Consider the following 55268-nt stretch of genomic DNA (forward strand, 5'->3'; position numbering starts at 1 on the left):
CGTCGGTGCCGGCACCGGGTCGGGTCGCGTCGTCCGCCGCCTGCGTCACGCCGTCATGGTGTCACCGCACGGCACCGCGCCCGGCCCCGGCCCCCGCCGCCGTGGCGCGGGGGCCGGGGCCGGGCGGGCCCGCGGTGTGGGGTGAGCCTCCTCTCGGAGTCGGCCCGGCCTACTGGAAGTTCACGTCCGAGCAGGCGTAGAACGCGTTGCCGGTGTCCGCGACCGTCCACACGGAGAAGATCATGTGGCGGCCGGACTTGCCGGGCAGGCGCCCGGTGTGGCTCTCCTCGGCGGCGGGCTGACGCCCGTCCATCGGCACGACCAGGAACGGGTCGAGTTCCAGCGCCGACCGGGTCAGCGGCTGGGACGGGTCCCAGCCGTCCTTGGTCACGTAGTACCGGTAGTCGGTGGTGGAGTGCATCGCGGTGTTCGTCCAGGTGAAGGTGAAGTCCTGCCCGGACGGCACGTTGCTGGTCGGCCAGTCGCCGCCGCGCGGGTCGTCGAGTTCGGAGAAGCGGCCGTTGCCGCCGGCGCAGAGGGTGCCGTCGCTCGGGCCGCCCTGCGGGAAGCCCTTCGGCCCTTCGACGCTCTGCGGCTCCCACTGGATGGCGCCGCAGCCGCTGACCGCGCCGTCGGCGCAGAACGCCTGACGGCTGGTGGGGCTGGAGGAGTACCCGTGGGCCTGGGCGCTGCCGCCGGTGGCGAGAACGGTGATCGCGGCCATGCCGATCGCCGCGGACGTCGTGCTGATCCTTCGTCGCATGCCTGCTCCATCGGTGTGGGGGGTGTGGGGGTGTGTGGGGAACGGGAGTCGTGCGCTTCTGGTCCAGACCAATTGCGAAACTAGCGCTACCACTTCGGCATGTCCAGACCAATTACAGAACCCGCGCCGACCCGGCTCAGCCGCCGCCCGCCCGACACGTCCGGCCGGGCCCGCGTTCCGCGAAGCAGGCGGCGCGGAGGAATATCGTGAAGCCGGACGAAACGTCACCTATCGCCCCGGACGTGACAGATGAGGTACCGCCCGAGCCGCAGGACCCGCCGCCTCGCCCTGGGCCTGGCGGCGGCGTGTGTGCTCGCCGGGCTCAACGGGCCGGTGCTGTACGACATCGCCGCCGACGCCTACCACGACCACCGCATCCGCCGGCCCGGCTACCTCGCGGAGAACGGCCGCTGGCAGACCGTCGCCGTGCCCGAGCGGTACCGCGTCAACACCATCCACGCCGCGCTGCTGCACACCGGAAAGGTGCTGCTCGTCGCCGGCTCCGGCAACGACGCGCGGATGTTCGACGCCGGCACGTTCCGCACCGTGCTGTGGGACCCGGAGACCGGCACCTTCCGGAACATCCCCACCCCCGCCGACCTGTTCTGCTCCGGACACGCACAACTCCCCGACGGTCACCTCCTCGTGGCCGGCGGCACCCGGCGGTACGAGACCCTCGAAGGGGACGTGGAGAAGGCCGGCGGTCTGATGATCGTCTACAACGAGAACCCCGACCGGGCGAAGACCCTTACCGAGGGCACCCTCTTCACCGGCCGCCGCAACGGGAAGACCTTCGCCGCCCAGGACAACCTGCTCGTCCCCCGCGCCGACAAGACCGTCGACCCCGACACCGGCGGGGTGACCGTCACCCCGGGCAGCGCCCGGGTCTACGTCGAGGCCCCGAAGAAGGGCCGCGCACACGCCACCGGCGCCCAGGACCAGTACCGCGTGCACGGCCTGCGCGGTGCGGAGCGGCGGAACGTCTACGGCATCGCGCAGAAGCTGTCCTTCGACAAGAAGGACTTCCAGGGCATCGACACCGCCTACGAGTTCGACCCGGTCGCCGAGCGGTACATCCCGGTCGACCCGATGGGCGAGGCCCGCTGGTACCCCACCCTCACCACGCTCGCGGACGGCCGCGTGCTGGCGGTGTCCGGCCTGGACGAGATCGGGCAGGTCGTCCCCGGCAGGAACGAGGTCTACGATCCGCGCACCCGGAGCTGGGAGTACCTGCCCGACGCGCGGTTCCTGCCCACCTACCCGGCGCTCTTCCTCGCCGGGGACGGCCGGGTCTTCTACACCGGCTCCAACGCCGGCTACGGGCCGGCCGACCGGGGCCGCACCCCCGGCGTGTGGAACCTGGAGACCGACGCGTTCACCGAAGTGCCCGGCCTCAGCCGGCCCGACGTGCTGGAGACGTCGATGTCCGTCCTGCTGCCGCCGGCGCAGCAGCAGCGGTACATGGTGCTCGGCGGCGGCGGAGTCGGCGAGAGCGCGGAGTCCACGGCACGCACCGCGCTCGTCGACCTCGACGCGCCCCGGCCGCGCTTCACCGACGGCCCCGACCTGTACGCCGAGGTGCGCTATCCCACCGGCGTCGTGCTGCCCGACGACACCGTCCTGATCGCCGGCGGTTCCGGCGGCTACCGCGCCCGGGGCACCGGCGACGTCCTCGCCGCCGCGCTCTACCACCCCGGCCGGCGCACGTTCGAGCAGGTCGCCGACCCGCTCGTGGGCCGCAACTACCACTCCGGCGGACTGCTGCTGCCCGACGGGCGGGTGATGACGTTCGGCTCCGACCCGTTGTTCGCCGACGCCGACGAGACCCGTCCCGGCGACTTCGAGCAGCGCATCGGCGTCTACGAACCGCCCTACCTGCACCAGGGCGGCGACCGGCCGGCGCTGCACGACACCCGGCGCGGCAGGGAGACCGTCGCCCTCGGCGACAGCGTGACCTACCGCACCGGGGACGCCCGCTCCCTCGCGCGGATGCGGCTGATCCGCCCCGGCTCCGCCACGCACGTCACGAACGTCGAACAGCGGTCGGTCGCCCTGGAGTTCGCGCTCACGGCCGACGGAGTGCGCGTCACGCTGCCGGAGGAACCGTGGCTGGTGCCGCCCGGCTGGTACATGGTGGTCGCGGTGGACGACCGCGGCGTCCCGTCGGAGGCGGTGTGGCTGCGGGTGCCGGCCGACCCGGACGCCCCGTCACCCGCCACGACCCGGCGGGCGCCGCCGCCCGACCCGGGGTACTGACCCTCCACCCCTGCGCGGCCGCACGGTCACGGGCGGTCGGCGCGGGCCCGGCGGGCCAGCGCGAGCGCGTACCGGGGGAACCACTCCCCCGCCTCCGGCGCCCCGCCGCAGCTTCCGTCCGACTCGCCGGGGCGCTTGATCCACAGGTAGGCGTCCACCCGCTCGTGTCCGGTGCGGGTGGTCGGCGGCGTGCCGAGCGCCCGCCCCGGGGGGTTGCACCACGCGGCCTCGCCCGTCCCGTCTGCCGGGCCGTTGCCGTTCCGGCTGGTGTCGACGACGAAGTGCGCCCCGCCGAGCTTCCGGGACAGCTCCCGGCCGTAGGCGACACTCGCGGCGGTGGTCCGGAAGTTGGCGACGTTCAGTGCGAAGCCGTCCGCCGCGCCGACGCCGGCCTTCCGCAGCGGCTCCACCAGCGCGCCGGGTTCGCGGACCCAGCCGGCGTTGCCGGCGTCCAGGTAGACGTCGGTGTCGGCGAGCGCGGCCAGCGACGTCACCGCCTCGTGCAGCAGCCGGTACCGCTCGTCGTGGAAACGGTGCGGGGTGCAGCCCTCCTGGAGCAGGTGCGGGAGCGCGTCCGGCTCCACGATCACGGTGGCCGGCCGCCCGCCGATACCACGCACCACCCCCGCCAGCCACTCCCGGTAGGCGGCGGCGTCGCGGGCGCCGCCGCGCGAGTACTGGCCGCAGTCCCGGTGCGGGATGTTGTACAGGACGAGCACCGCACGCCGCCCCGCCGCGCCGGCGGCCACGGTGTAGGTACGCGCCTGCTCCTCGGCCTCGGCGCGCTCGGCGCCGAGCCACTCGGCCACTGGGCGGTCCGCGATCCGTTCGATCAGCTCCGCGTCACGGTGCCGCCCGGCGGCGCGGTAGGCGGCGGCCTGCCGTTCGGCCGGGCCCTCCGGGTTGTTCCAGAACGGCGCCCCGTCGCCGTGGCCGCCCGCGCCGTCCGTCGCCGCCCGGGAAGGCCCGCCCCCGGTACCGGCGCAGCCGCCGAGCACCGCCGCCGCGACGAGCACGGCCACGACCCGCACTCCGGCGAGCACTCCGGCGACGCGCACCGCGGTGGCACGTGGAGCCGTCCGCCCCCGCCGCTCAGGCCGTCGCATGCGTGCCCGTCAGGTAGGCGGACACCACGACGTTGGAGGTGTAGGCGCGCTCCTGCCGGTCGTAGGTGCCGCCACAGGTGAGCAGCCGCAGCTCCGCACGGCCCTTCTCCCGCTGCCCGTAGGCGCGTTCGGCCTCGAAGCCCTCGCCCTGGACCACCTCCGCCGACTCGACGGTGAATTCGGCCACCCGGCCGTTCTCGCCGGTCACCCGCACCTCGGTGCCGCGTCCGACCGTGCTCAGCGCGTAGAACACCGCTCGGCGGGTGTCGGTGTCGACGTGGCCGACGACCAGGGCGACGCCCTCCTCGCCGGGCTTCGGGCCCTCCCGGTACCAGCCGACCGCGCCCGCGCGCGCGTACGGCGGGGCGGCGACGCCGCCGCGGTCGTCCAGTCCGGTGGGTTCGATGCGGGCCCGGATGTCGAGCGAGGGGATCTCCAGGCGCACCGGGCGGCCGACCTCGTCAAGCGGCGCGTGCGCGGCGGGCAGCGGCTCGCCGCCGCCGAACTGCCGCCCGGCCGCGGAGACGTCGCCGTGCGCCGGGCCGTCGAGCCCCCCGTCGGTGGCGGCCCTCCCCCAGATCCACAGGCCGAGGAGGAGCAGCGCCCAGATCGTGCCGGTGGTCAGCCGCCCCCGGCCGGAGGGCCGCCCGTCCTCCGGCGCCTGCGGCTGTCCCGCGCCGTCCGCCGTCACCGCGGGTTCACCCGCCCGGGTGGGCGCGAGCGCGGCGCCGGCGTACCGCCCAGGTCACGGCACCCGCGACGGCGGCGCCCCCGGCCAGGGCGAGACCGGCCCGCTCGGCGGTGTCCGTCGCCGCGCCCGCGTGGTCGCCGGCCGTCCCGCCGCCGCCCGCGCGCACGGGAGCGACGGGCGACGCGTACGGGTCGTCCGGCTCGTACGGCCCGCCCTCCTCGGACTCCCACGGCGGCCGGTCGTGGCCGCCGGGGTCCCGGCCCGCGTGCGGCTCGTTCCTCGGGCGGCCGTCCTCGTACCCGGCACCGGCCTCCTCGCCCTCGTCGCCCTGGCCGCCGTCGCGGCCCTGGCCGCCGTCGCCGCCCGCCGGGACGACCTTGAACGAGCCCTCGCCCCGCTTCTCGTCCTCCCCGCACACCACGGTGAGCCCGTACGTCCCCAGCTCCGCGTCCATGCTGATCACCGCGTAGCCGTGGAAGGCGGCGCCGTCCTCGGTGCGTTGCAGGTCGACGTCCGCCTCGAAGGCGACGGACGTGGCGAACGCGGTGCGCTCCACCTCGCAGAAGTCCGTCCGCAGCTCGACCTGGCTGCCGGGCTCGGCGTGCCGGGGCGTCACCTCGACGGGCCCGCCGGCGCCCGGCTCCGCAGGCGCGGCGGCAGCCGCCGGGGCGGCGAGCGTGCAGGCCGCGACCGCCGCCACCGCGCCCGCGGTGACCGAGGCGGCCCGCGCGGCGGCGGAGAGTGAGCGTCCGCGGGCGCGGGCGGGCGGAGCGGGTGAGCGGTGCATGGGGAACCTCCGGGTCGCTGCCTCGAAGATCACCCGCTCCGGCGCGGCCCGCATCCCGGGAGCGCCGGTGCTACGCCGCGCGGGTGGCGCACGGCCGTCCGGTCGGGCGCCCGGTCCGGACGGACCGTCAGACGCGCTGGACGAGGTCCGCGATGGAGTCGACCACGGTGGACGGCCGGTACGGGAAGAGGTCCACCTCGTGCGGCCGGGTGACACCGGTGAGCACCAGGAACGTCTCCAGGCCGGCCTCCATGCCGGCCCGCACGTCGGTGTCCATCCGGTCGCCGATCATCGCCGTCGTCTCCGAGTGCGCGCCGATGGCGTTCAGCCCGGCGCGCATCATCAGCGGGTTCGGCTTCCCGACGAAGTAGGGCTCGCGTCCGGTCGCCTTGGTGATCAGTGCGGCGACCGCGCCCGTCGCGGGCAGCGCGCCCTCCATGGAGGGCCCGGTCTCGTCGGGGTTGGTGGCGATGAACCGTGCGCCGTCGTTGATCAGCCGGATCGCCTTGGTCAGCGCCTCGAAGGAGTAGGTGCGGGTCTCGCCCAGCACGACGTAGTCCGGGGCGTGGTCGGTGAGGACGTAGCCGATGTCGTGCATCGCCGTCGTCAGACCGGCCTCGCCGATGACGTACGCGGTGCCGCCCGGCCGCTGGTCGTCCAGGAACTGGGCGGTCGCCAGGGCGGACGTCCAGATGTTCTCGATCGGCACCTCCAGGCCGATCCGCGACAGCCGGGCGTGCAGGTCGCGCGGCGTGTACATCGAGTTGTTCGTCAGCACGAGGAAGGGGCGTTCGGACTCCTTCAGACGCTTGACGAACGCGTCGGCGCCGGGCACCGGCACGCCCTCGTGCATCAGCACACCGTCCATGTCGGTGAGCCAGGACTCGATCGGCTTGCGCTCTGCCACGTTGACGGCTCCCTGCTGGTGGGTTCGGTCCGTGCGCCGGTTTCACCCTACCGGGGCATACGCCTGCGCCCCCGGCCCCGGGGCCCGGACCTGCACGTGGAGCCTGCGGGGACCGTTGGGAGACTGGCCCCATGAACGCATCGCTCCGCGTCGGCCTGCTCGGCTACGGCCTCGCCGGCTCCGCCTTCCACGCCCCGCTGATCGCCGTCACCGACGGTCTCGTCCTCGACACCGTGGTCACCGCGAACCCCGAGCGCCAGGCGCAGGTGGCCCGCGACCGGGGCGCGGGCGTCCGTACCGTCGCCACCGCCGACGAGCTGTTCGCCCGGGCCGACGCGCTCGACCTGATCGTCGTCGCCTCCCCGAACAGGACGCACGTGCCGCTGGCCGAACGTGCCCTGCGGGCCGGGCTGCCCGTCGTCGTCGACAAGCCGCTGGCGGCGACGGCGGCCGAGGCCGAGCACCTCGCCGCGCTCGCGGAGGAGCGCGGGCTGCTGTTGTCCCCGTTCCAGAACCGCCGCTGGGACAACGACTTCCGCACCGTGCGGGCGCTGGTCGCCGAGGGCGCGCTCGGCGAGGTGCTGCGCTTCGAGTCACGCTTCGAGCGGTGGCGGCCGCAGCTCAAGGGCGGCTGGCGCGAGTCGGGCGACCCCGGCGAGGTCGGCGGCCTGCTGTACGACCTCGGCAGCCACCTCGTCGACCAGGCCCTGGCGCTCCTCGGGCCCGTCGCGTCGGTGTATGCGGAATCCGACGTCCGGCGGGCCGGGGCGGAGGCGGACGACGACGTGTTCGTGGCGCTGACCCACCGGAACGGGGTGCGCTCGCACCTGTGGATGAGCGCGACCGCAGCACAACTCGGGCCGCGTTTCCGGGTTCTGGGGACGAAGGCGGCCTACGTGAAGCACGGCCTCGACCCGCAGGAGGCGGCCCTGCGGGAGGGCGCCCTGCCCGAGCCCGGCACACCGTGGGGAGTGGAACCGGAAGCGGCGTGGGGAACCCTGGGGCACCTGGACGCGGCGGAACGGGTACCGAGCGAGGCCGGCGACTACCCCGCGTACTACGCCGGGGTGGCGGCGGCACTCCGCGACGGCGGGCCGGCGCCGGTCACGGCCCGCGAGGCCGCGGAGGCGCTGCGTGTGCTGGAGGCCGCACGCACCTCGGCCCGGGAGGGCCGGACCGTCGCCCTCGCCGCCGGGGTGTGAGAGTCCCCCGCCGCCGCGGCGTGACCGTTCACGCCGGGGGTGAGGCCCCGGCGGGAACGGGACCTCAGGCCGCGGTGAGGACCTGGCGCTGGCGGCCGAGGCCGTCGATCTCGAGGTCGACCACGTGGCCGGGCCTCAGATACGGCTTGGGCTCGGGCCGGCCCATCGCCACGCCCGCCGGGGTGCCGGTCAGGACGACGTCGCCGGGCCGCAGCACCATGAAGCCGCTGAGGTAGCGGAGGACCTCCGCCACGGGGAAGATCTGGTCGGCCGTCGTCCCGTCCTGCATCAGCCGGCCGTCGACGCGCAGCCGCAGGCCGAGCGCCTGCGGGTCGGGGACCTCGTCGGGAGTGACCAGCCAGGGGCCCAGCGGGCTGAACGTCTCGCAGTTCTTGCCCTTGTCCCAGGTGCCGCCGCGCTCCAGCTGCCACTCGCGCTCGGACACGTCGTGGGCCACGGCGTATCCGCCGACGCATGCGCGCGCCTGCGCGTCGGTCTCCAGGTACCGCGCGGTCCGGCCGACGACGACGGCGAGTTCGACCTCCCAGTCGGTCCTCGTGCTGCCCCGCGGCACCAGGACCGGGTCGTCGGGGCCGACGACGGTGTCCGCCGCCTTGAGGAAGACGATCGGCTCCGCCGGGACCGCGGCGCCCGTCTCCCGCGCGTGATCGTGGTAGTTGAGGCCGATGCACACGACCTTGCCGACCCGGCCCACCGGCGGGCCGATCCGCAGCCCGCCGGGGTCGAGGCGGGGCAGGCCGCCGCCGTCGACGGCCGCCCGTACCCGGGCGAGGGCCGCGTCGTCGGCGAGCAGCGCGCCGTCGACGTCGGGCGTCACCGCGGCGAGGTCCCGCAGCACCCCGTCGGCGTCCAGGGCGGCCGGGCGCTCCGCGCCCGGCGGTCCGACACGCAGCAGCTTCATGGTCGTCTCCCGTGGTCGTGGCGCGCCCCGCAGCGGGCTGGGCACGCGGGCGATCACGGTGGGGACGGCCACCGCACAGCGTGTTGGACGATCCTCCAAGGAGGGGTGCACGCGGCGCAACCCGCGTCCCACCCAGTGGGACGCGGGCCCGGAAGCGGGACGCGGAGGCCGCACCGCCGGGGGCGTCGTGCTCAGGCGCCCGCCGCGTGCGCGACGGTGTGGATCACCAGCCCGGCCAGCGCACCCACCACCGTGCCGTTGATGCGGATGAACTGCAGATCCCGGCCGATGTGCGCCTCGATCTTGCGGGAGGTGTGCTCCGCGTCCCAGCCGGCGATGGTCTCGCTGATCAGCGAGGTGATCTCGTCGCGGTAGGTGGTGACGACGTGCGCCGCCGCGCCCTCCACCCAGGAGTCGACCTTGCCCTGGAGCCGGTCGTCCTCCGCCATCCGCCGGCCCAGCGACAGCAGCGACGCCCGGGCCCGCATGCGCAGTTCGCTGCGCTCGTCCTCGGCCGCGGCCACGATCATCGCCCGCACCGAGGACCACGCCGAGGCGATCAGGTCCTGCACCTCCGACCGCCCCAGCACGTCGCGCTTGAGCCGCTCGACGCGCTCCCGCGTCTCCTCGTCGGTGCGCAGGTCCCGGGCGAAATCGGTGAGGAAGCGGTCGAGCGCACCGCGCGCCGGGTGCCCGGGCATGTCCCGCATCTCGGTGACGAAGCGCAGCAGCTCCTTGTAGACGCGCTCGCCGACCTTGCGGTCCACGAAGCGGGGCGTCCAGCCGGGCGCGCCGCCGCTGACCGCCTCCATCACCGAGTCGCTGTGCCGCTCCAGCCAGTCCCGGGCCCGCACGCACACCAGGTCCACCACGCGGCGGTGACCGCCGTCGGCGACGACCTTCTCCAGCAGCCGGCCCAGGCCGGGCGCGATCTCCTGCGCCTCCGCCCGCCGCGTGATGGCCTCGCCGACGACGGCCTGCACGTCGTCGTCGCGCAGCACCGTGAGCGCGCCGCGCAGGGCGGTGGCCAGTTCGGCCGTCACCCGGTCCGCGTGCGCCGGCACGGCGAGCCAGCCGCCGAGCCGGCTGCCGATGCCCACGGAACGCAGCCGGGCCCGCACGACCTCCTCGGAGAGGAAGTTCTCCCCGACGAAGTCGCCCAGACTCCGGCCGAGTTGGTCCTTCTTGGTGGGGATGATCGCGGTGTGCGGGATGGGAAGACCCATCGGGCGTTTGAAGAGGGCGGTGACGGCGAACCAGTCGGCGAGCGCACCGACCATGCCGGCCTCGGCGGCCGCCGCGACATAGCCCGTCCAGGCGCCGGCGCCGGACTCGCCCGCCCACGTGGCGAGGGCGAAGACGACGGCCATGGCGGCCAGCGCCCCGGTGGCGATCAGCTTCATCCGGCGCACGCCGCGCTGCCGCTCCTCGTCGGCGGCCGTGAACGCCCCCGGACCCCGTGTGAGTGCTCTCACACCGGACCGTTCCGCGGTGGCGATTCCACCGCGTTCCGACTGGTCCATCCGCTCCACCCGCTCCGCTGGCCTCGGCACATTCTCTCCTCGCGTTCCCCACCCGCCCTACGTGGGGAACGCCCCAGGGGTTCCCCGCGTCTGACGATTCGAGTCCACACGGGTCACCGTGGGATCATGAGAGACCCGACCGCCGGAGCCCGCTCCGACAGCCCGAGGAGACACACCGCGCATGACCAGAAACCTGGGTTATGCCCTGCTGGCAGCACTCGCCGCCCTCGTGGTCCTGGTGTCCACGGCTGTCTTCGTCGGCTTCGGCAAGGCGTCCGGACGGGACGAGGGCGCGGACGGCCCGCAGTCCGGCGCCGGCGGCGCCCGGCCCGCCTCCTCCGGCAGCTGGATCGGCACCTGGGCCGCCGCCCCCGCCGCGGCCGAGCCCGGCACCCGCAACGCCTTCGCCGACATGTCGGTCCGCAACGTCGTGCACACCTCCGTGGGCGGCACCCGCGCCCGCATCCACCTCTCCAACCTCTTCGGCGAGACGCCGCTGACCTTCACCCGGGCCGGCCTCGCCCTCGCCGCCGCGCCCAGCAGCCCCACCGCGAAGGCCGGCAGCCTGCGCCGGCTCACCTTCGACGGCCGCCCCTCGGTGACCATCCCGCCCGGTGAGAAGGCCGTCAGCGACGCCGTACGGCTGAACGTGCCGGCCGCGGGCGACCTGCTGATCACCACCTACACGCCCCAGGCGTCCGGCCCCGTGACCTTCCACAACCACGCGCGACAGACCAGCTACGCCGGGCCGGGCGACCTGACCCGGTCCGTCGCCGGCACCGACTTCACGCAGCAGAGCCCGTACTGGCGGTGGGTGACGGCCGTCGACGTGTGGACCACGGAGGCCGACGGCGCGGTCGCGGTGCTCGGCGACTCGATCACCGACGGCATCACCTCGTCCACCGGCGCCAACCACCGCTGGACCGACTTCCTCGCCGAACGGCTGCGCACCGAGCCCGACGCCCCCCGGTACAGCGTCCTCAACGCGGGCATCAGCGGGAACCGGGTGCTGATCGACGGCCTCGACTACTCTCCGAACAACGGCCCCTCCGCCCTGAACCGCCTCCACCGGGACGCGCTCTCCCGGACCGGCGTCGAAGTCCTCGTCGTCGAACTGGGCCTGAACGACATCCTCAAGCACCCGCAGCAGCTCGACCCCGCCCGCATCGTCGCCGGCCTCCAGGAGATCACCCGGAGAGCCCACGCGCGGGACGTCAGGGTCGTGGGCGGCACCCTCACCCCGTCCGGCGGGCACCGCGGCTACGAGCCACGGGAGGAGGCCGTGCGGCAGGCCGTCAACGACCGCATCCGGTCCGGTGACGTCTTCGACGCCGTGATCGACTTCGACGCGGCGCTGCGCGACCCGGCCGCACCGCAGCGGCTGCGCGGCATCTACGACTCCGGCGACCACCTGCACCCGTCCGACAACGGCTACCGCGCGATGGCCCACACGGTGGAACTCGGGCAGCTCGCCGGCGACCCCAACCCGGCCCGCCTCTGAGCATCCCGGCGCCTCCCTTCCGGGCCGCCTCCCGTCCCCTCCGGCGCCGCCGCGCCCCTACGCACGCCCCGCGTACATCGCGGCGATGACCGACTCGATGTCCGGCTCCCGCACCGACAGGTCGACCAGCGGATAGTGGGCCGCCACCGCGGCCACGACCGGCGCCGCACTCGCCGACGCCGGGAACGCCAGCCACTGCCGCGGCCCCTCCGTCCGCACCGTCCGCGCCCCCGGCACCCCGCTGATCGGCGGCAGCTCCCGCTCGAGGTCCACCACCAGCGTCCGCTCGCTCTCCCCCACCTCGTGCAGCCCGCCCAGCGCCCCGTCGTACATCATCCGTCCGTGATCGATCACCATCACCCGCTCGCAGAGCTGCTCGATGTCGGTGAGGTCGTGCGTGGTGAGCAGCACCGTGGTACCGCGCTCGGCGTTCAGGTCGCGCAGGAAGCCGCGGACCCGGGCCTTGCTGACGACGTCCAGCCCGATCGTCGGCTCGTCCAGGTAGAGCACCTCCGGGTCGTGCAGCAGCGCCGCCGCGATGTCCCCGCGCATCCGCTGCCCCAGCGAGAGCTGACGCACCGGCACGTCCAGCAGGTCGGCGAGACCGAGCAGCTCCACGCACCGGTCGAGGTTCACGCGGAAGCGGTCCGCCGGCACCCGGTACATGCGCCTCACCAGCGCGTACGAGTCGCGCAGCGGCAGGTCCCACCACAGGGTCGTGCGCTGGCCGAACACCACCCCGATGCGCCGCGCGAGCCGCGTCCGCTCACGCGCGGGGTCGAGACCGGCGACCCGCAGCCGCCCGCCGCCGGGCGTCAGGATGCCGGTCAGCATCTTGATCGTCGTCGACTTCCCCGCCCCGTTCGGGCCGATGTAGCCCACGACCTGGCCGCGCGGTACCGAGAAGGTGATGCCGTCGACCGCCCGCACCTCGCTGGTCTCCCGACGCAGCCGGCGCCCGGTGCGCCGCCGCACCCGGAACACCTTCTCCAGCCCCTCCACCTCGATGCACGCGTCCATCCGTCCCGGCTCCCTCTCAGCTTCCCGTACTCACATAGCCCCGCAGCCCGGCCCGCCACACCAGCCCCGCCACCGCAACGGACACCAGCGCCACCGCGGGCGAGGCGAAGTCCGCCCACCACGGCAGTCCCAGGAGGTCGCCCCGGCCCAGCACGTACAGCGCCGGAACCCAGTTCACGAACGCCAGCGGCACCACGAACGTCGCCCCCCGCACCAGCTCCCGTCCGAACACCGTCGGCGGGTACTGAAGCATCGTCTGACCGCCGTAGGTGAAGGCGTTCTGCACCTCCGACGCGTCCCGCGCCCAGAACTGGAACGCGCCGCCGACCGCGAACACCGCGGCGAAGATCAGCGCACCGCTCACCACCATCACCGGCACCATCAGCACCCGCCCCGGCGTCCACGCCGCCTCCAGGTGCCACAGCGCCCAGCCCAGCAGCAGCCCCGCCTGGATCAGCCGGCCCACCCGGTGCAGCGCGAACCGGTCCGCGGCGACCTGCGCCGAGACCGGCACCGGACGCACCAGCAGCACGTCCACCGTCCCGTCCCGCACCCGGCCGCCCACCCGCCCGAACGACCCGGCCAGCAGGTCCGCCAGCCCGAACGACGCGCTGGACGCGCCGTACAGGAACGCCACCTCCGGCAGCGAGAAGCCGCCCAGTTCCTCGATGTGCGTGAACATGATCACGATCGCGACGAAGTCCAGCGACGTCATCGCGATCCCGCCGAGCGTCATCATCAGGAACGACGCGCGGTAGGCCAGCGCCGAACGCACCCACATCCGCACGATGAAGCCGTACGCCCGCAGACCCCACAGAGTCCGCGCGAGCATCCCGTCAGCCACCCTGGACCACCACCTTCCGGGTGGCGACCGCCTGGAGCGCACGCCCCAGCGCCAGCACCACCAGCGCCCACCCGGCCTGGAACGCCAGCGCCGACACCACCGCGGCCGCCCCCCGGTACTGCTCCAGCAGCACGTCCGCCGGCACCTGGAGCATCGCCGCCCACGGCAGTGTCCGCACCGCCTCGCCGAACGCGCCCGGGAAGACCGTCAGCGGCAGCAGCATCCCCGAGAAGAACGTGTTCAGCAGCGTGGACAGGGTGTTCAGGCCGGTGCCCTCCATCACCCAGAACGTGGCCAGCGCCAGCAGATAGCGCAACCCGAACCCCACCACCACCGCCAACCACGTCGACACCAGGAACAGCACCCAGGTCACCGGCGACGACGGCAGCGCCAACTCGAACGCCAGCGCCCCCACCGCCACCGGCACCACCCCGCGGCCGACCAGCTGGAACGCCGCCCGCCCCAGATCCGCCGCAAGCCACCACAACTGCAGATCCACCGGCCGGTACAGGTCCACGGCCACGTCGCCGCTGCGGATACGGGCCTGGAGGTCCTCCAGCGCACCACCGCCCAACAGGGCCACCGCCGCCAGCAGGGCCTGCCCGGTCCACACGAAGGTCAGCGCCTCCGCCTGGTCGTACCCGCCCAGCCGCGGCCGCTCCGACCACAGCGCCAGATAGGTGTAGGCGAGGACGAAACCGAAGACCGTGTTGGTGAACACACCCGCCGCCGTGGCGACCCGATAGGTGGCGTAGCGCCGGAACGAGCCCGCCGTCACCGTGAAATAGACCCCGCCGCGATGCATCCTTCCCGGCCCCTCCCCCGTCTGTATCTACAGCGGCTCCACAGCCGCCGCCCGGCACGCAGGCGCGGACGACCCCCGCGGCAGCGGGCCGGGGAGCCGGAACGAAGCGAATCCGCCAGCCTACGGGCGGGCGCCGCCCCGGGCGAAGGGTTTTCCGCCCCACCCCCGGGTACGCCGTACGCCATGCGGCGGCACGCCACGCCGCTGCGGCGCGTGGCCGGTCACCGGAGGCCGGTGCGGAGGATGCGACAGTGGATCCGGACGTCTATCCGAACGCCCGGACGTGGACGGGGAGTGCCTGCAGACGATGAGTGACGAGCCGAACCGGGACACCGGGCCGTACGCGGCGGACGGCGACTGGACGCCCGGCGAGGAACCGGGCGGGGAGCCGGACGCCGAGCACGACGGCTCCCGGCGCACCGGGGCGCGCCGGCTGATCCCCACCTGGCGCATGGTGGTCGGCGCGGTGCTGACCGTGATCCTGCTGATCTCCGGCGGCATGGTCGCCGGCTACCTGCTCGTCGACATCCCCGAGCCCAACCCGCACGCCGTCTCGCAGTCCAACGTCTACCTGTACTCCGACGGCAGCCGCATCGCCGTCGACGGCGAATACAACCGGGAGAGCGTCCCCCTCGACGAGATCTCCCGCGGCGCGCAGCGCGCCATGCTGTCCGCCGAGGACCGCAACTTCTACAGCGAGCCCGCCGTCAACCTCAAGGCGATGTCGCGTGCGGCGTGGAACATGATGACCGGCGGCTCGACGCAGTCCGGTTCCACGATCACCCAGCAGTACGTGAAGAACTACTACCTGACGCAGGAACAGACCGTCACCCGCAAGGTGAAGGAGTTCTTCATCGCGATCAAGCTGGACAACGAGGTCAGCAAGGACGAGATCCTCCAGGGCTACCTCAACACCAGCTACTTCGGCCGCAACGCCTACGGCATCCAGTCGGCCGCCCAGGCCTACTACGGCAAGGACGCCGACGCCCTCACCGTCGCCGAGGGCGCCTACCTCGCCGCCCTGGTCAACGCCCCCAGCGCCTACGACGTCAAGGCCCACCCGGAGAACACCGACCGTGCCAAGGCCCGCTGGAAGTACGTGCTGCGCGGCATGGTCGAGGAGGGCTGGCTGAGCAAGCAGAAGCGCAAGGCCATGGAGTTCCCCGAGCCGGACCCGGTCAAGCCGTCGACCAGCCTCTCGGGTCAGCGCGGCTACCTCGTCAACGCGGTCAACGACCACCTGATCGACAGCGGCATCATCACGGCGGGCCGGCTGCGGTCCGGCGGCTTCACCATCCGCACCACCATCGACCGCGAGAAGCAGGACGCCCTGGTCGACGCCGTCGACGCCGAGCTCGTCTCCCGCCTCGACGAGGAGAACCGCAAGGTCGACACCTACGTCCGCACCGGCGGCACCTCCATCGACCCGCAGACCGGCGAGGTCGTCGCCATGTACGGCGGCGAGAACTTCGTCGAGCAGTACACCAACACCGCGACCGCCCGCGAGTACCAGGTGGGCTCCACGTTCAAGCCGTTCGTCTTCACCTCCGCGCTCGACCACGACTCCACCACCCAGGACGGGCAGCCCATCAGCGCCCGCACCGTCTACGACGGCACCAGCGGGCGTCCGGCCGAGGTCGACGGCCGGCCCACGGACTTCGCCCCCGAGAACGAGGACCAGGTCGACTACGGCCCGGTCACCGTCTCCGAGGCCATGGACAAGTCGATCAACGCCGTCTTCGCGCAGATGGGCATCGACGTGGGCGTCGAGAACGTCCGGGAGACCGCCACCGCGCTGGGCATCCCCGACAGCGTCATCGACCCCAAGGTCGGCGCATCGATCTCGCTGGGCGTCTCCCCCGCCTCCACCGTCGACATGGCCGAGGCGTACGCCGCCCTCGCCAACCACGGCATGCACCGCGACGCCACCCTGGTGACCAAGGTGACCCGCGGCGCGGAGACCGTCGACCTGCCGGAGCGGAAGGAGAAGCGGGTCGTCCCGCGCGACGCCGCCGACACCACCACCGCCGTCCTGGAGAGCGTCGTCGAGGGCGGCACCGCCACCGCCGCCCAGTCGGCCGGACGCCCCGCCGCCGGCAAGACCGGCACCGCCGAGGAGGACAAGGCCGCCTGGTTCGCCGGCTACACCCCCGAACTCGCCACCGTGATCAGCGTCGTCGGCAAGAACCCCGAGACCGGCGCGCAGGAACCGATGTACGAGGCTCTCGGACTGCCCCGCATCAACGGCGGCGGCCCGCCCGCCGAGATCTGGGGCGCCTACACCGCCGCCGCCCTCGAAGGCGAGCCGGTGAAGGACTTCGACCTCGACACCCGCGGCCCGGTGCTGCCCACCGCGCCTCCCAGCGAGGACACCGACCCCAGCGAACCGCCCGCCACCGATGTGCCCACCGAGGAGCCCCCCACCCAGCCCACGGACCCCGGCATCCCCACCCCGCCCACCGGGACCCCGGACCCCACCGGCGGCCCGTCCATCCCGCCGGACCCGACCACGGGCGGCACGGACGGCGGCACCACCGACGGCGGCACGACGGACGGGGGCACCACCGACGGCGGCACGACCGACGGCGGCACCACGGGCGGCCCCGGCGGCGAAGCCTGGGGCGGCACCTCCAGCGGCTACGGCGGAAGCCAGAGCACCGGCGAAGTGGGCGCCGGAGAGGACGGCGGCGGCTGACCGGCCGCCGCACCGCTCCGGCGCACGCCCGTTTGCTAGCCTCGGGAACACCCCGACGAGACGCGCCGTACCGGGCGGCCGGGCCCCACGGGAGCCGGCCGAGGCAAAGACGACGCACCCCCGCACACGTACACGGAGGTGCCGTCATGGCCTGGATCCTGCTCACCGTCGCCGGCCTGCTCGAAATCGCCTGGGCGATCGGGCTCACCTACACCGAGGGCTTCACCCGGCTCTGGCCCAGCGTCCTCACCGTCGCCGGCTTCGCCGCCAGCATGGTGCTGCTCGCCCAGGCCGCCCGCACGCTGCCCATCGGCACCGCCTACGGCATCTGGGTCGGCATCGGCGCCGCCGGAGCCGCCGTCATCGGCATGCTGGTGCTGCACGAGCCCGTCACGGCGGCGCGGATCTTCTTCATCTGCCTGCTGCTCGTCGCCGTCGTAGGCCTCAAGGCGACCTCGGGCCACTGACCGCTCCGGCGGCCGGCCGCCCTCCGGTGCGGTCCGGGCAGGACCGCACCGGCACAGGACCGCACCGGGCAACCTCGCAGCGGGGTCGATACAGACCCTGAACAGGCAGAACGCGTTGCCCCCGGGTCGGCGAGGAGGTGCAGGCTTGCTTCGTCGGTCCGACCGACGTCGGCACGGCGCGCGCCGAGCGCCTGGGCACCCGCGGCGGAACGTCCTCGCACGCCGTACCGGGCGCGACGAGCCGGTGCACGCCCCGGGCGCCGGGCACACCCGGCCGGGCGGAGCGAAGAGGCCTGAGCCGGGCTACAGGTACAGGCCGGTGGAGTCCTCGGACCCCTGCAGCCGCTCGGCGGCCACCGCGTGCAGGTCGCGCTCGCGCATCAGCACGTACGCCACCCCGCGCACCTCGACCTCGGCCCGGTCCTCCGGGTCGTAGAGCACCCGGTCACCGGGCTCCACCGTCCGCACGTTCTGCCCCACCGCGACGACCTCGGCCCAGTTCAGCCGACGGCCCACCGCGGCCGTGGCGGGAATGACGATGCCGCCCGACGAACGGCGCTCGCCCTCCGGGATGTCGGTGCGTACCAGCACCCGGTCGTGCAGCATCCGGATCGGAAGCTTGTCGGGGTGCTGTGGGGTCTCGGAACTCACGCCCCCGACCGTATCCCAACCGCCCGCCCGCCTCCGTACCGGACCGACCGCCCGTCCGCCCGCGGGCCGGACGCCGGGCCCACCCGGCGGGCCCGCCCGCCGGACCCGTCGGAGTCAGCGGCGGCGACGGCGCAGCGACAGGACCATCAGGCCGCCGACCACGGCCACCGCCACCACGGCCACCGGCACCACGCGCTCCAGCCGCGGCGCCCCCTCCTCGTCCGTCATCGACGCGCGCGCACCCGACACCTTCGCGTTCACCGCCACGTACGCCCGCCCGGCCGTCCGGTCCACCGTCGCGGCGACCTTGGACTTCGCCCCCGCCATGATCGTCTTCGGGTGCACCCGCATCGCGATCTCGTCCAGCGCCGCGGCGAGCTCCTCCCGCCGCCGAACGATGTCCGCCTCGATGTCCGCAGGGGTCCTGGCATCCGACACCGCGTCGCCTCCGTCACTCGTCCCGTCGTGGCCCGGCCGCCTCCGGCAGCCGGTTCCGGTACTGGTTACCGGACAGTCTTTCAGCTCCGCCCCCGCCCCGCCCCACGGCACCCCGCGCCCGCCTGCCCTGGTTAGGCTCGACCCAGCAGACAGGCCCGCCCCACCAGCCCCGAGGAGCACAGATGAGCGAGCGGCTCACACCCGGCGACCCCGCCCCCGCCTTCACCCTGCCCGATGCCGACGGCAACGAGGTCTCCCTCGCCGCCTACGCCGGACGCAAGGTCATCGTCTACTTCTACCCCGCCGCGCTCACCCCGGGATGCACCAAGCAGGCCTGCGACTTCACCGACAACCTGGAAGTCCTCGCCGGCGCCGGCTACGACGTCGTCGGCGTCTCCCCCGACAAGCCGGAGAAGCTCGCGAAATTCCGCGAGAAGGAGGACCTGAAGGTCACCCTCGTCGGCGACCCGGCCAAGGAGACCCTCGAGGCCTACGGCGCCTTCGGCGAGAAGAAGCTCTACGGCAAGACCGTCACCGGCGTCATCCGCTCCACCGTCGTCGTCGACGAGAACGGCACCGTCGAACGCGCCCTCTACAACGTCAAGGCGACCGGCCACGTCGCCAAGCTCCTCAAGGACCTCGGCATCTGACGCCCCGCCACGGCCCCGGGGCGCCCCGCCGATATGCCGGATGAAGATCCCGCAAGCGGGTACAAAGGGCGCCATGGACCGAGGCCGAGAGGACCGCGCACCCGACCTGGCCGCGCTGAAGCGGCACCGCTCGCTGTTCCGCGCCATCGACCGCCGACGTGAACCGCGCGTGCGACGCAGCGACGTGACCGTCACCGACGAGCGCGTCGTCAAACGCGCGGTCAAGGCCGCCGCCCTCGGCAACGCCATGGAGTGGTTCGACTTCGGCATCTACGCCTACCTCGCGGTCACCCTCGGCAAAGTGTTCTACTCCGGCGCGGGCGAGGGCGTCCAGACCCTCGCCTCCTTCGGCACCTTCGCCGTGTCCTTCCTGGTACGGCCGCTCGGCGGCACCTTCTTCGGGCCGCTGGGCGACCGCATCGGGCGGAAGAAGGTCCTCGCCCTCACCATGATGCTGATGGCCGCAGGCACCTTCGCCATCGGCCTCATCCCCAGCTACGCCACCATCGGCGTGTGGGCACCGGTCCTGCTCATCGTCTGCCGCCTCGTACAGGGCTTCTCCACCGGCGGCGAGTACGGCGGCGCCGCCACCTTCATCGCCGAATACGCGCCCGACAAACGACGCGGCTTCTTCGGCAGCTTCCTCGAACTCGGCACCCTCGCGGGCTACACCGGCGCCGCCGGAATCGTCCTGCTGCTCACCTTCTGGCTGGGCCCCGACGGCATGCGCGACTGGGGCTGGCGCATCCCGTTCCTCATCGGCGGCCCCCTCGGCATCGTCGGTCTCTACCTCCGGATCAAGCTGGACGAGACCCCGGCGTTCAGGAAGCTGGAGTCCGAGAAGGCCACCGAACACGCGGGGGCGGCACCGAACGGCAGCGGCCCGGCGCTCTCCGAGGACGTTCCGCAGAAGGAACTCAAGAGCATCTTCGTCGACCACTGGCGCACCATGGTCCAGTGCGTCAGCCTGGTCGCCGCGTACAACGTCGCGCACTACATGCTGCTCACCTACATGCCGACGTACATGAAGGAAGTCCTCGACCGGCCACAGTCGTTGGAGCTCATCGCCACCATCGTCACCATGGCGCTGATGATGACGGTCATCTTCCGCATCGGCCGCCGCAGCGACCGGGTGGGCCGAAAACCCCTCCTGATGGCCGGCATGATCGGCTTCCTCGTCCTCACCGTGCCCGCCTTCGCGCTCTTCCAGCAGGGCAGCAACTGGGCCATCTTCGCGGGACTGTTCCTCCTCGGCGGATGCCTGGTGTGCCTGCTCGGCACCATGTCCGCCACGCTCCCGGCCCTCTTCAGCACCGACGTCCGCTACGGCTCCCTCGCCATCGGCTACAACCTGTCCGCCTCCCTCTTCGGCGGCACCACCCCGGTCGTCATGGAGGCCCTGGTGGACGGCACGGGCAACGCGCTCTCCCCCGCGATCTACACCACCCTCTTCGCCGTGATCGGCATCGTCTCCGTCGCCACGCTCAAGGAGACCGCCCGCAAACCCCTGGAGGGCTCGCCGCCCTCCGTCTCCACCGACGAGGAGGCCCGCGCCCTCACCCGCGAAGGCGTCCGCACCCCTGCCTTCTGACGACCGTGCCGGGGTCTCCGGGCCACCACGGCGGAGCAGCGCCCTCCCAGGTGTGACCCACTCCCGCACCCTCGTCCGCTCCCGGTGTGGGCGGGACGACCGAGCGGCGGCCGAGGGGCGGGAGTAGGCGGCCCGGGCGGGCGGGACCGCCCGGGAGTCCGCAGGGACGTCGTCACGCGAGGGCCGCTGAGGCACCGGCGAGACGACCGAGCCCGACCGCGGAGAGCAGGCCGTTGCCGGAGGAGTAGCCGCGGGCGCCCTCGCGCCCGGAGAGGCCGCCCGTCACGCCACCGACCGCGTACAGGCCCCGGACCGGGCGACCGTTCTCGCGCACGACCTGCGCGTGCCGGCCGACGTCCACACCCCCCTGGGTATGGAACAGCGCGGGCACAGAACGCACGCAGCAGTACGGCTCCCGCAACGGCCCCATCGGGAAGTCCGAACGTCCGGTGACGTCCGCACCGCCCGACTCTGCGGCCTGCCGCTGCCCCGCCACCGCCTTCTCGACGGCCTCGGGAGAGCAGCCGATGACGCGGGCGATCCCCTCGGCGCCGTCCGCCTCCTTGACCCCGCCGAAGGCGACCAGATCGGCGAACTCCGGTTCGTTGCCCGCCACGAAGTCCCGGATGCGGGTGTCGAAGACCACCCAGCTCTGCTCGGTCCTCCGGGCCACCTCGGCGGCGAACCCGGAGTAGCCGACGCTCTCGTCGCCGATACGGCTGCCGTCCGGCGCCAGCAGGAAGCCGCCCTTCTCCACGGTCGTCCAACTGACGATCGAGCCGTGCGGATACGCGACGGCCGCATAGCCCTGGTAGGCCCCCATGTTGAGCAACCGGGCGCCCAGCGCCTCCGCCCACTCCACGGCCTCGCCGGTCGATCCTTCGGCCCCGAGGTACCGCGTGGCGGCGGCCTCTGGCAGCCACCGTTCGATCATCTTCTTGTTGTTGCCGAAACCGTTGGCGGCCAGCACGACGGCACCCGCGCGCAGCACATGGTCGCCGCTGCGTTCCCCGGACACCCGGACACCCGTCACCGCATCGTCCTCGGTGAGCAGTCCGGCGACCGGGTTGCCGGCGACGACCTCGACACCGAGCCGCCCGGCGGCGGCGACCAGGTCGCGCACCAGCGAGGCGCCGCGCCTGTCCGGCGGAGCATGCAGCCGCGGCACGCTGTGCCCGACGTGCCGGTAGTCGGTGATGAGACGCAGGTCGACGCCGTGCTCCTCGACCAGCCACTCCACGAGACCGGCGGACTCCCCTGCCAGCAACCGGACCAGGTGCTCCGCGTCGTGTGCGCCGCTCTGCCGCAACAGGTCCGCGGCCATCCGCTCCGGGACGTCCTCGACACCCGCCGCCCGTTGGTAGCGGGTACCGGCCGCCGGAATGGACCCGGTCGACACGTAGGTGTTCCCGCCCGGCCGGTCCAGCTTCTCCAGCAGTGCGACCGACGCCCCGGCCTCGGCAGCCGCGATCGCCGCGGTGAGCCCGCCGCCACCGGCACCCACGACCACGACGTCGACGTCCCGTCCCTCCCCCGGGGAGGTCATCGCGTCCGCCTCGCCGCACGCAGCTCCGTCAACCGCGGCACCAGCTCCGCGGTGGTGGAGACGTCGGCGTACTTCTGGGCCATGTCGAAGAGGTTCGCCTCGTGCACCACGGGAGAGCGGTCGTAGACGGCGTCGCTGGGAACCGCAACGTGGAAGTTCAGCGAGAACGCGTCCGTCACGCTGGCCCGCACGCACCCGGACGTCGTGCACCCGGTGACGACCAGGGTGTCCACCCCCGCCTCGATCAGATAACTCGTCAACGGGGTGCCGAAGAAGGCGCTCGGGTGCCTCTTCGGCACCAGCACGTCTCCGTCGGCCGGGGCGACCTCGGCGACGAAGTCGTATCCCCTCGCGGGGACGTGCATGATGCCGGGAACCTTGGCGCCGAGCCGTCCCGCATCGAAGTCCTTCTTCGGCGCCACGTGCGGGTAGAGCACCGGCCAGTGGTTCTCACGGAAGGCGCCCAGCAACGCGACGATGTTCCCGACAGCGGCCCAGCCCGTCTCGCCACAGCTCGTGGGGAACTCCTTCACGGCCTCCTCGAACGGCTGCGGAGTCGTACCGACCGTGCGGTACTGCACGTCGATGACGAGCAGGGCCGGACGGGAGCCCAGCCCGGTGGGCCGGCCGAATCCGGCCGACTCGTATCGGCGCAGGGTGGTGTCATCGATCACGCCGGCACCGCCGTTCGTCCACGGCGCGGGCGCTGCACCCGGCTGCGCGGTGGGGTCCGTCATGCCGTCTCCTCCCTCCCGGCCGCGGCCAGCGCGGTCGCTCCGCTGCGTTCTCGGTGCAGGTAGACGCCTCGCGGGTCGTCGCCGAGCAAGCCGTCACGGACGGCGAAGCGCCCGCGCACCAGCGTGTGCAGGACCCGCACATCGGTGGTATGGCCCTCCCACGGCGTGTACGCCGCGGCGGAATACTGCCGATCCGCCGCGATGACGTTCTCTCCGTCAAGATCGACCACCGCCAGGTCCGCGTCCGACCCCACCCGGATGACGCCCTTCCTCGGGTAGAGCCCGAAGAGCTTCGCCGCTCGCGTGCTCGTGGCGTGGACCAGCCGCTCCAGCGGCACGCCGCGGCGCAGCCCCTCCCCCAGAGTGAGCGGCAGCATCACTCCGGTGCCGGGGAACCCCGCGGAGGCCGACCAGATGTCCTTCTCCTTGAACGAGCGGTGCCGCGCGTTGTGGTCGCTGCCGACGGTGTCGACGCTGCCGTCGGCCAGCCCCGCCCACAGCGCCTCCCGGTCCGACGACGGCCGCAGCGGGGGGTTGACCTTCCCGTAGACACCGCATGCGGAAGCGGTCGTGAGCGTCAGGTAGTGCGTGCAGGTCTCCACGTACAGATGCGGATAGGCCGTGCGCTGCATGCGCATCACGTCGAGCCCGGCGGCGCTGGAAGTGTGCACCGCGTATGCCGACGCGCCCGTGGCGGCGGCCAGATAAGCGACACGCTGCTCCGCCTCCGCTTCCACGAGCGGGGGCCGCGTCTGGTGCCAGGCGTGCAGCGGCCCTTGAGACTCGTCCGGCTGATCCTTGCGCAGCCGCCACACGATCTCGATGTTCTCGGGATGGGGATTGACCATGGCTCCGGCGTCCGCGGTCGTGCCGAGCAGGTCGTACATGAACCCGTCGTCGTTGCCCGGCATGCCCAGGTAGGCGCCCTCGTCGCCGCGGAAGTTCATGAAGAACTTGAAGCTGGACACCCCCAGCTCCCGCACGTAGTCGGGCACGGCACGCACATGCTCGTCCGTACCCAGCACGAAGTGGAACCCGAAGTCGGTGTGCGCACCCGACTCCATCGCCGCCCTCGCCGCGTGGTGCACCTGGTCGTAGGGGTCCGCACTCATCAGGTACACGAGCATCGACGTGACGCCGCCCGCGACTGCCGACGCCGTCTCCCGTTCCGCGTCCTCGCGGTCGCGCGGGACGCGGATGTCCTTGCCGAGGTGCACATGGGGATCGATGGCACCGGGGAGCACCGTCGCACCTTTCAGTTCCACCGTCTCGGCGGCGTCCGCAGGGGCCGCCGGGTCGACGATGCCGGCGATGCGTCCGTCACCGACCAGCACGTCCGCCGTCGTGAGACCAGCGCCGTGCAGGAAGACGCGACCACCGTGCAGCCGCAGGTCGTAGGCGTTCATGAGGCAGCCTCCTCGGTGCCGTCGTCCGGGGCGTACAGCTTGTCGAGCACGTCGAAGTGCGGCTTCCGCACCAGACTCTGCCGCTCCTCCCAACTGATCATGAGTCCGGCCGCGTCGCGGGTGTCACCGTGCCGCGCCAGGTGCTCCAGCACGGTGCGCATGCCGAGGACGGCACCACGCATCGCCGTGTTGGCGTAGAGGGCCACGGAGTAGCCCAGGTCGTCGAGCTCCTCCCGGGAGAGGACCGGCGTAAGACCCCCCTCGACCATGTTGGCGACGTGCCGGCCGGGGACCTCACGGACGATCCGCGCCATCTCCTCCCGCGTGGTGGGCGCCTCCACGAACAGCACGTCCGCGCCGGCCTCTGCGAACGCGGCGGCACGCTCGCACGCCGCACCGATCCCCTTCACCGCGAGCGCGTCGGTACGGGCGACGACCACCAGGTCGTCGTCGACCCGCGCGTCCACGGCGGCCCGGATCTTCCCTGTCATCTCGCCGGTGGAGACGATCTCCTTCCCCGAGAAGTGACCGCACTTCTTCGGACTCGCCTGGTCCTCGATCTGGATCGCGGCGGCCCCCGCACGCTCCAGCATCCGCACGGTGCGCCCGACGTTCATCGCGTTGCCGAATCCCGTGTCGGCATCCACGACCAAGGGGAGCGTCGTGGCGTCCGACATCGCCGCCACCTGGCCGGCCAGCTCCGGCAGGGTGAGCAGACCGAGGTCGGGAAGGGCGAGTTGGGTGTTGGCGACCCCGGCCCCGGAGACGTACACGGCCTCGAAACCCGCCTCCTCCACCACACGGGCGGTGAGAGCGTTGGGCGCCCCGGGCAGCACCAGCGGACCCGAGCCCCGGTCGAGCAGCTGCCGCAACATGGTGGTCGTACGCATGAATCCTCGTCACTCCGTTTCCGGAACGATGGCGGTGAACTCGGCGGCGGTCCGCGCAGTGACGTCGGCGGCCTCCCCCTCGCCGCCCGGCAGGCCCAGTGCCGCGATGGCGCTTTCCAGCGAACGGTCCAGGTGGCGCGACATCAGGGCCGTCGCGTCCTCGACCGCACGCCGCCGCAGCACGTCCACGAGGGCGCTGTGCTCGGCGACGGCCTCGCGCGCACGCCGCGGCCGCTTACCCGACATGGACCGAGCCAGGGAGAGCTGCCGGTGCACCTCGACGGCACTGCGCATCAGCGCACGGTTGTCGGCGAGGAGCACCAGCCGCAGATGGAAGTCCAGCTCCTTCGGATACGCCTTGCCCGCCGACTCCTCGATGCGGTCCTCGGTGTCGCCGAGCATCGCGTCCAGCTCGTCCAACTCCCCGTCGTCGGCGCGGGCGCAGGCCAGGCGCACCGAGTGCAGCTCCAACGCACAGCGCAGCTCGTACAGTTCGACGATCTCCCGCCGGGAGAACGTCCGCACGAACGCGCCACGATGACTCACCACGGTGAGCAGCCCCTCGCCCGTCAGCCGCTGGATCGCCTCACGCAACGGACCACGGCTGATGCCGAGCGACGAGGCGAGGCCGACCTCGTTGAGCCGCTCGCCCGGCCTGAGGGCCCCTTCGAGGATCATGTCGCGCAGGACGGACTCGGTCGCCTGCGAGAACGTGTTCCTCGGCAGCAGCCGGCTGTGGGCGGACTCGGTCATGGACTCTCCTCAGACGTCGCGTAGGGCGGTGCCGGCGCTCTCCTTGAGGGCGAGGGCCGCGCACAGGGTGATGACCGCCGTACCGATCACGAACCATGCCGGAGCCAGCGCCGAACCCGACGCGTCGACCAGCCACGTGCAGACATACGGTGCGGTGCCACCGGCGGTGGCGCTTCCGATGTTGAACCCCAGCGCGATACCGGTGTACCGGACGCGGGTGGGGAACAACTCGGCGAAAGTGGAGAACGCGGCACCCATCAGCGCGGAGTCGATGAGACCCAGCACGATGTGCGACGCGACTGCGGCACCGGTGCTCACCTCGAAGAGCATGAACCCGGGGAAGGACAGCACGATCGCGGCCACCGAGGCGCCGACGAACACCGGTTTGCGGCCCACCCGGTCGGTGAGCGCTCCGAACAGCGGCATGCAGGCCGTGGAGACCGCCAGCGTCGCGACGGTCGACCAGAAGGCGACGCCGGAGGAGATGCCGAGCACCTCCTGGAAGTGGATGTTCACGTACACGTAGAACACGTAGTACGCGGAGAACAGCAGCACCGAGAGACCGACGCAGACGGCCAGAGCCCTGCGATGGGCCCGCAGCGTCTCCAGGAACGGCGCGGACGCCTTCTCCGCCTTCTGCTCGACCTGCTGGAACGAGGGCGACTCGTGCAAGCGGGCCCGGATGACCAGCCCGACGACCCCCAGTGGCAGTGCCACGAGGAAGGGGATGCGCCAGCCCCAGTCCGCCATCGCGTCCTCGCCGAGCGTCGTGTTGAGAAGCGACACGCACAGCGCGGCGCACAGCGAGCCGGCGAGCGCGCCCGTCTGGGTCGTCGAGCAGTACAGACCCCGCCGGTGGTTCGGCGAGTACTCCGCCACGAACGAGGCGGCGCCGCCCAGTTCACCACCCGCCGCGATGCCCTGCAGGCATCGGGCCAGCACCAGCAGCGCGGTCGCACCCACGCCGATGGCGGCGTACGTGGGCAGCACGCCGATGAGGCCCGACGCCACGGCCATCAACAGCACCGTGGCCGCGAGCGCGTTCTTCCGGCCGTACCGGTCGCCGAGGTGCCCGAAGAGCACCCCGCCGACAGGCCGGAGGGCGAAGGCGACGGCGAAGGTCGCGAGCGTGGCGAGCAGCCCGGCGGTCTCGTCGCCGCTCACGAAGAAGTGGGTCGCCAGGATCGTGGCCACGTAGCCGTACACGCCGAAGTCGAAGTACTCGACGATCGAGCCGACGGCGCCTGCGGCGACGACGCGCGGGGGGACGGACCGGGTGTCCTGGAGGGAATCGACGGATGCGGCCACGGGGGGCCTCCTTGCACGAGCCGCGCCGCGGTCATCGACCGACGGCCACGTAAGCCTGCAGTTTCCACGCATCCCGCCTGCGCGTTCTCTCACCCTCGGCCCGCACTCTGCGAACTGTCAACAGTTTGCAGCCGCCGAACACGCCCCGCATCCGCCCGCTCACCACCCGCCGCAGAGGCCTGCCAGAACCCGTCGCCCCCGTGTCCCGCCCCCGCCCGTCTCGTTCGTCCGCACGAAAAGCCGCATGCAGGGAAGGGGGATCCGGTGGTCGTCGTCTACTCGGAGGAGCGACTCGCGGACGCCGTCGCGCAGTCGACCACGTTGCGGGAGGTCGCCGCGAGGTTGGGGGCACGTCCTGCGTCGGGGACGCTGTCCCACCTCCGACGCCGGATCAGGGACGCCGGACTCGACGTGCGCCACTTCCCCGGGCTGAGCCGCACGCGGTTCGAAGTGCCGTTCACTCGGGAGGAACTGGCCACGGCCGCGGCCGCGTCGACCAGCGTGCGAGGTGTCGCACGCGCTCTGGGGCTGCCCGACGACGGCCGGAAGCGCAACGCCTTGCAGCGTGCGCTGGAGGATCAGGAGATCGACACACGGCACTTCCGCCATCGCCGGATGCACCTGTGCGATGCGGCGCTGACCGAAGCCGTGACGCGTTCGAGAAGCTACGCCGACGTATTGCGTCACCTCGGGCTTCCCGTCGACACCACGCACCGTCGGCGCGTGCAGCGCCGGGTTCGACACCTGGATTTGGACACCGGGCACTTCGTCAGACGGACCGTACCGGGACCGCGGCCGGCAGTGAGACGCACCGTGGCCGACACGGTCCTGCGACGCCTCCCCGACACGGCGCCGAGGATGAACCGGGAGCGGATCAAGCGGGCACTGGACGAGGTGGGCGAGCCGTACCGCTGCACGGGCTGCGGCAACGACGGTGAATGGCGAGGTTCCGCCATGACGCTGCAGATCGACCACATCGACGGCGACTGGCGGAACAACAACCGCGAGAACCTTCGCTACCTGTGCCCCAACTGCCACGCGATCACGAGTACCTGGTGCCGGAAGAAGGGCCGCGCTCGCCTCGCGGTGTGACTCGGCCGCGGCAGTCGTTCGTTACGATGCATGCAGGGGGCGGCCGTGGCGTAACTGGCAGCCGCGCTGGGTTTAGGTCCCAGTGGGAGAGATCCCGTGGGGGTTCGAGTCCCCCCGGCCGCACCGCGCAGCGGGAGGCCCGGCGTCAGGCGCCGGGCCTCCCGCACGTTCAGCCCAGGGCCTCGCGGATGTGGGGGGCGAGGGCGCGGAAGGCGCGGCCGCGGTGGCTGACGGCGTTCTTCTCTGCGGGGGTGAGCTCGGCGCAGGTGCGTGTCTCGCCGTCGGGCTGGAGGATCGGGTCGTAGCCGAATCCGCCGGTGCCGGCGGGGGCGTGGCGGAGAGTGCCGGGGAGGCGGCCCTCGACGACGTGTTCGGTGCCGTCGGGGAGGGCGAGGGCGGCGGCGCAGGCGAAGTGGGCGCCGCGGTGGGCGTCGTCGATGTCGACGATCTGGGACAGCAGCAGGGCCAGGTTGGCCTGGTCGTCGCCGTGCCGGCCGGACCAGCGGGCGGAGAAGATGCCGGGGGCGCCGCCGAGGACGTCGACGCAGAGGCCGGAGTCGTCGGCGACGGCGGGGAGGCCGGTGGCGGAGGCCAGGGCGTGCGCCTTGAGCAGGGCGTTCTCGGCGAAGGTGACGCCGGTCTCCTTGACGTCGGGGATGTCGGGGTAGGCGTCGGCGCCGAGGAGTTCGAGGCCGGGGCCGAGTCCGGCGTCGGTGAGGATGGCGCGGAGTTCGGTGACCTTGTGGGCGTTGCGGGTGGCGAGGATCAGCCGCTGTTCACTGCTCATGCGGCGATTATCCCCGCCACCCGCGGTGCCGTGGTGGGGGTGGCCCGGGCGGGCCGGGGGTCACGCGGGCGAGCAGACCTCGGTGAGCTTGCTCGCGGCGTCGTTGACGGCGCTCATGTCGGGGGCGCGGCCTTCGTTGACGGCGGTGCGGGCGTCTTCGACGGCGGTGTTGAGGTCGCCGACGGCGCCCTTGACGTCGGCGCTGTCGGTGGACTTCTCGATCTCGTCGAGGTTCTTCTCGATGCTGTCGAGGGCTTCCTTGGCCTGTGTGGGGTCTTCGCCCACGGAGGAGGCGGCGTTCTGGAGGTCTTCGACGCTCTCGGCGACGGTGACGGCCGTGTTGGCGCAGTCGAGCGCCTTGTCGATGGCGCCGCAGCCCACGGCGAGCGTGGCGGTGGCGGCCACGACGACGGCGGTGACGGCGGTGGACAGAGTGCGACGCACTGGGTTCCCTCCCGAGAGCTTGGACGGGCCGCACGGATCGACCCGTACGGCCCGTACCTTCTCAGACGCGTAAAGCGCTCGCAAAGTTCCGTCCCTGCGGGCGGCCTTGCGGGCGAGCGGTGCCGCCGTGGGTTCAGTCGGCGGCGAGGGCCTGGCGCTGGCCGCCGTCGAGCTGGGCGCAGCCCTTGACCGCGAGGTCGAGGAGGGCGTCGAGTTCGGTGCGGGCGAAGGGGACGCCCTCGGCGGTGCCCTGGACCTCGACGAAACGGCCGTCGTCGGTGCAGACGACGTTCATGTCGGTCTCGGCGCGGACGTCCTCCTCGTAGCAGAGGTCGAGCATGGGGGTGCCGTCGATGATGCCGACACTGACGGCGGAGACGGCTCCGGTGAGGGGCTGGGCCTTGGAGCGGATGAGTTTCCTGCCCTGGGCCCAGGTGACGGCGTCGGCGAGGGCGACGTAGGCGCCGGTGATGGCGGCGGTGCGGGTGCCGCCGTCGGCCTGGAGCACGTCGCAGTCGAGCACGATGGTGTTCTCGCCGAGGGCCTTGAAGTCGACGACGGCGCGCAGGGAGCGGCCGATGAGGCGGGAGATCTCGTGGGTGCGTCCGCCGATGCGGCCGCGGACGGCTTCGCGGTCGCCGCGGGTGTTGGTGGAGCGGGGCAGCATGGAGTACTCCGAGGTCACCCATCCCTCGCCGGTGCCCTTCCGCCAGCGCGGGACGCCTTCGGTGAGGCTGGCGGTGCAGAGCACGCGGGTGTCGCCGAAGGAGACGAGGACGGAGCCTTCGGCGTGCTTGCTCCAGCCGCGTTCGAGGGTGACGGGGCGCAGCTGGTCGGGTGTCCTCCCGTCGATGCGGGTGACGTCGTTGTCAGACATGGGGGCGAGCCTAGTCGCATGGGTGCGGGGCCCGGACGGCGGCTGCGGGGCGGCGGGGCCCGCACGGCCGCGGGCGGGGGCCCGTACGCGGGGCGGCGCGCGGGGCGGCGCTCACATGAGGTCTTCGATCTCCTCGGCGATCGGGTCGGCGTCGAGGCCGAGCACGATCTGGATCATGGTCCCCATGCGGACGACGTCGCTGGCCCCGGCGCTCTTCAGTGCGGCGACGTCGACGAGTGCGGCGTCGCCGACCTCGGTGCGCAGGCGGGTCACGCAGCCCTCGACGACTTCGATGTTCTCGATGCCGCCGAGTCCGGCGACGATCCTCTCGGCCTTGCCGGCCATGGCGTCCTCCTCTGCCGTGGTCCGAGAGTACGCCGGGGGCGGTCAGATCTCGTGGACGGCGCCGGCGCGGGCCAGCTCGACGGGGCCGGGGAAGGCGGCCTTGGCGTCGCGCAGGTTGGCCTGGGGGTCGGTCCACGGGGGGACGTGGGTGAGGAGCAGCTTCCGGGCCTTGGCGCGTTCGGCGCACTGGCCTGCCTGGAGGCCGTTGAGGTGGAGCTCGGGGATGTCCTCCTTGCCGTGGGTGAAGGAGGCTTCGCAGAGGAAGAGGTCGGCGCCGGCGGCGAGTGCGTCGATCTCGTTGCACGGGCCGGTGTCACCCGAATAGGTGAGTACGCGGCCGGTGTCGCGGTGCGTGATGCGGAAGCCGTAGGCCTCGACGGGGTGGCGTACGAGGGCGGTGCGCACGGTGAAGGGGCCGGTCTCGAAGGTGCCGCCGGGGGTGAGGGTGCGGAAGTCGAAGACCTCGCTCATGGAGGAGTCGGTGGGGGTGTCGGCGTAGGCCGTGGTCAGCCGGCGTTCGGTGCCGTCGGGCCCCCAGACCGGGAGGGGGGCGCAGCGGCCGCCCTCGTACCGGTAGTAGCGGGCGACGAAGTAGCCGCACATGTCGATGCAGTGGTCGGCGTGCAGGTGGCTGAGGGCGATGGCGTCGAGGTCGTAGAGGCCGCAGTGCCGCTGGAGTTCGCCGAGGGCGCCGTTGCCCATGTCGAGGAGCAGCCGGAAGCCGTCGGCTTCGAGGAGGTAGCTCGAGCAGGCCGATTCCGCGGAGGGGAAGGACCCCGAGCAGCCGACGACTGTGAGCTTCATGGAGCGGGAACCTCCGTGGGCGGCCGATCTTCTGCTCCCCACGCGTGGTGGTCGCGACCGCCGCGTCAGTGAGGAGGTGGTTTTCCGAGCGTAAGGCGCGCCGGGCCCGGTGACTCCTCGGGACGTGCGTGTGTGGGCGGAATCACCAGCGCGGGGTAGGTGTGACCACGGAGGGAGAGTGATGACGGTTGAGCACGGGATGGTGGCTGGTGTTGGGGATGGTCGTGGTGTTCGCGCTGGTCGCGGCCTATGTGGACGGGACGGGCCGGTTGCGGAGGCGGCGCCGCGGCGCGGCGCGCTCCCGGCGCGACGCGTCGCGCCGGGAGCCGCCGCCGGAGGAGGGCTGAGCGGTCAGGCCCAGAGCTGGCCGTGGAGGGTGTCGACGGCCGCGTCCGTGGATGCGGCGGTGTAGACGCCGGTGGACAGGTACTTCCAGCCGCCGTCGGCGACGATGAAGACGATGTCGGCGTTCTCGCCGGCCTGGACGGCCTTGCGGCCGACGCCGAGGGCGGCGTGCAGGGCGGCGCCGGTGGAGACGCCGGCGAAGATGCCCTCCTGGGAGAGCAGCTCGCGGGTGCGGGCGACGGCGTCCTCGGAGCCGACGGAGAACCGCGAGGTGAGGACGGAGGCGTCGTACAGCTCGGGGACGAAGCCCTCGTCGAGGTTGCGGAGGCCGTAGACGAGGTCGTCGTAGCGGGGTTCGGCGGCGATGATCCGGATGTCGGGCCGCTGTTCGCGCAGGTAGCGGCCGGCGCCCATGAGGGTGCCGGTGGTGCCGAGGCCGGCGACGAAGTGGGTGACGGACGGGAGGTCGGCGAGGATCTCCGGCCCGGTGCCGGCGTAGTGCGCGCCGGCGTTGTCGGGGTTGCCGTACTGGTAGAGCATCACCCAGTCCGGGTGTTCCGCGGCGATCTCCTTGGCGACGCGGACGGCGGTGTTGGAGCCGCCGGCGGCGGGTGAGGAGATGATCTCGGCGCCCCACATGGCGAGCAGCTGGCGGCGTTCCTCGCTGGTGTTCTCGGGCATGACGCAGACGATGCGGTAGCCCTTGAGCTTCGCGGCCATGGCGAGGGAGATGCCGGTGTTGCCGGAGGTGGGTTCGAGGATGGTGCGGCCGGGGGTGAGCCGGCCGTCCTTCTCGGCCTGTTCGATCATGTGGAGCGCCGGGCGGTCCTTGATCGAGCCGGTGGGGTTGCGGTCCTCCAGCTTGGCCCAGATCCGCACGTCGGGGGACGGGGACAGCCGCGGCAGCCGTACGAGGGGGGTGTTCCCGACGGCTGCCAGCGGCGAGTCGTAGCGCATCAGCGTGCGCCGCCGGCGACGGCGGGCAGGATGGTGACGTTGTCGCCGTCGGTGAGCGTGGTGGTGATGCCGTCGAGGAAGCGGACGTCCTCGTCGTTGAGGTAGACGTTGACGAAGCGGCGGAGTTCGCCGCCGTCGACGAGGCGGCCCTGGATGCCCGCGTGGCGCGACTCGAGGTCGGTGAAGAGCTCACCCAGCGTGGCGCCCTCTCCGGTCACGGTCTTCTCGCCGTCGGTGTAGGTGCGCAGGATGGTCGGGATACGGACCTCGATGGCCATGAATGCTCCTGGTGAGGAAGGAAGGGGGCAGGCTGTGGCGTGCGTGGTGCGTGCGTGCGGGTCGTGCGGACCGTACGGCGGGCGCGTCGGCGCGGGCACCGTCCCGGGTGGGGCACGGTGTGCCGCGGGCGCGGGCTCAGCGCGAACAGATGGCGCTGGCGAGGCGGCACAGGTCGACGTGCAGGCGCGCCACGAGCAGCGTCGTGCCCGGGCCCTTCTCTTCAGCGCTCACGTCGTGGACAACCATGGCCTCATCGTAGCGATTCCCGGGGCGGGAATCGGATGTCGGTATCACCATACGGACGTTCGCGTCTCATCTCCGCCGTGCCGGTTCAGGCGTCGTAGGCGGGGACGACGCCGACCTCCTCCTCTTCCACGGTTCCGTCCACGATGCGGAAGGAGCGGAAGGAGAACGGGCCCTCGTCGTTGCCGCACTCGGCGGTGGAGACCAGCACGTAGTGGGCGCCGGGCTCGTTGGCGTAGGAGATGTCGGTGCGCGAGGGGTAGGCCTCGGTGGCGGTGTGCGAGTGGTAGATGACGACGGGCTCCTCGTCGCGGTCGTCCATCTCGCGGTAGAGCTTGAGCAGGTCGGTGGAGTCGAACTCGTAGAACGTGGGCGACCGGGCCGCGTTCAGCATCGGGATGAACCGCTCGGGGCGGCCGGAGCCGGCGGGGCCGGCGACGACGCCGCAGGCCTCGTCGGGGTGGTCGGCGCGGGCGTGGGCCACGATCGCGTCGTGCAGCTCCTGTGTGATGGTCAGCATGGGATGCAGCATAAGCACAGGCCCGGTGGGCTCCCCGTGGGGTGCTCACCGGGCCTGTGCCTGGTGGGGACGTCCTCCCGGCGGTGCCGGGCGGACGGTCAGACCGACGTGGCGCCGGCGAGTCCGGGGCCGCCCTGGCCGGGGACGGAGTCCCGGGGCTCGGAGGCCTCGATCTGCTCGTCGGTCTCCCCGGCGTCGCGCCGGCGGACGTACTCCAGGACCCGGCGCAGCTCGCGCTTGACGACCGGGGCCAGGAAGTACAGGCCGATGATGTTGAACACGGCGGCCAGGAAGAGGAACGAGTCGGCCATCGTGACCAGCGAGCCGAGGGACATCAGCGCACCGGAGACGACGATGGTGCAGAAGAAGATCTTGTAGATCAGCTCACTGGCGCGGCTGCGGCCGAAGAGGTAGGTCCAGGCCTTCAGTCCGTAGTAGCTCCACGTGATGATCGTGGAGATGGCGAACAGCAGCACCGCGACGGTGAGGACGTACGGGAACCAGGGGATCACCGTCTCGAAGGCGTCCGAGGTCAGGGCGACGCCGGACTCGGGAGCGGCACCGGTGGCGGCCTTCTCGCGGGCGTCCAGGAAGCTCTGCGGCTGGGCGATGATGATGGTCAGGGCCGTCATGGTGCAGATGAAGACCGTGTCCAGGAAGGGCTCGAGCATGGCCACGAGACCCTCGGTGGCGGGGCGCTTGGTCTTCACCGCGGAGTGGGCGATCGGCGCGGAGCCGATGCCGGCCTCGTTGGAGAAGGCGGCGCGGCGGAAACCCTGGATGATCGCGCCGATGATGCCGCCGACGACGCCCTCGGGGCTGAACGCGCCCTGGAAGATCTCGCCGAAGGCGTCCGGGACGGCGGTGATGTTGAAGGCGATGACGATGGCGCAGGCGGTCACGTAGAGGAGCGCCATGCTCGGGACGAGCTTGCTGGTGACCGCGCCGATGGACTTCATGCCGCCGATGAGGACGAGGGCGACGACCGCGGCGATGAGGAGGCCGAAGAAGAAGGCGCCGCCGGAGCTGGTGAAGACGCTGTCGTCCTTGCCGGTGACCGACTGGAGCTGCTCGAGGCTCTGGTTGACCTGGAAGAGGTTGCCGCCGAAGAAGGTGAAGAACAGCAGCGAGACGGCGGAGCCGACGGCGAGCACCTTGCCGACGCCGGCGAAGCCGCGCTCGGCCATGCCCTTGCGCAGGTAGTGCATGGGGCCGCCGGAGACGGTGCCGTCGGCGTGGATCTCGCGGTACTTCACACCGAGGGTGCACTCGACGAACTTGGTGGCCATGCCGAGGAGACCGCAGAGGATCATCCAGAAGGTGGCGCCGGCACCACCGATGGTGACGGCGATGGCGACACCGGCGATGTTGCCGAGACCGACGGTGCCGGACACCGCGGAGGTCAGCGCCTGGAAGTGGCTGACCTCGCCCGGTGCGTCCTTCTGCTCGTACTTGCCGCGTACGAGCCTGAACGCCACCTTCAGGTGACGCAGCTGGGCGAAGCCGAAGTAGGTGGTGAAGACCAGACCCGCCACCACGAGCCAGGCGACGATCCAGGGGAAGTCGTGTCCGAAGAGGTGGACCTCGTAGAAGACGACCTCGGCCATCCACGTGGCTATGGGCTCGGTGAAGTCGCTGATCGCCTTGTCGACGGACTCGAGGAACGAGGAGTCAGTGTTGGCCATGGAATTCCTCTGGCAGTTTCGGCCGCCTGGGGGTGCGGGCTGCGTGCGTACGGAGTTCACCGGGGGCTGGTAAATCTCGCGTGTGTTGGGGGAGTTCCTACCACGCAGAGCGACACACGTCGCGTGACCCACGTCACACTTGTGGATAACAGCCGGATACACTCGCCATAAACCGCATCAAAACGGGCATGATGCGCCGGATAATCGTGTAGGTGGCACGATTATCGGGCGCCTCGGGTCACCCAGCGTGGCAGCGCGCGCCGCTCAGTCCGTCAGCGTCTCCACGAGGGTCTCCTGGAGCGCACCGAGCCACAGGTAGGCCATGACCATGGGCTTGCGCGGGTCGGAGTCGGGGAGGGCGTAGAGGCCGCCGCCGTCCTCGTCGTCGGTGACCTCCAGGCGGGCGCCGATGGCCAGCCGGAGGTCGTTGAGGGCCCCGAGCCACTGACGGGAGTCGTCCGGGGCGAGGCGCAGCACGGCGCCGCCGTCACCCTCCGGAGTGAGGGCGTCCAGGGCGCGGACCATCGCGAGGGCGTCGTCCCGCTTGCGCGCCCGCAGGTCCAGTTCGGTGTAGCGCCGGAACTCGGCGGAGGCGGCCCGCGCCTCGGTCGCCGCCTCGGCGCTCGCGAGTTCGGCTCCGGGGTCGCCGTAGGCGTCGGGGAAGAGCCGCGCGAGCGCGGGGTCGGTGGGCGGCTCGCTGGGCCCCTCGGCGAAGAGTTCGGCGAGCGGGTCGCGCCCCTGTGCGGGCTCGTCGCCGGGGCCGACGAGTTCCATGAGCTGAACGGCGAGGCTGCGGAGGATGGAGATCTCCACCTCGTCCAGCGCGACCGCGGCGCCGCCGTCGGCGGTGGGCTCGAACTGTCCGGCCATCAGCGGTCCTGGGTGAGGGTGGCCCACAGGCCGTACCCGTGCATGGCCTGCACGTCGCGCTCCATCTCCTCGCGGCTGCCGGTCGAGACGACGGCCCTGCCCTTGTGGTGGACGTCCATCATCAGCTTCTTGGCCTTGTCCTTCGGGTAGCCGAAGTAGCTCTGGAAGACGTAGGTCACGTAACTCATCAGGTTGACCGGGTCGTTGTGCACGAGCGTCGCCCAGGGGACGTCCGGCTCGGGTACCTCGACGGGCGCCTCGCGTGACTCCGGTCGTTCGATCTCCGTGGGTGCGACGCTCACGTGTCCCATGCTGCCACCCCCCGGGGGCCGTCGCGCAAACGGCTCCCCGGGCGAGGCGACGCGACACCGCTCCCGGATATCGTCACTCTGACGAGATATGGGGTAGCATCATCGTATGGACACAGGGGATCTGGGACTGCCGGTGCCGGTGCCGTCCACGGCGCTCTTCACCGACCAGTACGAGTTCACGATGCTTCAGGCCGCGCTGCGTGGTGGCACGGCCGACCGCCGCTCCGTTTTCGAGGTCTTCACCCGGCGGCTGCCGGAGGGCCGCCGCTACGGCGTCGTCGCCGGCACCGGGCGGGTGCTGGACGCCATCGAGAACTTCCGGTTCGAGGAGAAGGTGCTGCGCTTCCTCCGCTCGCACGGGGTCGTCGACGGGCCCACCCTCGACTGGCTCGCGGACTACCGCTTCCGGGGCGACGTGTACGGCTACCCGGAGGGCGAGGTCTACTTCCCCGGCTCGCCGATCATGCGGGTGGAGGGCACCTTCGCGGAGTGCGTACTGCTGGAGACGGTGATCCTCTCCATCCTCAACCACGACTCGGCGGTCGCCGCCGCGGCCTCCCGCATGGCCGTCGCCGCGGGCGGGCGGCCCCTGGTCGAGATGGGTGCCCGGCGCACGCACGAGCTGGCCGCCGTCGCCGCCTCGCGCGCCGCCTACCTCGGCGGCTTCGCCTCCACCTCCGACCTGGCCGCCGGCTTCCGGTACGGCATCCCCACCGTCGGCACCAGCGCGCACGCGTTCACGCTGCTGCACGACACCGAGCGGGACGCCTTCACGGCGCAGGTGAAGTCGCTGGGCAGCGGCACCACGCTGCTGGTCGACACCTACGACGTCGCCGAGGCCGTCCGCACGGCCGTGGAGGTCGCCGGACCGGGACTCGGCGCCGTGCGCATCGACTCCGGCGACCTGCTGCTGGTCGCCCACCGGGTACGGCAGCAGCTCGACGACCTGGGCGCCACCGACACCAGGATCGTGGTCACCAGCGACCTGGACGAGTACGCCATCGCCTCGCTGGCCGCCGCACCGGTGGACAGCTACGGCGTCGGCACCCGGCTGGTCACCGGCAGCGGACACCCCACCAGCTCAATGGTCTACAAGCTGGTCGCCCGGGCGGACGGTGACGGGCCGGACGCCCCGATGCGCTCCGTGGCGAAGAAGTCGACCGGCGGCAAGACCTCCATCGGCGGCGCGAAGTGGGCGGCCCGGCCGCGCGACGCGGCCGGCGTCGCGGAGGCGGAACGCATCGGCACCGGTCCGGTCCCGGAGGAACTGGCCGGAGTGACGCTGCAGGTGCCGCTGGTGCGCGGCGGCGAGACGGTCGGGCGCGAGCCGCTCGACGCCGCGCGCGACCGGCACCGGCGCGCCCTGGCGGGGCTGCCGATGTCCGCCACACAGCTGTCGCGCGGCGAGCCGGTGCTGCCGACCGAGTACGTCTGAGCAACCGCAGGGTCCGTTTCGGCCGAGGAGACTCGAGGGCCGAGAAGTTTCGAGGAGGGTGCACTGATGCACCGGGCACTGATCGTCGTGGACGTGCAGAACGACTTCTGCGAGGGGGGCAGCCTCGGCGTGGCCGGCGGCGGGGACGTCGCCGCCGCCATCACCGACCTGGTCGGCGACGCCGCCGCGGGCTACCGCCACGTGGTGGCCAGCCGGGACATGCACATCGAGCCGGGGGACCACTTCGCGGAGAACCCCGACTTCGAGCGCTCCTGGCCGCGGCACTGCGTGGCCGGCACGGAGGGCGTCGGCTTCCACCCGCACTTCGCCCCCGCCGTCACGGCCGGCGGGGTCGACGCGGTCTTCGACAAGGGGCACTACACCGCCGCCTACAGCGGCTTCGAGGGCGCCGACGAGCACGGGACGTCGCTCGCCGACTGGCTGCGGGCACGGGACGTGACCGAGGTCGACGTCGTGGGCATCGCGACGGACCACTGCGTCCGGGCGACGGCGCTGGACGCGCAGGCGGCGGGGTTCCGTACGCGGGTGCTGCTGGAGCTGACGGCGGGAGTGGCCGCGGGATCGACGGAACGGGCCCTCCAGGAGCTGCGCGCCGCCGGCGTGGACCTCTCCGGAACGCCCGTCCTGCGGAGCAGCTAGGGCCGGTCCGGCCGCCCCGGGGCCGGGAGGGCCGCGGAGGGCCGTCTTGCAGCCCTGGGGGCCGCAGGACGGCCCTCGGCCCGCCCGGCGGGCGCGGGGACGGTCAGGCGGTGCGGAGGAGGGCGGCTATGGGCTGCCAGGACTCCGTGTCGTCGTGGGGCCGGGCGCGCCAGACCAGGCCGTCCGGGTGGTGCAGGACGGCGGTGACCTCGTCGGGCGTCGGCGGCTCCGCGTTGCCCCGCAGGTACACCGCGCGCATGCCGAGGTTTCTGAGCCTGGTCAGCGCCCTGGCCCGGTTGACCGCGTGGACCAGGACCCGCACGCGCGGCTCGTCCTCGCCGCCGGGGTGCCAGGCCGCCGCCCGCACGGTGTGCGCCGCGTCGGCGTGGGCGGACCAGCGCTGCGGCCGCCCGTCGGTCTCCTCGACGGGGGCGGGCCGCTGCCGCCAGGGCCAGGCGCCCGCGGCCGCCGGGAGCCCGCTGGGGCGCGGCACCGGCAGGGACAGCGCGACGATCACGCTGCCGTCCGGCAGCCGTACGAATCCGCCTCCGGCCATGATCAGGTTCTCCCCCGTTGTCGTGGTCTTCCGATGGGCTTACAGGAGGCATCTATAGCGCGGATCGGCCGCTGCCCGCCAGGGGCAACGGCCGATCATGTTTTGACCTGCAACGATGCAAATCAGCGCGTGGACGGACCCACCTGGACGGTCATCGTCTTGCCGCTGAAGGGCTGCTTGACGATGGCGATGCGGGTGTTGGTGTCGGGCACCTTGACGCTCGACTCCGGGTTGGTCTCGTACCAGTACTTACCCTTGTGGTCGTCGAAGGCCGGCTTGCCCCACTTCGGCCAGACGAACGTACGTTCGCCGTCGTTGTGGAGGGCCATGCCGCCCGACGGGTACCAGCTGAAGGCCGAGTCGTAGCCCTGGATGCGCGGACGCATCAGGGTGTCGTCGTCCCAGCGCTCCGGCTTGGCGTGCGCGTCGATGGGGAGGATCAGGCCCTCACCTGCGTGCTGACCGACGTTGTTGTCCGCCTGGGAGGTGTCCCAGAGCCAGACGAGCATGCCGCGCTGGTAGGCGTAGCGCTCCACCCAGTCCGGCTTGTCGGTGGCCCAGCCGAAGTTGTACGGGCCGGTACGCAGCGACTCGTCGTAGCTGACGTACTGGCGGTTCTCGACGATGTAGAACTGCGGGTACGACTTGGTGAAGGACTCCTCGATGCGCGAGAAGCCGTCCGTCGTCCAGCCGTTGTCGCCGTCCTCCGCGCCGTCCTCGAACACCACGGCGCCGTCGGCGGTGATGCTGAGAGCGTCGGCCGCGAAGCCCTTGGGGGCCACGCCGCCGTCCGTCTGGTAACGGAAGCGAAGGTCGAACTTCTGGCCTGCAAAGGCGTCGAGGGAGTACGCGAGGTCCTTGTACGCGCCCGACTGACCGTGCAGCGCCGGACGGTCGCCGCCGTCCCGCGGGATCGGCTCACCGTCGACGGTGCCGTCCAGCACCGTCCAGTTCTCGCCGCCGTCCGTCGACACCTCGGTGTAGAGGTAGTCGTAGTTGGCCTCGATGTCGTACCAGCCCTTGAAGTCCAGCGAAGCGCTGGTCTTCCCGGTCAGGTCGACACTGCGGGTGAGCGTGTTGCTCAGGTCGTCACCGCTGCCGCTCCACCACTGCATGCTGCCCTCGGCGGGCTTCACGATGGTGGTCGTCTTCTCCTTGTCCGGGAGTTCGACGATCAGCGCCTGCGGGTTCTTGGTGTTGTAGTTGTGCACGCCCAGCTTGTGGGTGGACTTCGTGGCCGCCTTCGCGGTCTCGTAGTCCAGCCAGCCCAGCTGGAACTTGTCCCAGGCGTTCAGGTCGCCGGCCCAGTCGCCGATCGAGTCCTCGCCCTTGTTCAGCCAGGAACCCGACGACATCAGGGACCAGAAACCGACCGAGTTCTCGCCGGTGCCGGAGGTGTCGTAGTGGTCCGGCAGACCGAGGTCGTGACCGTACTCGTGCGCGAAGACGCCGAGGCCGCCGTTCTCCGGCTGGACGGTGTAGTCGCCCACCCAGATGCCGGTGTCGCCGATCTGGGTGCCGCCGGCCTGGTTGTACTCGGGGCCGGTGCTGCCGACGTCGTGGCCGTAGGCGTACCAGCGGTGCGCCCAGATGGCGTTCTCGCCCTGCGCGCCGCCGCCGGCCGACTCGTCCTCACCGGCGTGAACCCACTGGAAGTGGTCGATGTAGCCGTCACGCTCGTTGAAGTTGCCGTCACCGTCGAAGTCGTAACGGTCCCACTTGTCGTACTCGGCGAGCATGTCCGCGATCTCGGCGTCCGTCTTGCCGGAGGCCTTCTGGCCCTCGACCCAGGCGGTGACGCCGTGCTTGATCGCGTCCCACACCGTGGAGCAGGTGGTGTCGCCGCAGTAGTTGGAGCCGTAGCGGGCCTCGTTGTACTCGACCTTGACCCAGTCCGAGACGTGGCCCTCGACCGAATAGCGGCCCGAGGACTGCTTCTCGTAGAAGCTCTTCAGGGAGCCTTCGCCCTCGCCGAAGTAGATGTCCTCGAAGTGCTTCTGGTCGAAGTCCTCCTGCCAGTAGGTGGAGTTGTCCTTCGACCGGTCCGGCTCGGCGATCTCGTTGTGCACGGGGCCGGCTTCGCCGCCGTACTCCGGGTCGACCTTGTCACCGAACTCGATGAGCACGGTGAAGATCTTGTCGGTCTTCTCCCGCTGGAGCTCGACGTACTTGTTGTCGTCGAGCTTCATGACCCGGGAGCCGTTGCGCTGGAAGGTCTCGGCCTTACCCTTGTCGCCCTCCCCGGCGGCCAGCTTCTCCAGGGCGACCTGCTTGCTCTGGCGCTGCTGCTTGCTGAACGGACCGTCCAGGTTGTGCGGGTGCTCATGCCCCTCGACCTTGGCCGGCTTGCTCTGGGCGTCCGGGTTGGCTTCCGGCTGTGCCTGAGCCGATGTGGCTGGCATCAGAACGGCCGCGCCGAGCGCGGCAACCGTGGTGACCAGGGCAGCCGACCTCGATCTTGTGGATCTCCGTCTGCTGTTCACTTGCTTGTGTCCTCCCCTGCAAGCGCTGAGACTTGACGACGGTATTCGACCGGAGTATCGCGGAAAAAGACAGCCCTTGAATCGTTATCGACCGCACAGTAGGTTGCTGTGCTCTGTGTTGGCATGGACGAGACACTGGGACAGCCGTGCGCCCGTGCGCCCCTCGTGCACCGCGGCGTGACCGAGGTCATGCTTCGCCGGGGTGCCGGACGGGCATCTCGCCGTAGGAGCCGTTCTGTGGCACGCACTTCGGGCCGAAGGGGCGTTCGCCGGGCGGCCCGGACGGACCCCGACCACGCTCTCCCCCTCAGGACGGACACGCCATGCCGCGCCCGACTGCCGCACAGTTCGCCTACGGTGCCCTCACGGTCGTTCTCGCGACCCTCGCCATGCTGCTCCTCTCCCAGACCCGTTCGGGAACGGGCATCGTGGTCATCGCCGTCGCCGCCCTGAGCCTCGGCCTCCTGGTCTCCTGCACGGCCGCGGCCCGCACCCCGTCGGGCCGTTCCGTGCCCGCCCGTACGGTTCCCGCTGCCGCTCGGGCTCACGTTCCCGAGCGGACCGCCGCCCGCTCCGAGCCGGCCCACCGGACGCCCGCCTCGCTGCGCCGGTGACGCCCGCCCGCCACGTCAGTCCGCGACGACCACGACGGTCTTGGCCGCCTTGTCGTGCAGACACTGGTGGTAGGGCTTGTCCCAGGTGCAGTACAGGACGTTGATCAGCCAGAAGAGGAAGCCCAGACAGGGCACCAGCGCGGGAATGCTGTAGACCGCCGCACGCACCCAGCCGGGCGTACCGTGCGGCGCCGCACCGTTCTGGAGCACCGCCACCCGGATCTTCATCAGCTTCTTCCCGACCGTCTGGCCCGAACGCGTCAGCATCAGACCCTCGTAGAGGAAGTACACCAGCGTGTAGAAGCCGCCCTGCCAGTACTGCGCACCCGCGTCGTCGTAGGAGTCGAAGCCGGACACGAGCCCGGAGACGATGCCGACCGGGATACCGACGATCAGGGCGTCGACGATGCGGGCGAGCAGGCGTCTACCGCGCGAGCCGAGCGGCGGCATGCCGGCGAGGGGGTCGGCGCCGGCGCCGCCGTAGGAATCGCTGTACGGAGCCCCCGGCGGCGGCGCGCCCTGCGGCGACGCGTACGGGCCGCCGGCGCCGCCGGGTGGCGGCGGGGGCGGCCGCTCGGGCGGAGGTTCGCCGGGAGACTGCTCACCGGGGGGCGGACCGCCGGACCCCGGCTCGTCCGGCTGCGGCCTCTTGCGGAAGGGGTCGTTCTCCGGCTGCTCCGTGCTCATGGCACGAGTCGACCCCGCGCCGGACGCCTCCGCATCCGGCGCGTGGCCGTTCGGGGGTACCGCGCTCCTCCGAAGGGATGGCGGGCCGTTCGCCGGCGGCACCCGCAGCAGACGCCTCCGGCCCGCCGGGCGTCAGCGGTCGGCGACGAAGGTGCGCGCCGCCTTGTCGTGCCAGCACTGCCGCCAGGGCCGGTCGAAGAGGCACCACAGCACGTTCACCACGCCGAGCACCACCAGCGACAGCAGGCTGTACGTCAGCCAGCGCCGCAGCGCCGCCCCCGTGCCCGGGGTGTCCTGCCCTTCGACGTCGAGCACCTGGAGACCGAACAGCTTCTTGCCCGCCGTGCGGCCCCACTTCGCGGTGGGCAGCGCCTCGTACAGCAGGCCGAACAGCAGGAAGGCGCCCAGCACGACGGCGAGGTGGACGCCGGTGGTGCCGTCGATCAGCCAGACGGTGCGGGTGACGCCGGCCTGGTTGGTGGCCTCGATCTTGTCCTGGATGTGCTCGGTCGCCCTGCCGACGAAGGGGAACGCGACGGCGCCCGTCACGGCGGAGACCACGAGCCCGTCGACGATCCGTGCGCCGAGCCGTTTGCCCAGGCCCGCGGGCCGGGCCTCCTGCACCGCGTCGGCGAACGGGTTGGCCGCCGGGGGCCGCCAGGGCGCGACGCCGTCCTGGCCGGACGCGGCCCCGCCGGACTGCTGCTCCCAGGGCGGCCGTTCCGCACCCTGCGGGGCGTGCTGGGTCTGCGGGGCCTGGCCGCCGTACTGCTGCGGGACACTCTGCTGCGCGTGCGGCGCCTGGTACGCCTGGGTCTGCTGGGCCTGCTGCTGCGCGTGCGGGGCCTGTTGCTGGACCTGCTCGTACGCAGGGGCCTGGTGCTGGGGGTGGGGGTGCTGCGGCTGGTGCTGGTGCTGGTGCTGCTGCGGGGGGTGGCTCTCGGCCGGGGCCGCCTGCCGGGCGGCGTCCGCGGCAGCGCCGTACTGGAAGACGTCGGAACGACGCAGGCCGACGGTGTGCTCCGGCTGGGCCGCGGGGCGGGCGCCCTCCTCCTGCTGGGGGCGCGGCATCCGGATGCCCACGGTGTGGTCGGGAGCCGCTTGGCCCCCGCTCCCGGCCGGAGGCGGCGTTCCCCCGGTCTGCTCCTGCGCCTCCCACGCGGCGCGCGGGTCCTGCCCGCCGCCGTGCGCGGACTGCGCGGACTGCGCGGACTCCTGCGGCGCCCCCCAGGAGAGGTCCTGCTGGTCGGCGCCGAACCCGGACTGCCGGCCGGGGTCGGCCTGCCAGGCCGTGGCGGCCTCCGGCTGGTTGCCGTGCAGGCGGCGCGGGTCGTTCCAGTCGGCGTACGGCGCCGCGTCCGGTCCGGGCGCGGCGACCTCGCCACGGCGACGCACCTCGGGCAGCGCCGAGGAGCCGCTGCTCGCACGGCCGAGGTCGATCTCGTCGCTGTCGTCCTCGTCCTCGTCCGGCGCCTCCGGCTCGGGTTCGGCGCCGCGCGGGGCCGGAACGTTCCCGCCGGTCTCGGCGGGCGGGGCGGGCGCGGGCTCGCCCGGCCCCGGCGCGGGCCGGCTGGTGCCCGCCACCCAGGCGGTGCCGTTCCAGTAGCGGATGTACCCGGGGATGGAGGGATCCGGGTAGTAGCCCGGCACCGGGCTGCCGTTGGCGGATCCTGCGGAGGGGGCACTCATCTGTCCGGGTCCCGTATCTCTTCGACCGATCTGGCGGTATGTGGACGTGGGCGGCGACTTCGTCCACGCGCGCGCGTGCGTGCGTGAACGGCGTTGCGCGGAGTCCACATCTACCAGAAGCCGCCGACGGCGTGGCCCCGCCCTCATGGACGTGTGAACGTTCCGGCGGAAGTCTTCCGGGCGAATCTCGAGATTTCTCGCCGAAGTCGCGTAACGATACGCGCTCCACGTCCTCTCATCAGTGCGGGCTTCGTACGGTCGCCGCCGGAGGAGGCCGCCACCGCCAGGCGTGAGAGAGGGAGCAGACGACATGGACGACAGGGACGACAGGGAAGCGACGATCGAACGGGAACTCGACCTGCGGCTGGTGCTGTCGCCGGACGACGGCGCCACGGTGCCCGCCCGGCTGCGCTACCGCACCGACGACCCGTTCGCGGTGCACGTCTCCTTCCACATCCACTCCGACGCACCGGTCCACTGGACGTTCGCCCGCGAGCTGCTGATCGAGGGCCTGTTCCGGCCGTGCGGCCGGGGCGACGTACGGGTGTGGCCGACGCGGGCCGACGGCAGGCAGGTGGTGTGCCTGGCCCTGTCGTCGCCGGACGGCGACGCGCTGCTGGAGGCGCCGGCGCACGTGGTCTCGGCCTGGCTGGAGCGGACGCTGCGTGCGGTGCCGACGGGTTCTGAGGGGGAACGGCTGGGTCTCGAACAGGGCCTGGAGGCGCTGCTCTCCCCGGAGTCGTGAGCCGCGCGGCGGACGCCGGGCGGCCGGCTCAGCCCGCGGGCGCCGTCTCCGGTCCTCCGGAGGCGGCCTGGCGGACGAGCGGGACGATGCGCAGCGGCACCGGGTTCTCCATCACGATCGCGGTGGAGGCGCGCACGATGCCCTCGATACCCACCACCCGGTCGATGACGCGCTGGAGGTCCGCGTTGGACTGGGCCACCAGGCGGCACAGCATGTCGCCGTGCCCGGTGGTGGTGTGCAGCTCGAGCACCTCGGGGACGGTGGCGAGGTGGGCCCGCACGTCGGCGCCCTGCCCCTGGCGGATCTCCAGGGTGGCGAAGGCGGTCACGGGATAGCCCACGGCGGCCGGGTCGACGTCCGGGCCGAAGCCGCGGATCACTCCGGTGGACTGCAGCCTGTCCAGCCGGGCCTGCACCGTGCCGCGGGCGACGCCGAGCCGGCGGGAGGCCTCCAGCACGCCGATGCGGGGTTCCTCGGCGAGCAGTTCCAGCAAGCGTCCGTCCAGCGCGTCGATCGCCATGACCCTCCTCGCACTGCGCATCGTGTACAGATACGCGACTGATACCGCCGTTCGACTGTACATGTTGTTCAGTGATTGCGTGAACTATTGCGCACCTTGTGGATCAGCGGGACGCTTTCGCACATGACTGAGACCACGCATGCAACCCCGAACACCGCCCGGCAGGCCGACCCCTTCCCGGTGAACGGCATGGACGCGGTCGTCTTCGCCGTCGGCAACGCCAAGCAGGCCGCCCACTTCTACTCCTCCGCCTTCGGCATGAAGCTGGTGGCGTACTCCGGGCCGGAGCACGGCAACCGCGAGACCGCCTCCTACGTGCTGGAGTCGGGCGGCGCCCGCTTCGTCCTCACCTCGGTCATCAAGCCGGCCACCGACCACGGCCGGTTCCTCGCCGAGCACGTCGCCGAGCACGGCGACGGCGTGATCGACCTGGCCATCGAGGTGCCGGACGCCCGGGCCGCCTACGCGTACGCGGTCGAGCACGGCGCCACCGGCATGGAGGAGCCCTACGAGGTCAAGGACGAGAACGGGGTCGTGGTCCTCGCCGCCATCCGCACCTACGGCAAGACCCGGCACACCCTGGTCGAGCGCAAGGGCTACCAGGGCGTCTACCTGCCCGGTTTCGTCGAGGCCGCCCCGATCGTCGCCCCGCCGGCCAAGCGCACCTTCCAGGCCATCGACCACTGCGTGGGCAACGTCGAGCTCGGCCGGATGAACGAGTGGGTCGCGTTCTACAACAAGGTCATGGGCTTCACGAACATGAAGGAGTTCGTGGGCGACGACATCGCGACCGAGTACTCGGCGCTGATGTCCAAGGTGGTCGCGGACGGCACCAAGAAGGTGAAGTTCCCGATCAACGAGCCGGCGATCGCGAAGAAGAAGTCGCAGATCGACGAGTACCTGGAGTTCTACGGCGGCCCCGGCGTGCAGCACATCGCGCTGGCCACCAACGACATCGTCTCCACCGTGCGCACCATGCGTGCGGCGGGCGTCGAGTTCCTGAACGTGCCGGACTCGTACTACGACACCCTCGGCGAGTGGGTCGGCGACACCCGCGTGCCGATCGACGAGCTGCGCGAGCTGAAGATCCTCGCCGACCGCGACGAGGACGGCTACCTGCTCCAGATCTTCACCAAGCCGGTCCAGGACCGCCCGACCGTCTTCTTCGAGATGATCGAGCGCCACGGCTCCATGGGCTTCGGCAAGGGCAACTTCAAGGCCCTCTTCGAGGCCATCGAGCGCGAGCAGGAGAAGCGCGGCAACCTCTGAGCCGACGTGACCGCGGCCCGAAGGGGAAGCGGAGACGCGGGCGGGGCCCGGACCGTGGCGAACGGTCCGGGCCCCGCCGTCGTGCCGCCGCGGCGGTTCCGGCGGTCTCCGGCGGCGTCGTTGCCGCGACCGCACACGAGTGCGACGCTTCGGGTATGAGCGCCCTCAGCGAACGGCTCCGGGACGGACTCCCCGCCGAAGCGGTGGTCACCGACCCCGACGTCGCCCGGTCCTACGCCCACGACATGGCGAGCTTCTGCGACGCGGGCGCCCCCGCGGTGGTCGTGCTGCCGCGGACGGTCGAGCACGTCCAGCACGTGATGCGGACGGCCACCGCGCTACGGGTGCCGGTGGTGCCGCAGGGCGCCCGTACCGGCCTGTCCGGCGCGGCCAACGCCACCGAGGGCTGCATCGTGCTGTCGCTGACCCGCATGGACCGCATCCTGGAGATCGACCCGGTCGAGCGGATCGCCGTCGTCGAACCCGGCGTGGTGAACGCCGTGCTGTCCCGCGCGGTGGGCGAGCACGGCCTCTACTACCCGCCGGACCCCTCCAGTTGGGAACAGTGCACGATCGGCGGCAACATCGGCACCGGCTCCGGCGGCCTGTGCTGCGTGAAGTACGGCGTGACGGCGGAGTACGTGCTGGGACTGGAGGTGGTGCTCGCGGACGGACGGCTGATGACCACCGGACGCCGCACCGCCAAGGGCGTCGCCGGATACGACCTGACCCGGCTGTTCGTGGGCTCCGAGGGCAGCCTCGGCATCGTCGTACGGGCCGTGCTGGCACTGCGCCCCCAGCCGCCGCGGCAGCTCGTGCTGGCCGCCGAGTTCCCCACCATGGCGGCGGCCGGGGACGCGGTCTGCCGGATCATGGAGCGCGGTCACGCGCCCTCGCTGCTGGAGATCATGGACCGCACCACGCTGCGCGCGGTCAACGCGATGGCCCAGATGGGCCTCCCGGAGTCCACCGAGGCGCTGCTGCTGGCCGGCTTCGACACCCCCGACCCGTCCGCCGACCTGGCCGCCGTCGGCGAGGTCTGCACGACCGCCGGCGCGACGGAGGTGGTGCCCGCCGACACCGTCGCCGAGTCCGAACTACTCCTCCAGGCGCGGCGGCTCGCCCTCGTCGCGCTGGAGAAGATCACCGGCACCACGCTGATCGACGACGTGTGCGTGCCGCGCGCCCGGCTGGCCGAACTCCTGGACGGCGCGCAGAAGATCGGCGCCGAGTACGGCCTGACCGTGGGCTCGTGCGCGCACGCCGGCGACGGCAACGCACACCCCCTGGTCTGCTTCGACCCCACCGACGAGGACGAGGCGCGGCGCGCCCGGGAGTCGTTCGACGACATCATGGCCCTGGGGCTGGAACTGGGCGGCACCATCACCGGCGAGCACGGCGTCGGCGTGCTGAAGAAGGACTGGCTCGCCCGCGAACTCGGCCCCGTCGGGCTGGAGATGCAGCGCGGCATCAAGCAGGTCTTCGACCCGCTGGACCTGCTCAACCCCGGCAAGCTGTTCTGAGGGGTCCGCCCGTCGGAACGGACCGGCGAGCGGAGCTGCCCGGTGAGGCGGCCACGCGGTCACGCGGAGCAGGTGGGCACGGACTCGCCGTCGGCGAGGGCCTCCAGCGCGTCGAGGGCGCCGTCGAGGTCGCCGACGGGGATCAGGCGCAGCCCTTCGGGCAGGTCGACGCGGGCGTCGTCGCACTCCGCCTCGGGGACCAGGAAGACCGTCGCGCCGTCCCGGGCGGCGGCCTGCGTCTTCAGCGGGACGCCCCCGACCGGGCCGACGTCGCCGTCGGCGTCGATGGTGCCGGTGCCCGCGATCGTGCGGCCGCCCGTCAGGCTGCCGCCGCGGCCGTCGCCGTCCAGCGTGGCGATCACCCCGAGAGTGAACAGCAGCCCGGCGCTCGGGCCGCCGACGTCCTCCAGCCGCAGGTCGACCTCGACTCCGTCCGGCGACCGGTTCAGCTCGTTCAGTGCGGCGGTGACGGCCTCGTTCTGCGACTGCTCCATCTGCGCCGAGGTGTGCTCGCGGATCTCCTCCGGGGTGTCGCCGACCGGATACACGGAGTCGCGCGGCATCACGGCGCGGTCGGTGGCGAACCAGCTGCGCACCACGTCCGGCAGACGCACGGTGGTGTCCGGCGAGGTGGCCGCGATCGTCGTCATCAGCAGCTCCCCCTCGGTGCGGCGCGGTTCCGCGCCGCCGACCGTGATCACCCGCTCGCCCTGGTACGACCCCAGCACGTTCGCCGTGATGCCGGGCTGGGCGACGGAGAACGGCAGCGGGGCGAGGGCCGTGACGGCGAGCAGCGCGGCGACGGGCACCGCGCTCAGCGCCAGCACCCGGCGCCGCGAGCGGAGGAGGTGGCTGAGGGAGGGCATGGGGTGAATCTAGTTCACCGCCCGGGCGGTCGGCGCAGGGCGTCGGGCCGCAGCGGGACGCACGTCCGGTCGCGGGACGCGCGCCTGCTCAGCGCAGGGCGTCGGCGACCTCCTGGGCCGCGTGCACCACGCGGTCGCCGACCTGCGTCGGCACGGAGTCCGTCAGCATCACGACGCCCACGCTGCCCTCGATGCCGGTCACTCCCAGCATCGGCGCGGCGGCGCCGCTCGCGCCCGCCTCCAGTTCGCCGTGGGTGAGGATGTAGCCGGGGCCCAGTTCGGCGTCCGGGCCGCGCCCGGCCAGGATGGCCCGCCCCGCCGCCCCGCGGTCCAGGGAGTGACGGAAGCCGGGCCGGTAGGCGACGTGGTAGTCCGTCCAGCTGGGCTCGACGACGGCGACGGCGAGCGCGTCGTTGCCGTCGACGAGGGTGAGATGCGCGGTGGCGCCCACGTCCTCGGCGAGGGAGCGCAGCGCGGGCAGTGCGGCCTCCCGCACCAACGGGTGCACCTGGCGGCCCAGCCGCAGCACCCCCAGGCCCACGCGGGCCCGCCCGCCGAGGTCGCGCCGCACCAGGGCGTGCTGCTCGAGGGTGGCCAGGAGTCGGTACACGACGGTCCGGTTGACGCCGAGCTTGTTGGACAGCTCGGTCACGGTGAGGCCGTGGTCGGTGTCGGCGAGGAGCTTCAGCACTCTGAGCCCTCTGTCGAGCGTCTGCGAGGTCTCCGCGGTCACGACGCCCCCTTCTGGTGTTCTCTGGCGCGGCAGCCGCACGCGGGGAGGGGCGGGTCACCGGCGTCCGTCGGCGGCTTCGCTCGTCCACGCAGAGTGCTGCCGGCGGCAGTGGCACTGGTCAGCACGCACTTCGGCACCGGCTGCGCTCCGAGGCGACGCTGCCACGGGGCGTGTGCGTGAGCGGAAACCTAGCTCCGGATACCCGCTCACCGGAAGGGTCCGTCCAGAATCCGGGCACAGGTCGTCCGTTTTACACCTTTTATGCCGGGCGCGCGGCCTCTGTCGGCGCGCCCGCACGGTCCCGTCCCCGCAGGGGACGGACAGAGACGGGGAGGAGTGCGACGCCGCGCGTCAGCGCATGCGGGTGGCCCACTCGCGCACCTTCGCGATGCGCTGCTGCAGCTGGTTCGCCGTGGACTCCGCCGCCGGCGGTCCTCCGCAGGAACGCCGCAGCTCGGTGTGGATGACGCCGTGCGGTTTCCCGCTCTGGTGGGAGTACGCGCCGACCAGCGAGTTGAGTTCGCGCCGCAGCTCCATCATCTCCCGGTGGCTGACGACGGGCCGCCGGTCCGCGGGCAGTTCGAGGAGGTCCGCCTCCTCGTCCGGCTTCTTCCGGCTGTGCGAGATCTGCCGCGCCTGCCGCTTCTGGAGCAGCATCTGCACCTGGTCCGGTTCGAGGAGGCCCGGGATGCCCAGGTAGTCCTGCTCCTCCTCGCTGCCCGGATGCGCCTGCATGCCGAACTCGGCGCCGTCATACATCACGCGGTCGAAGACGGCGTCCGACTCCAGTGCCTCGAAGGGCAGTTGGTCCTGGTCGCCGGTGTCCTCGTCCTGTTGCCGCTCGGCCTCCGCAAGGAGGTCCGCCTCCTCGGCGTACGGGTCGGCGTCGTCGCCGTCCTTCTTCGGCTTGTCCAGGACGTGGTCGCGTTCGACCTCCATCTCGTGGGCGAACGTCATGAGCATCGGAATCGTCGGCAGGAAGACGGACGCGGTCTCGCCCCGCCTCCTCGACCGCACGAAACGGCCCACGGCCTGCGCGAAGAACAGCGGCGTGGAGATCGTCGTGGCGTAGACCCCGACCGCGAGCCGCGGCACGTCGACGCCCTCGGACACCATGCGGACGGCGACCATCCAGCGGTCCTCGCTGCCGCGGAAGTCCTCGATGCGCTGCGACGCGCCCGCATCGTCGGAGAGCACGACGGTGGCGCCGCGCCCGGTGATCTCGCGAAGCAGCTTCGCGTACGCGCGGGCGGAGTCCTGGTCGGCTGCGATGACCAGCCCGCCGGCGTCGGGGATCGCCTTGCGGACCTCGGTGAGCCGCTGGTCGGCAGCGCGGAGCACGGCGGGCATCCACTCTCCGCGCGGGTCCAGCGCCGTACGCCAGGCCTGCGAGATCGCGTCCTTGGTCATGGGTTCGCCGAGCCGCGCCGCGATCTCGTCGCCCGCCTTGGTGCGCCAGCGCATGTTGCCGCTGTAGGAGAGGAAGATGACGGGCCGGACGACGCCGTCGCCCAGCGCACTGCCGTAGCCGTAGGTGTAGTCCGCGACCGAGCGGCGGATGCCGTCGTTCCCCTCCGCGTAGCCGACGAACGGAATCGGGTTGGTGTCGGAGCGGAAGGGCGTGCCGGTGAGCGCCAGTCGGCGGGTCGCGGGCTCGAACGCCTCCAGGCAGGCCTCGCCCCAGGAGCGGCTGTCGCCGGCGTGGTGGATCTCGTCGAGGATCACCAGGGTCTTGCGCTGTTCGACGCGATTGCGGTGCAGCATGGGCCGGACACCGACGCCCGCGTACGTGAGCGCGATGCCGTCGTACTCCTTGCCGAGCGGACCGGCGCTGTACTCGGGGTCGAGCTTGATGCCTATGCGCGCGGCCGCGTCCGCCCACTGCTTCTTCAGGTGCTCGGTGGGCGCGACGACGACCACCTGCTGCACCACGTGGTGGTGCAGCAGCCACGACGCGAGGGTGAGCGCGAAGGTGGTCTTCCCGGCGCCGGGAGTGGCGACCGCGAGGAAGTCCCGGGGCTGGGCCTGCAAGTACGCGTCCATGGCCCCCTGCTGCCAGGCGCGCAGCTTGTTGGCCGTGCCCCAGGGGGCGCGGCCGGGGAAGGCCGGGGACAGGTGGTGGCTGGAGGTGGTGGTAGACACGGTCCTCGTCGCGGGTCGCGGTCGCGGGCTGGTCGTCGTCCGGCGCTGTCTCGCACGCTGCCGGAGCGACCGCGTCAGCGTACCGGCGACGCGACGGCGGTATGCCGCGGACACCGGCGGGTCCCCCTCAGGTGGGATCCAGGTCACACCGCCGGACGGCCGCCTGCGGGTGGGAGCCCACCACGGCACTAGGTGGTGAGCAGCACCCCGCCGTAGGAGGCCGCACCGATCACGAGCCAGGCGCCGAGGCCGAGCGCCGCGACACGGGGGCCGGTGCGGGCCAGCGTGGGCAGGTGCACGGCACTGCCGAGGCCGAACAACGCTGCGGCGAGCAGCACCTCCTTCGCCAGATCCGCCGCGTGCAGGGCGGTGCCGGGCACCAGCCCGGTGGTGCGGAGAGCGACCATGGCCAGGAAACCGAGGACGAACAGCGGGACCAGCGGCGGCCGTTCGCCCCGGGCCCGGCGGGCGGTCCGGGTCCTCCGGGCCTCCCCCGCGCGACGGGCGGCCCGCCCGCCACGGGCACCCCGCAGCGCGCCCAGCGCCACCAGGGCGACCAGCGGTGCCAGCAGGGCCACGCGCAGCAGCTTGACCAGCACCGCCTCCTCCAGCGCCGCCGGTCCGGCGGTCTGCGCGGTGGCGACGACCTGACCCACGTCGTGCACCCCGGCGCCGACCCAACGGCCGAACTGGACGGCGTCCAGCCCCAACGGGCCCTGCAGCAGCGGCAGGACGCCGATCGCCAGCGTCCCGCACAGCGTGACCAGGGCGACCGACGTGGCGACGTCCCGTTCCTCGCTCCGGCGCACCTCGCCGACGGCGCCGATCGCGGACGCCCCGCAGATGGAGTAGCCGGTGGCGATCAGCAGGGGCTGGTCGCCGGGCAGGCCGAGGCGGCGGCCGAGCCAGACCGTGCCGCAGAAGGTGGCGGCGACGACGGCGACGACCATGGCGACGGTGTCCCCGCCCAGTCCGAGCACGTCGCCGAGTCCGAGCCGGAGACCGAGCAGCACGACGCCGATCCGCATCAGCCGCTTGCCGGCCAGCGTCAGGCCGGGGCGGCAGGCCCCGCGGACGAACGGGCGCACGCCGGGCAGGTGCGCGGCGAGGACGCCGAGCACAATGGCGGCGCTGAGCACCGGTACCGCCGGCACCAGCAGGTGGACGCCCCAGGCGGCCGCGACCCCGGCGGCGGCGAGGGCGAGTCCGGGCAGCGGCCCGGCCCCTCCCCCGCTGTCCTCGCCACGCGCCGGGTGGTCCTCGGCAACGGCCTCGTGCCGCGCACCGAGCCGTGCCCCGAGCAGGGCCATCAGCGGTCGGCCGGCACGTCGTAGACGCGGCGGACGCTGGTGCCCAGGCGGGAGATGTCGGCGCCGTAGACGTGCAGGGATATCGCGGTGTCGTCGCAGCCGTTCCACACCCGGTGGATGTCGCCGGGCGGCGCGAACCCGCAGACCGCACCCCGGGGGTTGACCACGTCCTCGGTGGCGACCAGCCGGGCCGGTTCCCCCGGCCCGCCGGCGGGCACCAGCCGGTACCGGCGCTCGTGCTCCTCGCCCTCGTGGACGCCGGTCACGCACCACGAGACGTGGTCGTGCACGGCGGTCCGCTGGCCGGGCAGCCACACCAGGCCGACGACGGAGAAGCTGCCGTCCTGCTCGGCGTGCAGCAGGTGCTGCCGGTAGTGGTCCGGGTCGCCCTCCCGCTGCCACGGGGTGAGCAGGTCGGCGGCGCCCAGGTGCGGGGCGACCTTCTCGCCGACCAGGTACGCCGTGGCGTCCGGGGGGAGTCCCCGGCCCACGGCCGCGCGCACGTCCGCCACGAGGGCGGCCATGCGCTCCGTCGTTCTGCGTGTCGTGGTGCTGCGCGCATCGGCGCGGATGTCCGTCGGGGCCATGCTCAGCAGCGTGGCGCCGCCGCCCGGACCGCGTCCAACGACGATTGCTTGGGCCCCCGCCAAGCCCGCGTTATGGGCGGGCACACAAGGCGGGGCAGGGCCGTGCGGGACCGGGACGGGCCGGCGCCGTCAGCACCCGACACGGTCGGCGGCGACGGCCTTCAGCTCGTCCAGCACCATCGCGGTGGCCGGGATGCTCAGGTGCTCCCGCAGCACGTACGCGGAGACCTGCCGCCGCGAGGCCGGGTCCAGCGCGCGGCCGGCGACCCGGTCGTGCACCAGGAACGACAGCACCAGCCCGGGCATCATCGCGATGCCGAGCCCCTTGGCGACGAGGGACTGCACCACGAGGATGTCGTCGGTGGTGAAGACGATGTCCGGCGCGAAGCCCAACTCCGCGCACTCGTGCAGGAAGTTGGTGCGGCAGCGCA

General features: G+C 72.4%; 55 protein-coding genes, 1 tRNA gene and 1 pseudogene (1 of these 57 only partly in view). 16 read left to right on the forward strand and 41 right to left on the reverse strand.

The genetic code is table 11. The features are described from left to right. Nucleotides 1–169: 169 nt before the first annotated feature. Entirely contained in the window at nucleotides 170–763 is a 594-nt protein-coding gene (locus tag RM572_RS03470) for a lytic polysaccharide monooxygenase auxiliary activity family 9 protein (RefSeq protein WP_311671747.1), read from the reverse strand. Nucleotides 764–1012: 249 nt separating this feature from the next. Here RM572_RS03470 and RM572_RS03475 point away from each other — a divergent pair, with 249 nt between their 5' ends. After that, nucleotides 1013–3019 carry a radical copper oxidase GlxA gene (locus RM572_RS03475; RefSeq protein ID WP_311671748.1) on the forward strand — a complete coding sequence of 669 codons (2007 nt, stop codon included), beginning with the start codon at nucleotides 1013–1015 and terminating at the stop codon, nucleotides 3017–3019. Nucleotides 3020–3045: 26 nt separating this feature from the next. Here RM572_RS03475 and RM572_RS03480 read toward each other — a convergent pair whose 3' ends face one another. The 4 genes from RM572_RS03480 to RM572_RS03495 all read right to left on the reverse strand — a co-directional run bounded on the left by RM572_RS03480 (nucleotide 3046) and on the right by RM572_RS03495 (nucleotide 6510). Further along, entirely contained in the window at nucleotides 3046–4125 is a 1080-nt protein-coding gene (locus RM572_RS03480; RefSeq protein ID WP_394813502.1) for a glycoside hydrolase family 6 protein, read from the reverse strand. Then, complete coding sequence (locus RM572_RS03485; RefSeq protein WP_311671750.1) at nucleotides 4112–4816, reverse strand: class F sortase; 705 nt, start codon at nucleotides 4814–4816, stop codon at nucleotides 4112–4114. Before RM572_RS03485 ends, RM572_RS03480 begins: the two co-directional genes overlap by 14 nt. Nucleotides 4817–4823: 7 nt before the next feature. Further along, nucleotides 4824–5603, reverse strand: coding sequence for a hypothetical protein (locus RM572_RS03490; RefSeq protein WP_311671751.1), 780 nt, complete (start codon nucleotides 5601–5603; stop codon nucleotides 4824–4826). A 127-nt stretch (nucleotides 5604–5730) separates the two neighbouring features. Continuing rightward, nucleotides 5731–6510 (reverse strand): HAD-IIA family hydrolase, encoded by a 780-nt coding sequence (locus RM572_RS03495; protein ID WP_027763502.1) that lies wholly within the window; start codon nucleotides 6508–6510, stop codon nucleotides 5731–5733. 131 nt (nucleotides 6511–6641) lie between these two features. On the opposite strand from RM572_RS03495, the gene RM572_RS03500 reads away from it, so the two are divergent. Continuing rightward, complete coding sequence (locus tag RM572_RS03500) at nucleotides 6642–7712, forward strand: Gfo/Idh/MocA family oxidoreductase (protein WP_311671752.1); 1071 nt, start codon at nucleotides 6642–6644, stop codon at nucleotides 7710–7712. Between the two features lie 64 nt (nucleotides 7713–7776). On the opposite strand, the gene RM572_RS03505 is transcribed toward RM572_RS03500, so the two are convergent. Together RM572_RS03505 and RM572_RS03510 are read right to left on the reverse strand one after the other, a co-directional pair. Then, the gene (locus tag RM572_RS03505; protein ID WP_311671753.1) at nucleotides 7777–8634 is read right to left on the reverse strand and encodes a fumarylacetoacetate hydrolase family protein; all 858 of its coding nucleotides are present in this window, start codon (nucleotides 8632–8634) and stop codon (nucleotides 7777–7779) included. A gap of 191 nt (nucleotides 8635–8825) precedes the next feature. Beyond that, complete coding sequence (locus tag RM572_RS03510; protein WP_311671830.1) at nucleotides 8826–10157, reverse strand: DUF445 domain-containing protein; 1332 nt, start codon at nucleotides 10155–10157, stop codon at nucleotides 8826–8828. A 181-nt stretch (nucleotides 10158–10338) separates the two neighbouring features. On the opposite strand from RM572_RS03510, the gene RM572_RS03515 reads away from it, so the two are divergent. Further along, nucleotides 10339–11658 carry an SGNH/GDSL hydrolase family protein gene (locus tag RM572_RS03515; protein WP_311671754.1) on the forward strand — a complete coding sequence of 440 codons (1320 nt, stop codon included), beginning with the start codon at nucleotides 10339–10341 and terminating at the stop codon, nucleotides 11656–11658. A gap of 57 nt (nucleotides 11659–11715) precedes the next feature. Here the strand turns inward: RM572_RS03515 and RM572_RS03520 are convergent, their stop codons facing one another. From RM572_RS03520 to RM572_RS03530, 3 genes are read right to left on the reverse strand one after another with little or no spacing between them, the layout of a single operon-like run. Next, nucleotides 11716–12678: an ABC transporter ATP-binding protein gene (locus RM572_RS03520; protein ID WP_027763497.1), complete on the reverse strand. Its 963-nt coding sequence runs from the start codon at nucleotides 12676–12678 to the stop codon at nucleotides 11716–11718. 16 nt (nucleotides 12679–12694) lie between these two features. Continuing rightward, complete coding sequence (locus RM572_RS03525; RefSeq protein ID WP_311671755.1) at nucleotides 12695–13510, reverse strand: ABC transporter permease; 816 nt, start codon at nucleotides 13508–13510, stop codon at nucleotides 12695–12697. Nucleotides 13511–13514: 4 nt separating this feature from the next. Further along, a complete protein-coding gene (locus tag RM572_RS03530) occupies nucleotides 13515–14327 on the reverse strand; it encodes an ABC transporter permease (RefSeq protein ID WP_311671756.1) in 813 nt (270 codons plus the stop codon). Nucleotides 14328–14634: 307 nt separating this feature from the next. Here RM572_RS03530 and RM572_RS03535 point away from each other — a divergent pair, with 307 nt between their 5' ends. After that, nucleotides 14635–17022 carry a transglycosylase domain-containing protein gene (locus RM572_RS03535; protein ID WP_311671757.1) on the forward strand — a complete coding sequence of 796 codons (2388 nt, stop codon included), beginning with the start codon at nucleotides 14635–14637 and terminating at the stop codon, nucleotides 17020–17022. A gap of 146 nt (nucleotides 17023–17168) precedes the next feature. Further along, entirely contained in the window at nucleotides 17169–17489 is a 321-nt protein-coding gene (locus RM572_RS03540; protein WP_311671758.1) for a DMT family transporter, read from the forward strand. A gap of 303 nt (nucleotides 17490–17792) precedes the next feature. Here the strand turns inward: RM572_RS03540 and RM572_RS03545 are convergent, their stop codons facing one another. Both RM572_RS03545 and RM572_RS03550 read right to left on the reverse strand, forming a co-directional pair. Further along, entirely contained in the window at nucleotides 17793–18095 is a 303-nt protein-coding gene (locus tag RM572_RS03545) for a GroES family chaperonin (RefSeq protein ID WP_051308181.1), read from the reverse strand. Nucleotides 18096–18254: 159 nt separating this feature from the next. Beyond that, nucleotides 18255–18578, reverse strand: coding sequence for a DUF3618 domain-containing protein (locus tag RM572_RS03550; RefSeq protein WP_311671759.1), 324 nt, complete (start codon nucleotides 18576–18578; stop codon nucleotides 18255–18257). A 182-nt stretch (nucleotides 18579–18760) separates the two neighbouring features. Between RM572_RS03550 and bcp the strand changes: the two genes are divergently transcribed. Beyond that, complete coding sequence (gene bcp, locus RM572_RS03555; RefSeq protein WP_311671760.1) at nucleotides 18761–19228, forward strand: thioredoxin-dependent thiol peroxidase; 468 nt, start codon at nucleotides 18761–18763, stop codon at nucleotides 19226–19228. 73 nt (nucleotides 19229–19301) lie between these two features. Beyond that, a complete protein-coding gene (locus RM572_RS03560) occupies nucleotides 19302–20819 on the forward strand; it encodes an MFS transporter (protein ID WP_311671761.1) in 1518 nt (505 codons plus the stop codon). 172 nt (nucleotides 20820–20991) lie between these two features. Here RM572_RS03560 and RM572_RS03565 read toward each other — a convergent pair whose 3' ends face one another. Genes RM572_RS03565 through RM572_RS03590 form a run of 6 tightly spaced genes read right to left on the reverse strand, consistent with a single transcriptional unit; the run spans nucleotide 20992 to nucleotide 27459 of the window. Then, entirely contained in the window at nucleotides 20992–22365 is a 1374-nt protein-coding gene (locus RM572_RS03565) for an FAD-dependent oxidoreductase (protein ID WP_311671762.1), read from the reverse strand. Beyond that, nucleotides 22362–23102 carry an isochorismatase family protein gene (locus RM572_RS03570; protein ID WP_311671763.1) on the reverse strand — a complete coding sequence of 247 codons (741 nt, stop codon included), beginning with the start codon at nucleotides 23100–23102 and terminating at the stop codon, nucleotides 22362–22364. The genes RM572_RS03565 and RM572_RS03570 overlap by 4 nt, the downstream gene beginning before the upstream one ends. Further along, complete coding sequence (locus RM572_RS03575) at nucleotides 23099–24508, reverse strand: dihydroorotase (RefSeq protein WP_311671764.1); 1410 nt, start codon at nucleotides 24506–24508, stop codon at nucleotides 23099–23101. Before RM572_RS03575 ends, RM572_RS03570 begins: the two co-directional genes overlap by 4 nt. Beyond that, entirely contained in the window at nucleotides 24505–25398 is an 894-nt protein-coding gene (locus tag RM572_RS03580) for an isocitrate lyase/PEP mutase family protein (protein ID WP_311671765.1), read from the reverse strand. Before RM572_RS03580 ends, RM572_RS03575 begins: the two co-directional genes overlap by 4 nt. A 9-nt stretch (nucleotides 25399–25407) precedes the next feature. After that, nucleotides 25408–26151, reverse strand: coding sequence for a GntR family transcriptional regulator (locus tag RM572_RS03585; RefSeq protein ID WP_311671766.1), 744 nt, complete (start codon nucleotides 26149–26151; stop codon nucleotides 25408–25410). Nucleotides 26152–26160: 9 nt separating this feature from the next. After that, entirely contained in the window at nucleotides 26161–27459 is a 1299-nt protein-coding gene (locus tag RM572_RS03590; protein WP_311671767.1) for an MFS transporter, read from the reverse strand. A 411-nt stretch (nucleotides 27460–27870) separates the two neighbouring features. On the opposite strand from RM572_RS03590, the gene RM572_RS03595 reads away from it, so the two are divergent. Both RM572_RS03595 and RM572_RS03600 read left to right on the forward strand, forming a co-directional pair. Next, on the forward strand, nucleotides 27871–28551 hold the full coding sequence (locus RM572_RS03595; protein WP_311671768.1) for an HNH endonuclease signature motif containing protein: 681 nt from the start codon (nucleotides 27871–27873) through the stop codon (nucleotides 28549–28551). Between the two features lie 39 nt (nucleotides 28552–28590). After that, nucleotides 28591–28674 (forward strand) — tRNA-Leu (locus tag RM572_RS03600). 46 nt (nucleotides 28675–28720) lie between these two features. Here RM572_RS03600 and rdgB read toward each other — a convergent pair. The 5 genes and pseudogenes from rdgB to RM572_RS03625 all read right to left on the reverse strand — a co-directional run bounded on the left by rdgB (nucleotide 28721) and on the right by RM572_RS03625 (nucleotide 31808). After that, nucleotides 28721–29338 carry an RdgB/HAM1 family non-canonical purine NTP pyrophosphatase gene (gene rdgB, locus RM572_RS03605; protein WP_136183958.1) on the reverse strand — a complete coding sequence of 206 codons (618 nt, stop codon included), beginning with the start codon at nucleotides 29336–29338 and terminating at the stop codon, nucleotides 28721–28723. A 60-nt stretch (nucleotides 29339–29398) separates the two neighbouring features. Beyond that, complete coding sequence (locus RM572_RS03610) at nucleotides 29399–29782, reverse strand: hypothetical protein (RefSeq protein WP_311671769.1); 384 nt, start codon at nucleotides 29780–29782, stop codon at nucleotides 29399–29401. Nucleotides 29783–29915: 133 nt separating this feature from the next. Continuing rightward, on the reverse strand, nucleotides 29916–30659 hold the full coding sequence (gene rph, locus RM572_RS03615; protein ID WP_027763487.1) for a ribonuclease PH: 744 nt from the start codon (nucleotides 30657–30659) through the stop codon (nucleotides 29916–29918). A 111-nt stretch (nucleotides 30660–30770) separates the two neighbouring features. Continuing rightward, nucleotides 30771–31010: pseudogene (locus RM572_RS03620) on the reverse strand (PTS transporter subunit EIIB); the annotation flags it as partial. Nucleotides 31011–31046: 36 nt separating this feature from the next. Continuing rightward, nucleotides 31047–31808 carry an MBL fold metallo-hydrolase gene (locus RM572_RS03625; protein ID WP_311671770.1) on the reverse strand — a complete coding sequence of 254 codons (762 nt, stop codon included), beginning with the start codon at nucleotides 31806–31808 and terminating at the stop codon, nucleotides 31047–31049. Nucleotides 31809–31996: 188 nt separating this feature from the next. Between RM572_RS03625 and RM572_RS03630 the strand changes: the two genes are divergently transcribed. Beyond that, nucleotides 31997–32155 carry a hypothetical protein gene (locus RM572_RS03630; RefSeq protein ID WP_311671771.1) on the forward strand — a complete coding sequence of 53 codons (159 nt, stop codon included), beginning with the start codon at nucleotides 31997–31999 and terminating at the stop codon, nucleotides 32153–32155. A 4-nt stretch (nucleotides 32156–32159) separates the two neighbouring features. Here RM572_RS03630 and RM572_RS03635 read toward each other — a convergent pair whose 3' ends face one another. From RM572_RS03635 to clpS, 7 genes are all read right to left on the reverse strand, one after another. After that, nucleotides 32160–33110, reverse strand: a complete 951-nt coding sequence (locus RM572_RS03635; RefSeq protein WP_311671772.1) for a PLP-dependent cysteine synthase family protein — start codon at nucleotides 33108–33110, stop codon at nucleotides 32160–32162. Next, complete coding sequence (locus RM572_RS03640; protein ID WP_027763483.1) at nucleotides 33110–33388, reverse strand: MoaD/ThiS family protein; 279 nt, start codon at nucleotides 33386–33388, stop codon at nucleotides 33110–33112. Before RM572_RS03640 ends, RM572_RS03635 begins: the two co-directional genes overlap by 1 nt. Nucleotides 33389–33524: 136 nt before the next feature. Beyond that, the gene (locus tag RM572_RS03645; RefSeq protein WP_311671773.1) at nucleotides 33525–33635 is read right to left on the reverse strand and encodes a putative leader peptide; all 111 of its coding nucleotides are present in this window, start codon (nucleotides 33633–33635) and stop codon (nucleotides 33525–33527) included. A gap of 85 nt (nucleotides 33636–33720) precedes the next feature. Beyond that, nucleotides 33721–34152 carry a M67 family metallopeptidase gene (locus RM572_RS03650; protein ID WP_311671774.1) on the reverse strand — a complete coding sequence of 144 codons (432 nt, stop codon included), beginning with the start codon at nucleotides 34150–34152 and terminating at the stop codon, nucleotides 33721–33723. 98 nt (nucleotides 34153–34250) lie between these two features. After that, on the reverse strand, nucleotides 34251–35837 hold the full coding sequence (locus RM572_RS03655; protein WP_311671775.1) for an alanine/glycine:cation symporter family protein: 1587 nt from the start codon (nucleotides 35835–35837) through the stop codon (nucleotides 34251–34253). A 264-nt stretch (nucleotides 35838–36101) separates the two neighbouring features. Beyond that, nucleotides 36102–36707, reverse strand: a complete 606-nt coding sequence (locus RM572_RS03660) for a DUF2017 domain-containing protein (RefSeq protein WP_311671776.1) — start codon at nucleotides 36705–36707, stop codon at nucleotides 36102–36104. Further along, complete coding sequence (gene clpS, locus RM572_RS03665; RefSeq protein WP_027763480.1) at nucleotides 36707–37018, reverse strand: ATP-dependent Clp protease adapter ClpS; 312 nt, start codon at nucleotides 37016–37018, stop codon at nucleotides 36707–36709. Before clpS ends, RM572_RS03660 begins: the two co-directional genes overlap by 1 nt. A 106-nt stretch (nucleotides 37019–37124) precedes the next feature. Between clpS and RM572_RS03670 the strand changes: the two genes are divergently transcribed. Together RM572_RS03670 and RM572_RS03675 are read left to right on the forward strand one after the other, a co-directional pair. Further along, nucleotides 37125–38453, forward strand: a complete 1329-nt coding sequence (locus RM572_RS03670) for a nicotinate phosphoribosyltransferase (RefSeq protein WP_311671777.1) — start codon at nucleotides 37125–37127, stop codon at nucleotides 38451–38453. Nucleotides 38454–38519: 66 nt separating this feature from the next. Beyond that, nucleotides 38520–39113, forward strand: a complete 594-nt coding sequence (locus RM572_RS03675) for an isochorismatase family protein (protein ID WP_311671778.1) — start codon at nucleotides 38520–38522, stop codon at nucleotides 39111–39113. A gap of 103 nt (nucleotides 39114–39216) precedes the next feature. Here the strand turns inward: RM572_RS03675 and RM572_RS03680 are convergent, their stop codons facing one another. Beyond that, nucleotides 39217–39480 (reverse strand): hypothetical protein, encoded by a 264-nt coding sequence (locus RM572_RS03680; protein WP_311671831.1) that lies wholly within the window; start codon nucleotides 39478–39480, stop codon nucleotides 39217–39219. A 311-nt stretch (nucleotides 39481–39791) separates the two neighbouring features. After that, the gene (locus RM572_RS03685; RefSeq protein ID WP_394813503.1) at nucleotides 39792–42071 is read right to left on the reverse strand and encodes an immune inhibitor A domain-containing protein; all 2280 of its coding nucleotides are present in this window, start codon (nucleotides 42069–42071) and stop codon (nucleotides 39792–39794) included. Nucleotides 42072–42475: 404 nt separating this feature from the next. On the opposite strand from RM572_RS03685, the gene RM572_RS03690 reads away from it, so the two are divergent. Then, nucleotides 42476–42766 (forward strand): hypothetical protein, encoded by a 291-nt coding sequence (locus RM572_RS03690; protein ID WP_311671780.1) that lies wholly within the window; start codon nucleotides 42476–42478, stop codon nucleotides 42764–42766. A 15-nt stretch (nucleotides 42767–42781) separates the two neighbouring features. Here the strand turns inward: RM572_RS03690 and RM572_RS03695 are convergent, their stop codons facing one another. Beyond that, nucleotides 42782–43453, reverse strand: coding sequence for an RDD family protein (locus RM572_RS03695; protein ID WP_311671781.1), 672 nt, complete (start codon nucleotides 43451–43453; stop codon nucleotides 42782–42784). A gap of 132 nt (nucleotides 43454–43585) precedes the next feature. After that, nucleotides 43586–45142: an RDD family protein gene (locus tag RM572_RS03700; RefSeq protein ID WP_311671782.1), complete on the reverse strand. Its 1557-nt coding sequence runs from the start codon at nucleotides 45140–45142 to the stop codon at nucleotides 43586–43588. 310 nt (nucleotides 45143–45452) lie between these two features. Between RM572_RS03700 and RM572_RS03705 the strand changes: the two genes are divergently transcribed. Next, nucleotides 45453–45887: an SsgA family sporulation/cell division regulator gene (locus RM572_RS03705; RefSeq protein ID WP_311671783.1), complete on the forward strand. Its 435-nt coding sequence runs from the start codon at nucleotides 45453–45455 to the stop codon at nucleotides 45885–45887. Nucleotides 45888–45915: 28 nt separating this feature from the next. On the opposite strand, the gene RM572_RS03710 is transcribed toward RM572_RS03705, so the two are convergent. Continuing rightward, entirely contained in the window at nucleotides 45916–46407 is a 492-nt protein-coding gene (locus tag RM572_RS03710) for an Lrp/AsnC family transcriptional regulator (RefSeq protein ID WP_311671784.1), read from the reverse strand. Nucleotides 46408–46530: 123 nt separating this feature from the next. On the opposite strand from RM572_RS03710, the gene hppD reads away from it, so the two are divergent. Next, nucleotides 46531–47676, forward strand: coding sequence for a 4-hydroxyphenylpyruvate dioxygenase (gene hppD / locus RM572_RS03715; RefSeq protein ID WP_311671785.1), 1146 nt, complete (start codon nucleotides 46531–46533; stop codon nucleotides 47674–47676). A gap of 155 nt (nucleotides 47677–47831) precedes the next feature. Beyond that, nucleotides 47832–49199 (forward strand): FAD-binding oxidoreductase, encoded by a 1368-nt coding sequence (locus tag RM572_RS03720; protein WP_311671786.1) that lies wholly within the window; start codon nucleotides 47832–47834, stop codon nucleotides 49197–49199. 59 nt (nucleotides 49200–49258) lie between these two features. Here the strand turns inward: RM572_RS03720 and RM572_RS03725 are convergent, their stop codons facing one another. The 6 genes from RM572_RS03725 to RM572_RS03750 all read right to left on the reverse strand — a co-directional run. Further along, nucleotides 49259–50065: a S16 family serine protease gene (locus RM572_RS03725; protein ID WP_311671787.1), complete on the reverse strand. Its 807-nt coding sequence runs from the start codon at nucleotides 50063–50065 to the stop codon at nucleotides 49259–49261. Nucleotides 50066–50153: 88 nt separating this feature from the next. Beyond that, nucleotides 50154–50798 (reverse strand): IclR family transcriptional regulator, encoded by a 645-nt coding sequence (locus RM572_RS03730; protein ID WP_311671788.1) that lies wholly within the window; start codon nucleotides 50796–50798, stop codon nucleotides 50154–50156. A gap of 351 nt (nucleotides 50799–51149) precedes the next feature. Further along, nucleotides 51150–52940, reverse strand: coding sequence for a DEAD/DEAH box helicase (locus RM572_RS03735; protein ID WP_311671789.1), 1791 nt, complete (start codon nucleotides 52938–52940; stop codon nucleotides 51150–51152). A gap of 188 nt (nucleotides 52941–53128) precedes the next feature. Continuing rightward, nucleotides 53129–54250 carry a YeiH family protein gene (locus tag RM572_RS03740; protein WP_311671790.1) on the reverse strand — a complete coding sequence of 374 codons (1122 nt, stop codon included), beginning with the start codon at nucleotides 54248–54250 and terminating at the stop codon, nucleotides 53129–53131. Then, entirely contained in the window at nucleotides 54250–54837 is a 588-nt protein-coding gene (locus RM572_RS03745) for a cysteine dioxygenase family protein (protein WP_311671791.1), read from the reverse strand. The genes RM572_RS03740 and RM572_RS03745 overlap by 1 nt, the downstream gene beginning before the upstream one ends. A 129-nt stretch (nucleotides 54838–54966) precedes the next feature. Further along, a protein-coding gene (locus tag RM572_RS03750) for a LysR family transcriptional regulator (RefSeq protein ID WP_311671792.1) crosses the window boundary here: on the reverse strand, nucleotides 54967–55268 show its end. The gene runs 604 nt beyond the window's last position; only the last 302 of its 906 coding nucleotides appear in the window; its start codon lies beyond the right edge, outside the window — the gene reads right to left on this strand; it ends in the stop codon at nucleotides 54967–54969.

This window comes from Streptomyces hazeniae (assembly GCF_031845485.1).
In the GTDB taxonomy this organism is placed as follows: domain Bacteria; phylum Actinomycetota; class Actinomycetes; order Streptomycetales; family Streptomycetaceae; genus Streptomyces; species Streptomyces hazeniae.

Coding starts and splice junctions, on each gene's coding strand:
- RM572_RS03470 (WP_311671747.1), bottom strand. CDS start 763: ATGCGACGAAGGATCAGCACGACGTCCGCGGCGATCGGCATGGCCGCG.
- RM572_RS03475 (WP_311671748.1), top strand. CDS start 1,013: ATGAGGTACCGCCCGAGCCGCAGGACCCGCCGCCTCGCCCTGGGCCTG.
- RM572_RS03480 (WP_394813502.1), bottom strand. CDS start 4,125: ATGCGACGGCCTGAGCGGCGGGGGCGGACGGCTCCACGTGCCACCGCG.
- RM572_RS03490 (WP_311671751.1), bottom strand. CDS start 5,603: ATGCACCGCTCACCCGCTCCGCCCGCCCGCGCCCGCGGACGCTCACTC.
- RM572_RS03500 (WP_311671752.1), top strand. CDS start 6,642: ATGAACGCATCGCTCCGCGTCGGCCTGCTCGGCTACGGCCTCGCCGGC.
- RM572_RS03505 (WP_311671753.1), bottom strand. CDS start 8,634: ATGAAGCTGCTGCGTGTCGGACCGCCGGGCGCGGAGCGCCCGGCCGCC.
- RM572_RS03510 (WP_311671830.1), bottom strand. CDS start 10,157: ATGGACCAGTCGGAACGCGGTGGAATCGCCACCGCGGAACGGTCCGGT.
- RM572_RS03515 (WP_311671754.1), top strand. CDS start 10,339: ATGACCAGAAACCTGGGTTATGCCCTGCTGGCAGCACTCGCCGCCCTC.
- RM572_RS03520 (WP_027763497.1), bottom strand. CDS start 12,678: ATGGACGCGTGCATCGAGGTGGAGGGGCTGGAGAAGGTGTTCCGGGTG.
- RM572_RS03525 (WP_311671755.1), bottom strand. CDS start 13,510: ATGCTCGCGCGGACTCTGTGGGGTCTGCGGGCGTACGGCTTCATCGTG.
- RM572_RS03530 (WP_311671756.1), bottom strand. CDS start 14,327: ATGCATCGCGGCGGGGTCTATTTCACGGTGACGGCGGGCTCGTTCCGG.
- RM572_RS03535 (WP_311671757.1), top strand. CDS start 14,635: ATGAGTGACGAGCCGAACCGGGACACCGGGCCGTACGCGGCGGACGGC.
- RM572_RS03540 (WP_311671758.1), top strand. CDS start 17,169: ATGGCCTGGATCCTGCTCACCGTCGCCGGCCTGCTCGAAATCGCCTGG.
- RM572_RS03545 (WP_051308181.1), bottom strand. CDS start 18,095: ATGCTGCACGACCGGGTGCTGGTACGCACCGACATCCCGGAGGGCGAG.
- bcp (WP_311671760.1), top strand. CDS start 18,761: ATGAGCGAGCGGCTCACACCCGGCGACCCCGCCCCCGCCTTCACCCTG.
- RM572_RS03560 (WP_311671761.1), top strand. CDS start 19,302: ATGGACCGAGGCCGAGAGGACCGCGCACCCGACCTGGCCGCGCTGAAG.
- RM572_RS03565 (WP_311671762.1), bottom strand. CDS start 22,365: ATGACCTCCCCGGGGGAGGGACGGGACGTCGACGTCGTGGTCGTGGGT.
- RM572_RS03570 (WP_311671763.1), bottom strand. CDS start 23,102: ATGACGGACCCCACCGCGCAGCCGGGTGCAGCGCCCGCGCCGTGGACG.
- RM572_RS03575 (WP_311671764.1), bottom strand. CDS start 24,508: ATGAACGCCTACGACCTGCGGCTGCACGGTGGTCGCGTCTTCCTGCAC.
- RM572_RS03580 (WP_311671765.1), bottom strand. CDS start 25,398: ATGCGTACGACCACCATGTTGCGGCAGCTGCTCGACCGGGGCTCGGGT.
- RM572_RS03585 (WP_311671766.1), bottom strand. CDS start 26,151: ATGACCGAGTCCGCCCACAGCCGGCTGCTGCCGAGGAACACGTTCTCG.
- rdgB (WP_136183958.1), bottom strand. CDS start 29,338: ATGAGCAGTGAACAGCGGCTGATCCTCGCCACCCGCAACGCCCACAAG.
- rph (WP_027763487.1), bottom strand. CDS start 30,659: ATGTCTGACAACGACGTCACCCGCATCGACGGGAGGACACCCGACCAG.
- RM572_RS03625 (WP_311671770.1), bottom strand. CDS start 31,808: ATGAAGCTCACAGTCGTCGGCTGCTCGGGGTCCTTCCCCTCCGCGGAA.
- RM572_RS03635 (WP_311671772.1), bottom strand. CDS start 33,110: ATGCGCTACGACTCGCCGCTGGCAGCCGTCGGGAACACCCCCCTCGTA.
- RM572_RS03640 (WP_027763483.1), bottom strand. CDS start 33,388: ATGGCCATCGAGGTCCGTATCCCGACCATCCTGCGCACCTACACCGAC.
- RM572_RS03645 (WP_311671773.1), bottom strand. CDS start 33,635: ATGGTTGTCCACGACGTGAGCGCTGAAGAGAAGGGCCCGGGCACGACG.
- RM572_RS03650 (WP_311671774.1), bottom strand. CDS start 34,152: ATGCTGACCATCACACAGGAGCTGCACGACGCGATCGTGGCCCACGCC.
- RM572_RS03655 (WP_311671775.1), bottom strand. CDS start 35,837: ATGGCCAACACTGACTCCTCGTTCCTCGAGTCCGTCGACAAGGCGATC.
- RM572_RS03660 (WP_311671776.1), bottom strand. CDS start 36,707: ATGGCCGGACAGTTCGAGCCCACCGCCGACGGCGGCGCCGCGGTCGCG.
- clpS (WP_027763480.1), bottom strand. CDS start 37,018: ATGGGACACGTGAGCGTCGCACCCACGGAGATCGAACGACCGGAGTCA.
- RM572_RS03670 (WP_311671777.1), top strand. CDS start 37,125: ATGGACACAGGGGATCTGGGACTGCCGGTGCCGGTGCCGTCCACGGCG.
- RM572_RS03675 (WP_311671778.1), top strand. CDS start 38,520: ATGCACCGGGCACTGATCGTCGTGGACGTGCAGAACGACTTCTGCGAG.
- RM572_RS03685 (WP_394813503.1), bottom strand. CDS start 42,071: ATGCCAGCCACATCGGCTCAGGCACAGCCGGAAGCCAACCCGGACGCC.
- RM572_RS03690 (WP_311671780.1), top strand. CDS start 42,476: ATGCCGCGCCCGACTGCCGCACAGTTCGCCTACGGTGCCCTCACGGTC.
- RM572_RS03695 (WP_311671781.1), bottom strand. CDS start 43,453: ATGAGCACGGAGCAGCCGGAGAACGACCCCTTCCGCAAGAGGCCGCAG.
- RM572_RS03700 (WP_311671782.1), bottom strand. CDS start 45,142: ATGAGTGCCCCCTCCGCAGGATCCGCCAACGGCAGCCCGGTGCCGGGC.
- RM572_RS03705 (WP_311671783.1), top strand. CDS start 45,453: ATGGACGACAGGGACGACAGGGAAGCGACGATCGAACGGGAACTCGAC.
- RM572_RS03710 (WP_311671784.1), bottom strand. CDS start 46,407: ATGGCGATCGACGCGCTGGACGGACGCTTGCTGGAACTGCTCGCCGAG.
- hppD (WP_311671785.1), top strand. CDS start 46,531: ATGACTGAGACCACGCATGCAACCCCGAACACCGCCCGGCAGGCCGAC.
- RM572_RS03720 (WP_311671786.1), top strand. CDS start 47,832: ATGAGCGCCCTCAGCGAACGGCTCCGGGACGGACTCCCCGCCGAAGCG.
- RM572_RS03725 (WP_311671787.1), bottom strand. CDS start 50,065: ATGCCCTCCCTCAGCCACCTCCTCCGCTCGCGGCGCCGGGTGCTGGCG.
- RM572_RS03740 (WP_311671790.1), bottom strand. CDS start 54,250: ATGGCCCTGCTCGGGGCACGGCTCGGTGCGCGGCACGAGGCCGTTGCC.
- RM572_RS03745 (WP_311671791.1), bottom strand. CDS start 54,837: ATGGCCCCGACGGACATCCGCGCCGATGCGCGCAGCACCACGACACGC.